The sequence below is a fragment of the Sphingobacterium sp. CZ-2 genome (assembly GCF_004526235.1).
Classification (GTDB): domain Bacteria; phylum Bacteroidota; class Bacteroidia; order Sphingobacteriales; family Sphingobacteriaceae; genus Sphingobacterium; species Sphingobacterium tenebrionis.
Window position 1 is genome coordinate 2883577 of sequence record NZ_CP038159.1, and the last position, 57671, is coordinate 2941247.

Consider the following 57671-nt stretch of genomic DNA (forward strand, 5'->3'; position numbering starts at 1 on the left):
CCCTGTATCCATATTGAAATACCTGGCCGTTCTAGCCTTTTTCTGAGAAATATCAATGGATCCTAACCAAGCATCGTCCATCTTGTTAAAAGCCACTAGATTGGTTCCTGCATCCACCACTGCAATATTCATTTTCACGCCTAATTCTTCCGATTTCTTAATGGCTGCATCAATTATTTGACGAGCTTGATGTAATGTGATGTTACTCATAGATATAATTTTTTAAGTTTATAAGTTAAAGTTATTACATAATTTTACCTCACACTAAAAGGATAGTCTCAAAGAATAAGACAATAGTTTCAGAAATATTTGAATATCTTCGTATTATAAATCCACGGAATCTATCCATAATACCCTATGAATTACACGGTTGAACTTCTTTCTTTACAAACTCCGGAACACCTTCGTTCTGGACAGGAGCATCAAAACCGGTTTGACTGTGGTGATTTTGAGATCAATATTTTTGAGACTTTCCAATCTTCCCTTAAAGTGAAGATAGTATATCCCGGACTGACCATTTCAAGTATGATCAGGGGAAAGAAAACGATCTATACCAATGCAGGTGAGCGTTTTGAATTCCAGCCGGGCACCTCGCTAGTCCTTCCTGAAGGAGAGACGATTTACGCTGATTTTCCGGAGGCAGATGCCAAAAATCCGGTGCAATGTGCGACCATCCTGATCCCGCAAGCTACGTTGGAGAAACAATTGAAATACCTGAATAAAAACTATAAGGAAAATGGCCCTTGGGAGGTGGATTTCAGGCATTTTCATTTCAATAACAATGTAGGTCTTGTCAGATCTTTTAATGAATTATTACAGGCCATCAATCAAGAAAAGAATAATTACCCGCTTTTTGATCTCATACTTAAATCCCTTTTCGTCAGGTTGATCACTGCTCAACAGGAGCATATACAGGTACACGAATTAGGGAAATACCAGCAACAGTTTCTAGATGTCAAAAATTATATCAAGGAACACTTGCATCTTGCAATCAGTACCGAACAACTGATGGATATTGCTAATTGCAGTAAAAGTACCTTGTTTCGGATTTTTGATGCTTATACAGGTAAAACACCTGGGCAATATATTATGCAGGAAAGATTGGCAAAGGCCTGCAATATGCTGCTGCAAGGAGAATTGTCTATTGCAGAAGTTGGATATAGGTCGGGATTTAATTCATCAAGTTATTTTGTTAAACAATTTAGGGCGATGTATCAGTGCACGCCAGGGGAATACGTTAAAAAATTCTGTTAACTGGAAAAATATAATTTTGATAATTTAATTCCAGAAGACTATATTCGTATAACCTAACTAATTGTTAATGAAAAATCTTCCATTATTATTATGGATGATATTTGTTTTTCAGGTTACTGCCTATTCGCAGGATACCTTGAAAGTTCCAGGAGCCAATGACATTCGTATTGTTCAATATCTAGGAGAATATGTAGATTGTAGTGGAAGGGAAAGGGCGATACAGGTTGTTGAGAAATGGAAGCAAGGCAAATTTCAGCCTATGCCAGCAGGTTCAGTTGTAAATCGTGGAATCACGGATTGTACCCACTGGTTTTCCATTAGCATTTCCAACCAGTCTAAATACCGGGAGAACTATTTATGGAGTTTCTACAATGATGGTATTAAATTCAGCCTATTTGAGATGGCTGATTCCTCCAATTTCCTCATATCGAGAAGGGACCAATCCCATTTTATGAAATTGACGGACCGAGAAGTGCCCTTAAGGTCGGTAAGTTTTGAAATACCACTGGAAGCAGGCGAGACCAAAAGTTTTTTGCTAAAAACAGAAGTATTTGGACGGAAAACGCTGTATTTTCCCACCGATATCAGTACCAAAAGTGATATTTTAACCTATGAGTTAGGTTTATCTTTTTTATTGGGAAGGTATTATGGCTTTTTCTTCTTTGCCATGCTTTTTAACTTATTCCTCTTCATCATTCTGAAGAAACGCTTCTATGGCATGATGTTAGGCTACATCAGTTGCCTCGTGGCTTTTAATACAGTGGAGTACCTACATGATGTCTACCTCATCCCTTCTTTTATTTATGAAGGCTGGGCTAGGATCCCAAAATTAAGCTTCCTTGCTTTGACCTTATATTTCAACGTACATGTGTTTATTGCTTTTGTTCAACAGGATAAGTTTTTGCCCAATTATAGCCATCGTTTGAAACTGCTAAATCGGGTAGCGCTCATAGCGGTCTTTTTTTATTTATTGTTGAATTTGCTGCTGCCTCAACATTCCCAAATACTGGAATATTTCCAATACTTTTTTGTTGCGGTGCTGTTGATGCAAACTTTTGGACTGTTGATGAATATCTGGATCGCTATCCGGCAAAGAACTCCTTTTATCATGCATTACCTATTGGGGAATACATTGCTTATTATATCCGTACTGCTCTACTTGTTCAGCTCCCTTAATTATATTCATATTCCTCAATTTATACGGCCTGGGAACATCATATTCGCATTTGCGGTAGAGGTTATCTATTTGATGATCGTATTTACAGTGAAGTATAAACAGGATTTTGAGTTTTTCAAGCGAAGTATTGAACAGAGTGAAGAGAAGAGAAGGCAGTTGGCCCATGAACTGATCATTACCCAGGAAAAGGAAAGATTAAGGATCGCCCAAGATGTACACGATGGTATTGGGGGAACAATCCAAGGACTTCGTCTGCTTCTTTCGAAAGAAAACCTACAGCAATCAGGTAAAGTTCAAGAAATGCTAAAGGGGATAAATTTTGACTTTAAAAGATTGATACATCAGATTGCCCCTAGGAATCTGGAACTGAATGGCCTTTTTGAAACCATCCGATCAGATGTACAAGCTTTTGCCCATCAATTTGAAATCCATCTATCCTGTATAGGGAATGAATATCACATTCCCTGGGACATGAAGGTTCATGTGTTCAGAATCTATCAAGAATTGCTGACCAATGCGGTTAAGCATGCTAAAAATGCCAGCTTGTTTGAAGTTGATCTGGCCGTGGATGAATCGGAAGTCCGTTTGATGGTTCATGATAATGGTCGCTCCGAAGAAATTGATATGGATTTGATCGGAAAGGGGATGGGGATGGGGATGTCGAATCTCCGATCCAGAGTTGATTATTATGATGGAAGTTTTGATTTTATTATTAACAAAGAGGGCTGTTCGGTAAATATCGTTTTGCCACTTAAAAAGAAAGGGATTCAGCATGATTAAATTGGTCAATATTGATAACCACCGGTTATTCTCTGATGGTCTTCACGCGCTTTTAGCGTCGGAGACTGATATGGTCCTTTTACAGCGCTATTCAGATGGAAATCATATCCGAGGGATGTTAAATCAACATGAACCTGATATCATTTTATTGGATATGTATTTGAATGAGCGGTCTGGGATCAGTATTGCCAAGGAAATCAAACAGATCCGACCTCAGGCTAAAATCATTATTTTATCCCTGGAAGTCAACCAAGCTTTTTTCGCGGAATTGAAAGCGATCGGCGTAGAGGGCTATATTTCCAAGGAATTGGATGCGGAGGATTTAATCAGTGTTATTCGTCAGGTATTTGAAGGGAAAAGCATCTATGGCGATGAAAAAACATTGCATAGTACCTCCGAATCCATCATGAAAAATGATTTTGGACTAACCGATCGGGAACTCGAAATTTATAAATTGATAAAAGAAGGAAAATCCAGTCAGGAGATTGCAGAGATCTTACACCGTAGTGTCATGACAATTCGCACCCATCGAAAGAATATCCGTCAGAAATTAAAATCAAGGATCCGCAATCATGATGGCTTGTTCGATTGATCAAGGCAGGTTCTAAAAGGACTAAACAAAACCCAATAGTTAAATTTATGTTATTTTTTCTGATTAACATTTATGTTACAGAAAAGTGGCTGATTATTTTTTTACATTTAACGAAAATTTTAAAAAAAGGTTTTTGATGTCTACCAATTATGACAATAAATGCTTTACTATATGAGGCATTTATTAAAATTATTTTTAGTTTCCTGCATTTCTTTCCTTGCTTTTCAAGCGAATGCCCAGGAATTCGGGGAGTTGAATGGTACAGTGATCGATAGTGCCCGAAATGCGGTTGAAGGTGCCAAGGTTTTTCTGATATCCGGAAAAGATACACTTAAGACTTCCAGTAATAAGAAAGGGGAATTCAGCTTTAAAAAGGTGAAGATTGGAACAGCGGAATTGCAGGTTTCCAACATATCTTCCGAAATGGAAGTGCGCAGCGTCGAAATCTCTGATAAGCCAACCACTGTACGTATCGTGCTCAAAATTAAGACCATTCAATTGGAGGAATTGGTGATCAATAAAAAGCCCAATCCGATTACCATCAAAAAGGATACAGTAGAATACAATGCGGCGGCATTTGATGTCTTGGAAGGGGATAATCTTGCCGACCTCATCAAACAACTTCCTGGGCTGGTGGTGGATGAGAACAACAAGGTGGAATCCAATGGGAAGCCGGTCATGAAACTACGGGTAAATGGGGAAGATTTTTTTACCAATAACCTGGATGATTTTATCAAGAAATTGCCGGCTGAAATAGTTTCCAAGATCCAGATCATTGAGGATTATGGTGATGAAGCTAATTTCACGGGGGTGAAGACCGGAGAACCTGGTAAACTGATCAATATTGAAACGAAGCCGGGCATGAACAAGGGCAAGTTTGGAAATGCCAATGCCGAGACCGCAAGTAACGATAAGGCAGAGATCGGTGGAGATTTTAGTTTTTGGAAAGAAAAGCAACAGAATGGCGCTCGATTTAACGTGATGACGGAAAATAATGGTGCCGGCATCAATCAATCCTTTAATCTGTCTGTCAATCATCGGAATAAATTCAAGGAAAAAGGGAATTATAATTTTGGATATAATGGGCGTGGAAATCTTTCTGCATTTACCAATGAATCCTTTGTCGAAACCGTAAGTACCATTGGGACCTATTACAACAATTCTAATAGTGAAGGAGATAATGGGGGATCGAACCATAATCTTACTGCAGGATTAAATAATAGAACGGATAAATGGTTTATCAATTCAGACATCAATCTGGGTTTTGGTAAGATGACCAATTCCAATATTTCGGCAAACAATCAAACCGGAGCGATGAAACAGGGCTTTCGGAATGAAAACGAAAATACTTCCAGAACCCCGAATGTAGGGGTTAGCCTGATGTTGAACCGCAAATTGAAAGAAGGTAAAAAATATATCTCGGGTAATTTCCATTACAATCGTAGCAGTTCAGAATCCCTGCAATCCATTTTGAGCAATACCCTATATTACGATCAAACTTCTGGCGATCTTTTAAAGGACTCCTTATTGCATCGGAATATTACGAACGATAATAAATCGGAGTCGTTAAATTTCAGTACCGGATATAATTTTTCCATCGGAAAGAGTAAGAAGGATTCTTTATTGCGTAGATCGATCAGCTTGAACTATCGGTTTAACTTCTCCAAATCGACTAACAATTTGGCCACTTCGGTATTGGATACAGCCAGTAGGGATTTCTATTATGTAGATTCCTTAAGCTCCTACATGCGGAACCAGGTCATCGCGCAGACCATTGGGGTTAATTATAATTATTCAAAGCAAAAGACCAATTTCTCTGCAGGAATCAATTTCAATCCCTTGTTGCAGAAGAATTATTATGCGCAGTTGGATCAAGAAATTGAGAACAATTCCCTCAACTTTTCACCTGTACTGAATTTTAGCACTCAGGTAAAACCTGGAAAAACAATAGCTGTGAGCTATAATGGTAGAAACTCGGCACCCTCCCAATTCCAATTACAGCCAATTCCAAATACCCGGAACTTGCAGAATATCATCATCGGTAATCCTGATCTGAAACCATTTTTTTCGCATAATTTCAGTTCGAATTATAATTTCGTCAAACAGGAAACGGGAAAAAGCTTGATGGTATCTGCCAATTTCAGTACCATTCAGGATCAAGTGGTGGAGAATATCATCATCCTACCGGATACCCTGGGTAGTTTTAAAAGGGAAACACGCTATATCAATGCCAATGGAAACTATAATCTGGGAGGTAATTATACTTTTACTTTGCCAATGAAGGATAAGAAGTGGCGCTTGACATATGATGGTAGTATCGGCGTTTCCAATAGGATCCAATATATTGACAATGAAGGGTATTCCAATGAAGGATTGAATTATTCGCAGGCCCTTTCCATGAACATGAATATGAAAACGGTAATCCTGACCACCCGATTAAATTATAATCAGGTGAACAACAATAATATTGTTGGACTTTCGAACATGATGGGTTTTGGAGGGGGAATGGATCCGGTGTTCAATATTGGGCAGATGACGGCAAAGAACTTCTTCACGACCAAATCATTTGGTGCTTCCTGGAACGGTCGATTGAACCTTCCAAAGGTAAAGATCAATAGTAATGTAAATTACTCCTTTAGCCGAAATGAGAATCCATCTTTACAAGAGTCCATCCGTAAGCTCCATAACCTGAATATGGCAGTTAACGGTAGAGTAGAATTCCTGAAAACTTATCAGGCAGAATTCAATACGAGTAAACGGATCAATACGGGCTATGCATTGGCGAATCAGAACCCTTTGTTGATCGGATTGGGCATCACCAAGATGTTCCTGAAGAACAAAAACCTGTTTTTATCAGCTCGGGTGAGTGATCTACTGAACCAAGGAAATATGTTGAATAGACAGGTGATGGGTAACTCCATTATCGATTCCAGAACGAATGTGATCACGCGGGTATTTTCCTTGAACCTTCGGTACGATCTTTCCAGATTTGGCGGACGAGGTGTACATATTCGGGTAGACCCTGATTTGTAATAGCTTGTTATTATTTCGGTATATTTGAATCCAACATTCGCATTAATATGATTCCTGAAGACCTGATCAAACAGATAGCATTTATAAAAGAGATCGATAAACTGAAATATATCGAAAGACAGACGCGACTATTGAACAGCAATAGGAGGGAGAATGATGCGGAACATAGTTGGCATTTGGCGATGATGGCTATCGTATTGCAACAGCATGCCAATGAAGAAGTGGATGTCCTTAAAGTGGTTAAAATGGTTCTGATCCACGATATCGTGGAGATCGACGCTGGCGATACCTTTATCTACGACAGCCTAAAAAGTCATGATAATACGGAGGAGGAGCGTCTAGCGGCAAAACGGATATTTGGAATATTACCGAAGGAACAAGCAGAAGAATTTACAGCAATTTGGGAAGAATTTGAGCTTGGAGAAAGTATGGAGGCAAAATTTGCACGTACGATGGATAGATTGGAGCCCCTGCTCCAAAATTACTCCAATAATGGCGGTACCTGGAATATGCCTGGGGTTACCTACGAGAAGGTCTATGCAAAGAAAAGCGTCATGAAATATGGTTCCAGCAGCATTTGGGATTATGCTGAAGGACTGATTCAAGATGCGGTTGAAAAAGGGATCTTAAAGAAATCCTAAACAGGATTTCTTTAGCTCATTAATTTCTTATTTTTTTCACCAAAACGACAGCTAAGGTTAAAACAGCTATCAATAAGATTAAACCTACAAGGATTATTAATATTTCGTTTGTGCCGATGTAAGATAGATTCATAATTTTTGTTTTTAATATGGTATATCGAAGGTAATTAATCTTGGATATAATTCAAATAGTGAATTACTAATATTTTTTGGACAAAAAAAGAGGAAGACTAATCTTCCTCTATGATTTCTGCTACTCGGCCAATCTGGCCATCGGTTAATCTTACTTTAATTCCTCGGCTATGGTATGCGGCTGAGGTTAATATATCTTTCACAATACCTTCTGTTAAATTTCCAGATCGTTGATCCTTCTTAAGGATGATGTTAACGACTATGCCTGGCTTGATATTGCTTCTGCTATTTGGATCGCTCATGATAATTTCTTTTTACAAAAATAACCAATTTTCGAGATTATAAACGGTAGGTAAAAGCGTTGATGTTCATACCAGCTCCAACTGAAGCAAATAAAATCACATCACCCTTGTTTAATTCATGTTTTTCCATCAATCCTTTGATGATCAGATCGTATAAAGTAGGGATAGTCGCCACGCTGCTGTTCCCAAATTTATTGATCGTCATCGGCATGATATGTTCTGGTGGAGTCATGTCATACAGGCCATAGAAGCGTTCAACAATGGCTTCATCCATTTTTTCATTGGCTTGATGGATCAGGATTTTCTTGATGTCGGTAATGGCAATGTTTCCTTTCTCTAAACATTGCTGCATGGCCAAAGGTACTTTGGTAAGAGCAAATTCATAGATCTTGCGACCTTTCATTTTAATATAACGCGTATCCTGTTCCGCCTCTTTATTGTACGAAGGACCAAAGAATAGATAGCCCGCTTCGTTCAAGGCATAGGTTGCACTTGCATAGGATAACATCCCCTCATCAGCTGTAGTTCCTTCAACGACTACGGCACCAGCTCCATCTGCATAGATCATGGAATCACGATCGGAAGGGTCTATTAAACGGGATAAGGTTTCCGTACCGATTACCAAACATCGTTTTGCCATTCCGGAACGGATAAAGGCATTTGCTTGTAACATTCCTTCGATCCAACCTGGACAGCCGAATAATAAATCATAGGCCACACAATTAGGATTTTCAATACCTAATTTCTGCTTAACCCGACTGGCCAGGCTAGGTACTGTATCGGATTGGATAGTACCAGAAGGCACATCTCCATAATTATGGGCAACAATGATATAATCCAGGGTTTCCTTGTCCACTCCAGCGTCTTCGATCGCTTTTTCGGATGCAAAGAAGGCAAGATCTGAACTGACCAATTCTTTGGAGGCATATCTACGCTCTTCAATCCCGGTAATATCCTTGAATTTACGAATGATAGATTCTGGGTTTTTGATTGGCGAGCCTGCTTCATCTAAAAAGATGTGGTTCTCGAAATCTGCATTTTTTATCTTGGTATCAGGTATAAAGCTACCGGATCCGACTATTTTGATGTTCATGTTCAGCAAAGGTAAATTTAATGTTAAAGCCTTTATTTATTCTAAATATATTACAATTTAGTCAATTGAAAGCATAAAAAACAAAATATTATTCTTTTTGTCGTGAACCGTTTGTTAAAATGGTCTACCAGTAGCTTTGTTTTTACTATTTTTTGAATTGAAATTAGCTTTTGAATAATGCTTTTTTCAGTGCTTGAGCAGCTTGCTCAACCGAACATTTGACGGCTTCTATATGATTTAATGGATTTAATAAACCATAATCATGGATAAAACCGTTGTATGTTTGGATGGTTGTTGGAACGCCTGCTTCATCCAGTTTCCTTCCGTAATCCAAGCCTTCATCAAATAGGATATCATTTTCAGCCAATTGAATCAATGCTGGTGGCAAGCCTTTCAATTTTTCCAAATCTGCTTGGAAAGGTGAAGCGTAGTATTCTTTTCTTTTAGCTACATCAGGCAGATAATTATCCCACATCCATTTCATCATGCCAACAGTTAAGAATCGACCTTCTGCATATTTCTTCCAGGATTCCCGTTCGAAATTCGCATCAGTAACCGGCCACAACAACAATTGGAATTTTATTTCGGGACCTGATTTATCTTTTGCCATCAAACAGGTCACTGCCGACATATTTCCACCCACACTATTCCCAGCCACGGCAAGGTTCTTGCCATCGAAACCAATTTCATCACCATGCGCTGCAACCCATTTGGTTGCTGCATAAATTTCATTGATGGCAGTAGGGTATTTCGCTTCCGGAGATCGGGTATAATCAACGAATACGGCTGCTGCACCACTTTGAACTACAAGATCCCTAACCAATCTTTTATGTGTTGGGTAATCTCCCAGTATCCAACCACCGCCATGAATAAAGATGAACACCGGTAATTTTTTATCCGTTGTACCTTCAGGTTTTACTATAACTGTTTTAACAGTTAGTCCGTCCTGTTCGATCGTTTTTTCTTCTTCTGTGATTCCGGAATAATCCACCTTTACGGATTTCTGGGCATCTTCCAATACTTTTCTGGCATCTTCTGGGGCCAATGTTTCCAGTGGTTTATCACCGCTATTGTTCAATCCATCTAGAAATTCGCGTATTTCTTTGAAAATGTTGGGGTCTTTTTCTGCTTTGATCGTATCAGCCATAATGATTGTTTTAAAGATTATTTTTCAATAGTTTCTTTATTAGTAACAATCTGTAGGGGTGATGGTTTTTTTCATTGGAGGATTGCAAGTACGAAGTTTTTCCAAAAGTCTGTTCTGGGAATAATCATCAGCAACAGGATCTCAGCTATCCAACATCCTAAAAATAGGAGGTAGGGGCTTTTTAAAATAAGTTTTTGATAATTTATTTTTTCAAAAATAAGTATTGAAAAACTTACTAGAATAGGGAGTAGGACAGCTGCGAGTAATCCAGATCCTGGATGGATCTGATTAAGTAATCTGGACATTCCAGGGTTTAGGATTACCAGGGAACAAGCAATAATAAAGGCAACATGCCATCGCTGATTTCTTGAATTCATCATAGCAATGGTAAAATAGACCCCTAAAGATAGGGCATCAATAAACCCGATAAAGGAGGTCATCAAGGCTTTTTGTATGGAATATTCAAATTCACGTTCTGTTTGTTGCAAAACCAATAATAGGATACTAATAATCAAAAGCGGGATGAGGACGTAGGCAGTTTTACCTAATGATCGATGCAATCTCCATTTTCCTTTTGCTATCAGGATTGGCTGGATGATGAGTAGCACAAACCAACCTACAAATCCAATGAAATGGAGGTGGATCAGTAAGGGGAAATGTGAGAAATTGGGGAGGTGGCTAATATAAGAAGTATAAAAACCAGCTAGGGAAATTAATATAATCAGCATGAAGAGGCTGAAAATGAGCTTTATATTCCTGTCCATAAGATGTTGATTGGTTAATAATTGGACAATATGATAGTTATAAAAATAAACGAAATTTGCTTTTTACAATCAAAAAAAATCTACCTAAAAAGGTAGATTTTCTATTTTGTTTATTATTGAATAATGGAGACTAGTTCATGACATAATTTTTTTCTGCCTCCAATTCTAAATCTGTAACAACCTTTACATACATTCTGAATTCACCCAGATTAACATAATTTGTAGTTCCATTAACTTGAATAAACATGACCCGATAAAATTTAGATTGAAGTTGGGTTGGGAGATCAAAAGTTTTTTCTAAAGTTGGAGAATTGGTGTTTGTCACATCCAAAACTTCGGACGTCCATTCCCTTTTCCAAGTTGTACCATCTTCACTTGTTTCAACTCCTATAATTTCTGGCCTGCCCGCCGGAGAGTTTCTGCCTTGCCGCCAGAAATATCCTATTCTATCAACTTTTGTCGGTTCATTATAATTCACTTTGATCCAATGGGGTAAAGGGGCAACCCCAGAAGACCAAGCGGTATGCCAATAGGTGGCGATGTTATTGTCTACAAGATTTGATTTCGGTCCTTCAGTAGTCTCCTGTGTAAAGGTTTCCGTCATATTATCCCGAATATCTATTTTATTGAATTGGGTGACAATGGGTCTTTTTATAGGCCGAACAGAAGTGCTCTTCAAAGATTCCGTGCCATAAGTCTTGCTTTGCTTATGATGATGTACGGTTTGGAGTTCAAAAGTATATTCATTTTTATTAAGTAAACCACTGATCTGTACAGAATCGGTATATTTCGAAACATTAACTACTTTAGTTATGCCACCTGATTGGTACTTTATTTCAACATAAGTGAAATTGCTGTCTTTTGGCAATGTCCATTTTAGTAATGCTCCACCTACTATTGGTTTTGTACTCAATGTTGAAATATTGGAAGGGATAGGAGCAATGTCCTTCTCCTTGCTGCAACTGATCGCAAGAGTTGCAAAGAGTAAGTATATAATTAGTTTTTTCATAATTAATTATCAAAATTTAATAGCCGATATTTTGTACGATATTGGGATTCTTATTGATATCTGCTGTAGGAATTGGCATTAAATAGAAATCTGGAGAGCGAAATGCCCGAGGAAACTGAACTGTCACGATATTAAAAAATACATTATCAGTAGTTCCATTGATATTTAGGCCCTTAGCTTGGGTTCCTAATGCAGCTTCCGCTTCCACCCATCTCCTTAAATCCCAAAATCGGTGGTTTTCCAGGTAAAACTCAATCGTGCGTTCTTGTCGAACTATACTTCTCAATTGTTCTTGAGTCGTTGCACCTCCGATTGGAGCCCATGATACATCGATCTTAGGAATGCCTGCACGAACCCTAACCTTATCGATATACGTTTTTGCCAATGGAATATTCCCTGCGTCATATTCAATCAACGCTTCAGCATAGCCCAAGTATAATTCTGCTAAACGAATTAATGGCCAAGGATAAGATTCTGTAATCGTAGGCTGCATCTCTCGATCTTGGGATGCTCCAAATTGAGGGCTGACCCCTTTTTTATTTAAAAATCCGGTTGGCGAATAATTGTTACTTCTTCCTTTTATTCCATGAGCATCATTCTTTCTGAACTGCGTTAATGTTCTATTGGATCCATCAGGTCGTAGTACCTCGTAATACCCATTATGGTAAGCAATCCAAGCTTCATATCGAGGTTCCCTGTTCAAATTCAGATTCAAGGTACTACCTCCGGATGCTGCATTGCCTATCCCATATCTGCCTGCATAATCATAGGCCGGGTCCTTATCAATTGGAAGCCCATTTTTGCTATAAAACTTTTCCAACATCGATATGGTTGGTGAAATACCATTATAAGCTCCGGGGTTTAAATAAGGAGTGCTTTTGTTCTGAAAATCGTAAGTTCCTTCCCTGCGCGTATCTGTCCATATTAATTCACTGGAATATTTGTCAATAAAAGTATACCGCAAATCTTTTTGAGTCTGGTTTGTAGGAAGCCCCGTAACCTGTGAGTTTTCATATAATACATGCCCATTGGATTCAGCTAATTCTATAGCTTCCTTATAAGCGTCGATGGCGGCTTTCCATTTTTCTTTATCGTAACTGGTTGGAATAAGTAATTTCCCATCATTGTTTTTGAAATCTGCATAAAAGCTTGGCCTATGTCCTCCACCTCCATTGAATAAAGGTGAGGCCGCATATAATAACATCCGAGCTTTTATGGATTTTGCGGCAATTTTTGTGGCGAGGCCATATTGTGAGCCTATGCGTTTTGGGGGTAATATTTCCGCCGCCTCATCCAATTTGGTTACAATAAAATTAACCGACTCTTCATAAGTTGCTCGAGCCTTATATCCAGAAGCGGGTTGTTCTAAATCTTCCACACCTTCTACAAGGATGATAGGGCCATACATTCTGGCCAATAAAAAATGATAATAACCAATCAGGAACTTTGCCTGTGCTAGGTAATCTTCTTTTTTAGCGTCCGAAAGCCCTGGGATTTTATCTAAATTGACGATAAGTAAGTTTGTTTGTCGTATGCCCTTATACAGATTTGCCCAATAAGTGATTACCGGGTTAGAGGCTGAAAATGTTCCCTTTGGGAATTGGGCAAAAGACTCATGTTCAAAAGAAGAAATTACCTCATCTGTTGTCATAAGATCAATGGAATACGTGCCGTTTCGAACGGTCGGTAAAAAGCTGTAGCAGGTATAAAGGAATCGTTCTGCTGCAAACTCATCCTTAAAGGCATCTTTTTCTGTTGGTCTTTCATCTGGTACTACATCCAAGAATTGGTTACATCCCATCATAAAAATGGATATGAACAGGAGCAATGGTATGGTTCTAAAATATTTTTTCATAATGTTTTTTCCTAATTAAATGTCATTTGAATACCCATATTGATTACCCTTTGAGTGGGGTACTTAAGGCCGGCGCCTCCACCTTCTTCAGGATCCCATAATTTGAATTTGCTAAATATCAGCAGGTTCTGCCCGCTCGCATAAAATCTTAAGAATTTATAGGTGTAACCCATTTCCATGTTTTTCAACTTTAGGAATCCCGCATCTCTCAACCAATAATTTGATGCTGCTGTATTGTTAGGGTTATCCAATTTACTTAAACGAGGGTAGGCAGCATAGATATTTGGGTTTGAAGGGCTCCAGTGGTCGTCTGCAATGAATTGTAGCACATTCCTTTGGTCCGATGTGCCAAAAGGGTGAAATCCATTCATCATGAGTGAGCTTCTGGCTGCACCTTGGAAAAACATAGAAATATCAAAACGTTTATATTGAAAGGATGGTCCAAATCCATATACGATTTCTGGAGTGGTAGGATAACCCATCCTGATCCTGTCATCGGAATTTACTATTCTATCGCCATTGAAGTCCCGGTATTTAATATCACCCGCTGTAATAAATCCTCCGATCTGCTGTAAAGGGCTTGCAAGGACTTCAGCATGGTCTATAAATAGCCTTTCCGCATCATATCCTAATAAAGTATTGATTGGATGTCCTTCCTGTTTCAGGTTTTTTGCCCTCATAAATTCAGGTTCATCATAGGAAGTGACTATATTCGAGGCATAGGTCATGGTTCCCTTTATCGTCAGGTTGGTGTGATCATTGAAACTTTTGAAATAATCCAAAGAGATATCGATACCTTTCGCTTTTACACTTCCTAGGTTTCCATAAATGGTGGTTCCAGATGTTCCTAAATAATCAGGGATGGTTTGCCTGGAGAGAAAAATGTTGGAACGGTTTTCTTTATAACCTTCAATAACGAGGTTTATAGACCTAAATAAGCCTAATTCTAAAGCGAGATTATATTGTTCAGATATTTCCCAAGTGATGTTCTGGTTTTCGAACCTATTATAAATTGGTCCGTTGAGGGTATAATCCTGTGAAATACCCGTGGTAAAGGAAGGGGCGCCTGTCAGGTTTATATCCGATAGATAAATAAACCGTGCAGGCGTGCCATCAGGTTGTAAGATCTGGTCATTTCCAGCCCTTCCCCAAGAGCCACGTAATTTTAGGTTGTGTACCACAGGGGTTAGGGGTTGGAAAAATGGTTCATTACTTACAATATATCCAAGTCCGAGGGAGGGGAAGAATCCAAATTTTTTCCCTTTGATAAAGTTCTCCGACCCATTGTATCCCATGGTAAACTGGGCGAGGTATTTACTGTCGTATGCATAGGAAAAGCGTCCAGAATAAGATTGTGTCCGTCTAGGTAAGGACGTAATCAAGTCCGAAGGCGAATTTACGTTATAATCCGTTTGGTAATAAACCATAACCCCGTTCACATCATGTTTGTCATAAAAAGTCCGGTTATAATTTAAACCAGCTTCCATATACATTGACCGATCTCCTGCTGTGGTGTTGGTTGTTTCTAAAGTCTCATTTAGAACGGTTCCTACACGACCTAATTCATACTTATATTTACCTTCCGGGTCAAGTTTATAATTTAAGATTTCGAAATTGTTGACACCCCTTGAGCGGTTGGTCTGCGTAATGGATAGGTTTTTAAAGGAGGCTAAGGCTCTAAAATTCAGTCCTTTCGTGATGATGTCTAATTTTTGATCCACATCCAAGATAGCCATTAATGTGCTTTCAAAACGTGAGCGGTATCCACTCATCATCTTCGCGTAAGGATTTAGGAACCCATTATTGATTCGACCTCCCGTTTTTCCGCCAAATAGATAACCTTCGGGAAATTTCTCATCATTCGGAAATAACAAGGGGAAATCAACAGGATTTGCATTTATGGCATTGGTAAAAATGTCAGAAATATTATCGTTCGGGCCTTTTAAGTCCCGTAATTGTGTATTCAATTTTAACGATGCTTTTGTAGAGGAGGTAATCTGAGAAAAGATGTTGTTCTGAAAGGTATACCTATTCACTTTCAGATTTGAATTGTAGGTGTTCAATTCAGAATTCCTCAACATACCATTATCGTTATTGAATGTTCCACTCATAAAATAATCCACACGTGGACCGCCCCCTTGCACATTTACATTGACTGTTCTACTTTGCGCATGTTGTTTAAACATTTCGTTGTACCAATTCACATTAGGGAAGATCAAGGGATCTAAATTATTTCGAGTTCCTTCTATTTTAGAAGAGGTGTATAGAACCTCACCTGTCCCTCTTCCGGACACAGCTTCATTAAATAATTCCATGAATCTTGTACCATCCACAAATTGGGGTACAAACGTAGGGGTCGTGATACCGTTATCAAATCGCATGTTGATCTTGGCCTTGTCGAGGTTTCTTCCTCTTTTGGTGGTTACAATCATCACCCCATTAGCCCCTCTAGTACCATATATGGCAGTGGCATTTGCATCTTTAAGAATAGAAAAGCTTTCTATGGCTTCGGGTGCAATTGCGTTAAGATCATTGGTGGAGGCTGGGACGCCATCGATGATGATCAGTGGCGAATTTACACCTGAGAAGGTGGAAATTCCTCGAATGTAAAAATTAGAACCATCCGCTCCAGGCTCTCCAGTTCGTTGAAAGGCAACCACGCCTGCTAATCTTCCCGCCAAAGCATTGGAAAGATTAGCCGTTGGAACCCGGAGGTCTTCGGGTTTTACAGTGGTGATAGATCCTACCAGGGTACTTTTCTTCTGTACACCTAATCCGGTAACTACCACCTCTTCAATACCTTCCTCATCCTCCAATAAGGTGATGACGATATCCTGCTTCTCCTCAGATACAGTGTACTCTTGCTGTAGATAGCCTACATAGGAAAAATCCAACACTGAATTTTTAGGTACATCGATGATAAAGCGACCGTTTGCATCCGTAGATGTCTTCTTTCTCGGATTATCTTTCAATGAAATGGAAACCCCTACCATCGGTTCCCCAGCATCATTTTTAACAATTCCTGTAACAGTAATCTCCTGTTGTTTTTGTTCTATTTCTCTCAGGTAGGAATGGGGTGAATATTCCTCTCGAGCTAAGCCAAAGCTGGGCAGTATGGCTATCACTGAGCCTATTAAACATGTTCTCACCCATGTAGAGAAAGAAATAAATTTACTTTGATTAGTATAATTCATACATCTTTTAATTGGTATTGGTGAATATTTGGTTAATTATTAGATTTTTGGTTGTAATCCATTACAATAATATAAAAGATAGTTAAAAATATATTTTAGAAATTTAACGAAATCGATTGCGTGAAAATTATAAATTTAAAAATATAATATAGTTTTAATAAAATTATTTAATAGAATAATAATATTCAATTATTGTTCTTAACACTATAATATTTATAATTGATTTTATATTTTTAGAATATTAGGGCGTTTTTGCGCGGCTAGTGTGATAATTATTAAAATTTTTATCTTAACTTTAATAGACAAAAAACATTTTCATATGTTAGCATTTATCGATTATTCCGCAAACCCATTGTTAACAGTAATTTATATAATCCTATTTATCCACGTTTATTTTGTAGTGCGTTACTGTGTGGGTAATATTATTATTTATCATGATCGCACTCCCGCGGAACGCTTCCTTGATTTTCTGAAGGTGGTTTTTATTCCTATCGTCGGATATATTTGGGTCTTGCGATCTCAAGCAAATGACTAACCAATATGATTGACCAAGAGATCAAGAACCTCGCAAAAGAACATGGCTTAAACTTAACCGATCAGATCCATTTCAGTGAGATGGGTATTGATTTTAGGGTCGGAATGGCGAAGGATATCCAAGGAAAAGAATGGATATTAAGAATCCCTCGACGCCCTGAGATGCTAAAACAAATCCAGGAAGAAAAGAATATCCTAAGTTTTGTCCAACCCTTTTTAAAGGTAGAAATCCCTGATTGGGTCATCAGTACAGAAAGATTGGTTGCCTATCCTGCTTTAAAGGGAAACCCCGTTTTAACCTACGATGCCTCTTATGCAGTGAAATGGAATATGGACCAACATAATCCGCATTTTGTTTCTTCTTTAGCCCATACGCTCTACGATCTGCACCAGATCCCTGCAGAGAAAGCTAAAAAGAATCACATAAAAATGATGGATGCCGGAGATCTCCGACCTGAAATTGATAGCCGCTTAACCCTGGTCAAATCAGAGCTTGGTATTTCGGAAGAACTGGAATCAAGATATAAAGCCTGGCTGCAACAGGATGCATTGTGGCCTGATTTTACAAGTTTCATCCATGGCGATTTATATGCAGGGCATATTTTAACTAATCAAGCTGGAGAAATTACAGGTATTATCGATTGGACGACCGCTCAGTTTGGTGATCCATCCATTGACTTCAGTGGCCACCTAAATGTCTTTGGTGAAGAAAGCCTTAAGGAGTTGATTCAAGCTTACGAAAGGTTGGGAGGGAAGACCTGGGACAAACTATTTGAGCAAACAGTTGAAAGAGCAGCCGCATCCGCGCTTGCCTATGGATATTTTGCTATCCTGACACAGGATGATACCCACATCAAAGGAGCTAAATCCTTATTGGGTGTTTGATAAATTTTTAAGGACCAAAACTTTCACAAAATAAAAAATGGCATCTAGAATTTTCTAGATGCCATTTCAATTCCATTCCAAAAAAGATTAAGGAACGCGAGTAACTTGTGGAACAATGACTTCGATCAAATAAGTTCCAGGTGCATACGTTCTAAAAGAAAAACGTGCATTACAAGAATAGGTATTGTATGGAAGGCCAAGGCTATCATCATACTTAACATATTGTGCTGGTATGCGGTAATAGTAGTTAAAACCATTACCCAAAGAGTTCAATGGGAAAGGTACTACACCGAAAGCAAATTCCATACGATCGTCAAATAATTGAGTCGAGATCGCATAATCCTGCATGGTCTGCAAGAAACCTGGTGTATTACCACTATTTGGTCGTCTTGCAATCTCACCTTTGTTAGGATTGAAAGCATTTCCATTCTTATCCACAATCTTCACGATTACTTTGTCTCCAGTTTCTGAAGTACGGGTAACGCGGATGTGCTCTACTCCACTGGTAATTACTTTAGTCGTTCCTTCTGCACCCACTTTCATCGCTACGGTAGAACGTATGGCTGGTATTTCGAAAAATGGAGCAGAAACAAGGTCAAACGATCCGATGTCTTTATAAAATTTGGTTCCAGTTGGATTGCTGATTTCCAAATCAAATTTATACTTCCCTAAAGGAAGGTTGACAGTCGTATAATTTGCTTCGATCTGACCAGATACCGGGTTGATCACAATTGGATGGATCATGGTATCAATACGTTTTGCATTGATCTGCTCTAAGGTAGTGTCTTTTTTCGGATCATATAACGCTTTCCACACCTTATGGGCATAAGTCTTCTCGAACAAAGGGGTCACATTTTCACCTGTCTCGCGGTTGTATACATTGACCAATTTAATGTTCAATGGTTTTGTAGATCCCTCTGGATTAATTGCAGTGGAAACGTAGGCTCTTCCCTGTTGAATGGTAGAAGGCTGAACCTCATATCTAATAATATTACTCAAGTTTCCATCAGGAATCTTTTTACAAGCTCCAGTTGCTAAAGTACCTAACAAGAGAGCAGCAATTATATATTTATTCTTCATGGCTATCTATAATAAAATAAGGTATGCGAATTGTTTAATACATGTAATGTACCGGTAGTTGTCTGTGCATTGGATGTTTGAACCAACGTACGAACGCCTACAGGGTATGCGATTTCCTTTACATCAAATCCTGGACTTAAGGTCTGGTATAAGTAGGTGTAATAGACCACTCTAGGAATGATAGATGAATTTGGATTATAGCCTAAATTCGGATCTCTCGTCTCCTCATAGGAAACTACCACTTCTTTATTCTTCTGATTCTTATAGATCTTACCTTCCATGGTTAAATTTACATTAGGAAGGCTTTCTTTTACAAAATACACATCCAATGAATCTGCAAATCTCGGCAATTCATATTTCATGATCGAATCCACTGTCCATTTTTTGAAAGGGTCGATCTTTTGGATAGCCAAAGTTCTGGAATTCACATAATTTTTAATGGCAAAATCAGTAGGAGCAAAGAAGGTAACACCTTGCTGGTTGATCTTATCTTTTATTCCTGCTTTATCGACCAACATTAATAAGGTATCGAAAAGCCCATACTTGTTGCTTTTTAAATAATCATAGGTCGACATTCTGATATTTGGATCATGTACATCGCCACCTATACGGTAATCATCTTTCTTACATCCTTGGGATAGGATAAAAGTTCCAATGATTAAAACAAAATATAATATGTTATTGGTTTTCATAGTGCTATTGTTTAATCCACCAAGGATTTTGAGTTAATAATTCATTCTGAGGTAATAAAGCTCGCATGTTCAATGGCCAGAAATACCCTTGATTGGCAAGACGGTCTGCAGAATAAATGGCTGAGAATTCAGCGATTTTATTGAACATTTCCATACGGATCAAATCGAATTGGGTAGATCCTTCCCCGATAAGTTCGCGTCTTCTCTCTTTAAAGATTTCAATCATAAGATCTGATCCAGCAGAAGTCAACTCACTGATGCCCGCGCGCTTACGGATAATGTTTAAATCAGCTAAAGCTACTTGAGGTTTTCCGTTCTTTAATGCAGCCTCTGCATGCAAAAGACGTAGATCCGCTAAGCGTAATAATACCAAGTTATTACTGATGGCGTAGTAAGAACCTCCAGGTACTTTTGGTGGATATTCAACAAAATTATCGTATTTACGAAGGAAATAAGTTTGATCATTTGCACCTCTTGTAGCGATGGAATCAAATCGTGCACCACGTTCTGATGTGGTAAATACATCTTCCAACACATCCTGATCAAAAGTCCATGCTGAGGCAACCGACTTTCCTGGAACTGCAGGGTCTGCTAAAAACGCATTGAAGAATCCTTGCGAATGCTCTTCACCACTGGTATTGTATAACATGCTCAATTCCCAGATAGACTCCTTAGAGTTTCCTGCCCAGATCTTGCGATAATCAGCGGTTGACTCTAGGGAATATCCTGCTGAAAGTACATCATTGGCATATTTTTCTGCATTTACATAATCATGTTTCCAAGCATATACGTGCGCCAATAGGGCTTGTGCTGCACCTTTGGAAGCTTTTGCTTTACTACCTGTAGTAGGCAAATTATCAATCCCAAATAACAGGTCATCTATACAGAATGCCATGGTTTCCTCCAATGGACTTCTAGCAATAGGAGGGATGTTCTGAGGATCTTTGTAAGATTCCTTGATCAAAAGGATATCTCCCCAAACACGTTGCATATAGAAATTGGTATAGGCACGGATGAAACGTGCTTCTGCAATCAATTGATTTTTCTCTGTTTCTCCATTTGGGAAATCGTCAGCAGGAAGGGCAGGTGTTTTTTCAATGATCAAATTACATTGATTAACAATTGCATAGAATCTTGTCCAATTCCAAAGGCTTCCTTCTAAATAAGGAGCATATCCAAATTTAAAATTTCCACCTTTAGAAAGGTCCTTATAATTCCAGTAATCTCCCCCGGTAACAAAGTTACCTCCAGCAAGATCGCCAAAAATAAAAAAGGAACGATCTAGTCTTAAGGCATCCCTAAGCATGGAATAGGCTCCGGCATTGGCCTTCGGAATATTGTTGGCATCCGTCCAGAAAACCTCATCATAGGTGCTGTTCTCTGGTTCCAGATCGATATATTTCTTACAAGCGCTGAAATTCACGATGATGAATGCGCAGCAGATGTATGTTATTAATGATTTAATTTTCATGATGTTTCGGTGTTAAAAGTTAACTTCAAGACCAAGGGTATATTTCCTTGGCAATGGATAGGCACCACCAGAATATTCACCTTGAGGTGTGATTAATTCAGCATCTGGAACGTTTGCAGATTGAATGGTCAATACATTGTCCATCATACCGTAGAATCTAACGCGGTTCATGCCGATACCTAATTTTTTAGTCAGGTTAGCTGGCAACAAATAACCAACCGTAATGGTTTTGATTTTGAAGTAATCGCCTTGTTCGTTCCACATGGTACTGAAAGGTAAGAATTGGTAGAAATAATTACCCGGTTGGATGGATGGGAAATTCGCTTGGAAATTAGGATCTTTTGCTTTCTCCGGTGTCCAATAATCTAATCCTTCCAAATCAGGAAGACGTAGATTGGTGAAATTGTAAACATTTCCTGCAATGTTATTGAACTGATTTGCCTTTAAGGTATTGATGATATCACGTCCGAAGGTAAATGTACCTAAAATACCTAAAGTGAAGTTTTTATAGGTGAATTCGTTGTATAGACCTCCCGTGAATTTAGGGTTTGGATCACCTGTTGGAACCAAGTCACCATCAGCAGCTCCTTTATCTTCATCACTCCATACATCCCAGTCACCATTCACATCTAACCAGTTTGGATAACCCGGTAATACCGGATTGTAGGTTTTGAAGTAAGACAATTTACTACCCGTGATAGGGTTTACAGGAATATCTTCCAAACGGTTATAAACTCCTTGGTAAATCATCTGTGCCCATTGGTAGATTGGACTTCCTACACGGAATAATAACTGTTGATTGTACCCGTAAGTCTCCGCATAGAAACTCTTATCATTATATGGAAGAGATCCGATTCTATTTTTATTATAGGTAAGGTTTAAATTTGTATTCCATTGGAAATCCTTACCAGAAGGCATATTTCTAGTTGAGATAGATAGATCAAATCCTTCGTTATAGATCGTCATAGGGACGTTATAGGATAGTCTAGTGTATCCCGTATAAAAAGGATAAGGGAAGGAAAGGATAGGATCCTTTGTAATCTTACGGTATGCATCGAATACGATGTTCAACCTGTTGTCCAACATGTTCAAATCAAAACCAATATTAGATTGTTCTGATTTGTTCCAAGTTAGGTTTGGTAGAGTTAATGGTTTATCAAAAGATGGGGTTGCAATATTTTCGCCATCATAAGTGGTTGTTGATAGATCCCAAACGTTGAATGGTGCATAGAAATCGGCAGGTAAAACCCCAGATCTACCCCAGCTACCTCTAAACTTCAAGAAGTTTACAAACTCCAGGTTTTTCATGAATGCTTCATCAGATGCAACCCAACCTAATGATAGGGAAGGGAAGTAACCCCATTTGGTATCTTTACCAAAACGGGAAGATGCATCAGCTCTCCATGAAGCATTAAAAAGATATTTTGCTTTGTAATCGTAAGCGAATTGTCCCATATAGGAAACCAATCCTGAATTTCTTCTGTTGCTTGAACCGTAAAGATCTTTTTGTGCAACACCTTGTACCACGTGGATATCATCTGTAGGCAGATTATATCCGGTTAAGTTAAGGTTTTTGAAATCGTCATACTGAAAAGACTGAATACCGGTAAAGGTAATATTGTGATCCTCAGCCAGTGTTTTGGTATAGTTGATGACATTCGCTAAGTTATAGGTAAATGCATCATTCTTGTTGGAAGCTGCGAAGTTCGTTCCACCATTCAGCTCTCTTGGCTGAAATTGATCACGACGATCTAAGTTTGCCTGAACTGATGCTTCGAAGGAATATTGCAAACCTGGGATGATATCAACATAGGTTTTGGAGAACATGTTCAAAACATCTGTTTTGTTATCGTCCAATAACTTGTCATATTGTCCTAGGTAAAAATCATAATCTGCATCGGATAGTCCAACAAATGAAGAAGGCATACCAGCTTGGTTTACCGGAACGATCTCATTAATACCACGACCCAAACCTCTTTTTCTGCTCATTCTAGTGGTAGAGAACATCAGGTCACTACGAAGGAATGATGCTAGGTTAAAGCCAAAATTACCTCTTAATGAATAACGTTTGAAACCCGTATTTCTAACAATACCATCCTCATTATAATAACCTAAAGATAGACGGTAATTTACGATATCAGTACCTCCAGATATACTTCCATCCACGTTGTCGATGTTACCGGAAGTATAAAAAAGATCTTGCCAATCGGTTGCATTGTTATAGCTTGTGTTCAAACTATCGGTCAAAGCTTGTGTAAATCCGCCTCCGTAATTACTTGGTGTGGAGTATTGGCTTAGGATATTCATCTTTTCCCAACGCTCTGTAGAACCTAATAAGGTTTTTTGCAATTCAGGTCTTTCTGTGATTCCTTTGTAATACGATAAACGGATTTGAGGTTTTCCTGATCTACCTGATTTGGTTTTGATAATGATGACCCCGTTTGCACCTCTAGAACCCCAAACCGCTGTTGCAGAAGCATCCTTTTGAACAACAATGCTCTCAATGTCATTGATGTTGATACCTGCGATGTAGTTAGTTCCTGTAGCAGAAGATGTAGCCAAGTCATTTACGGACAAAGGCATACCATCAATAATGTACAATGGGGAACTCATGGTGTTCGCCAAATCCACTTCTGAATTCAGGTCAGGGGAGATGGTCGTGTTACCACGTACGGTGAAGGTGTTTCTGGCACCTGGTTCACCGGTGAAGTTCTGGATGTTCACACCGGAAACACGTCCCTGTAATAAACTTTCAAAACTTGGTGCCGCTAGGTTCTCGATCTGTTCACCAGAGATTACCTGAACCGCACTGGTGGTCTTTTTCATGGACTGTCTTTGGTAACCAACGATGATTACTTCTTCCAAGTTCCCTTCATCCGCTTGGATGACCACATTTACTGGCCCCGTACCTTGGTAGGCTCTTTCCAGTCTCGTATATCCAATACCTGTAAAGACCAAGGTTCCAGTAGAACTTTTGACGTTAAGGGTAAAGGATCCGTCCGCTGAAGTAGAGGTCGCGGCGCTTCCGGCCTTTTCTCTGACAGTGATACTCTCAACTGGTTGTCCATCTTTGTTTTTGACGGTACCTGTTAAGGTGATGTCCTGTGCATAGAGAAAGGAAGCAAAAAATAGCATAAATGCTAGAGTTAATAGATTCCTGTTCATAATTAGCTGTTATTTTATCTGCAATTTTGCAATAAAAGCAGCGAATTAACAAACCCTTAACACTTACTAAATACCCCGATAATACAATATTTGGGACTATTCTTAAATCGCAAACGTTTGCGCAGGTTAGACGCAAACGTTTGTGTAATTTTTTAAAAAAGTGTCGTCACTTTTTTTACTTTGTTACAAAAGAACTCGTTTAAAAACTATATATTTTAAGAATTTACTTAGAATTGTAACAAAAGTTTACCTTTTGTGTGTCCTTCCAATATTTTCGTAAAGGCATCTTTTGCTTTATCAAATGGGAACACACTATCGATTTCCCATTGGAATTTTCCAGAAGCCAACCCATCCACTACAAATTGTAGGTTCTTAGGGTTTCTTTTTACCCAGATTGGAACCACTCTTTTCGAGGAAACAGGTTTCCCGGCAATAGTAGCGATTACCCCATCTGGTTGTACCGTAGCAAGGGAAGCTTGTGTTGCCTCTTCCGTACCGATCATATCCACTGCTGCATCGATAGCTTCCGGATATGCTGCCTTAATCCTTTCGATCAAGCCATCACCATATTCCACTGCAATCGCACCTAAACTCTCCAGGTATTCCAAATTTCTTTTGGAAGCTGTTCCGATAACCGTTATTCCACGTGCCTTTGCCAATTGAACCGTAATAGAACCCACACCTCCTGAAGCACCATGGATCAACAAGGATTTGATATCTCCAATTTCATCCAATATGGTCATGGCCGTTTGGGAAACTCCCGCAACAGATCCTGCCACTTCCCAAGAGATGTTATCAGGCTTACGGATGAGGTTTCCAATAGGTACATCAATCACATTAGCATGTGTGAATCCCTCGCCAGAACCTAGCACAGCATCTCCGATCTGAAATCCTTGACTGTTTTCACTTATTGCCAAAATCTCTCCGGAAAATTCGGTTCCGAATGTTTGCGGCAAACCCGCATGTTTGAATTCACCGGTCATCCGGCGGGCATCGATCGGATTGATACCAGCAGCTTTGGTTTTGATGCGGGCATAGCCATTTCTCAATTCTCCAAGATCAAAATCCTGAAAAGTTAATACATCAGCAGGACCATATGCATTGGCCATTAAAAGGGTTGAAATTGTATTGTTGTTTTCCATGTCAATTTTATTTTTATAAGACAAAGATAAACAGAGAAATGGGTTGGTTTACTATGACTTACTTAAAGGTAACCGGTGAATTCCAGGTAACTCCATTTCTTGCCATAGGAAAAGTTTTCTTTAACAATTGCTGCCTAAATTTGGTTATACCAGTAAAGGTAGAACTTGTAAACACAGCAAATGCAAATCAACACAGCATATATCAACTTTGCCATCAAGGATGTTGAAAGAACAAAGAAATTTTGGCAGGCATTAGGGTTTAGTTTCAATGAAGAAATGACGGATGAAAGGGCAGTCACAGTCGTACTCAAAGAAGGCCAGCTTTATGCCATGTTCATTATCGAAGATTTTTTTAAAACACTGACCGAGAAACCTCTTCCCATGCCCGGAACCAGTCAGGTCGTAGTTGCCCTGGGATGTAATTCCCGCGAAGAGATTGATGAGGTTATTCGGTTAGCCTTGGAAAATGGCGCTTCCCAGCATGAAGAACCGCAGGATTATGGTTGGATGTACCAGAATTCCTTTTGGGATATCAACGGATTTGGTTGGAACCTGACCTATGTGGATTTCTCCAAAATGCCAGAAAACAGCGAAGTGGATTAATTCGCTGACCAATGGTCGTTAATTAAATGCGAACAACGTAAAATTTTAAACTATGAAGACTCCAAAATCACAAAAATTAGAAGTCATTATTCCCGCATACCGAATGCATTCACAAAGTTTTTTCAATGTTCTCGACGGTATTTCTGAAGAAGCTGCTTTGAAGCGTATTGATAATAATACCAATCATGTCGTATGGATGGCTGGAAATTATGTGAATACACGCTATGGTATGGGACAAGTTCTGGGTTTGGATATGAAGGATCCTTTTGATAATCTTTTTTTCCAAGCAAAGGCCTTAGATCACACAATCACTTACCCAACTTTGGAGGAATTGATCGTTAATTTTAAAGAGGTATCGCCATTGGTTTATCAGCGCTTATTGGAAGTAACCGATCAGGAACTGGAACAGGATTTCCCTATAGAAATGGGTATCCCTTTTGTTAAAGAAGATGTGCTGAACTTTGTGGGCATGTGTATTGGCCGTGCAGATTACCTTTGTGGGCAGATGGGTCTCATGCGAAAGCTTTTGGGCTTGCCAGGAATGAAGTATGACCTGATCCCGAATTTGGATTATTAAACTATAAATCCAGCTATTATTCCTCCGGGATGAAATTTTTTGGTGTTGTAAAGCTTTTTGGTTTCACCATATTCTTCAAAGAATAAAGCTTCCAAACCTAAAAGGATCATCCCTTCATCATCTTTTGGTAGATTAATAACGTGTTTATTGAAAATATCTTGGGAACTTAATGCTAATGATAGATCTATATCCACTTTAACCTGACCCAAAGATTGGATTAGTTTTAATCCCTTGGAAATGTGTAGGCATTGAAATAGAAGTTCCAGGAAAGTGCTATGGCGGGGAGTTTTTATTTGCTCTTTGGCCATGCTTTCTGGCATTTGAATTTCTATTTGTTGGTCCTTATTCAAATTTATTGATGGCTTAAAGCCTATATTATCCTCCAAATGGGATGATGGATTGTATGGAAAACCAACTAGTCTACTCATATCCCCATTTGAGAAATTCGATAACTCATTTGGGGTCTGATCAGAGCTCAAGCTAAATCTTGTTAATTTTTTTATTAAACGAGTATGACAGGCAGCATCTTGAAATTCCTGTTTTGAAATTAGTCTTTTTCGTATAATAGCGGAAAGCTTACTCTTTAAACCTAAAATCTTAGCGGCTTTGATGGTCCCAGGTGCTGGTTTTCTACCCTTGGGTTTTGATTGAACAATTTGTAAACCATTCCATTCTCGGAAAACCAAATTGCCAACTAGACCGGAGATATTTCCATTTTTATTTATTGTTCCCATGCCATTTAAAATTTATTTTTCTTGCTATCATTTACAGGATGAAATTAATGGGAATAATATCCAATTAAAAGGCTTTTATCATTAATTGTTTATGAGTTTTGTATTAAATAAGCATAAACAAAACCTATTTGGTTCAAGGTGGAAGTTGGATGGATGGGGCATGTAGGTAGGGTGTAAGTGACTTTTAGCACTTACATATCACTTACACCTCACTTGCAATGCGCTTGCATTAAGAAGACAATATATGTCTTGTCCTTTTATAGCTATACAGATTATTGGAAATAAAATAGATTCGTCACTCCTTAATGGCAATAAACCTTAGTCTCACATAATCAGCGTACCAGTTTTCATCCCTAAAATTGGTAGGTCTTATTTTTTCCTGAACCTCGTCTAATATATTTTCAGTGGTTTCGGGATCTAAATTTTCTAAATAGGAAGTAGCAAACATCTTCAGCCAGTTTTTCACACCATCTTTATCGGCTAATAAAGTTTCTCGCTCAAATAGAACAGCATACACAACCTGGAACCCATTTTTTTCCAGTAAAGTTGCATATTCTGAAATAGAAGGGAAATACCATATCTCTTTATCAGCAATTTCTTGGTTTCCTGTTTCAGCTAATATATGTTTTAAGGCGAGTCTGATTTTCTCCACATTTCCTTTTCCGCCAAATTCGGCGACAAATCGTCCTCCTTTTTTCAGACTTTTATAAACACTCTTTATTACAGCTTCTTTTTCCAGCATCCAATGTAAAGCGGCATTAGAAAATACAGCATCGAGGGTTTCTTTGTAATCAAAGTTTCGGGCATCCTCCACAGTGAACTTGATGGAGGGATATTTTTCTTTCGCTTTCCTGATCATTTCTTCGGAAAAATCTGTTCCCATTACAGTGGCCCCTTCAAGTTGGATTCGGTTGGTGAGATCACCGGTTCCACAACCTAAATCGAGGATAAGTTCGTTTTTGAGCGGAGCTAGGAGTTTTATAACGTCTTCGCCATATTGGGAAACAAATCCATGTTTCTGATCGTATAAATTTGGGTTCCATTTCATTAATCCTAAATATATAAAATTAATATGAATTTATTTTGAAGGAAAAATCATGCCTCCATACTATCGGGAAAATAAATCTGAAAATTGATTAAACTTAAATCTTTATTGAAAGTCATTAATTATGTTAAGATTTTATTTTAAGTTTTAAATTAATTAATCAAATCCAGTTTTATGAAATTAGCCCTTCGTGTTTGCTTCTTTTTTGCATTCGTATTTTCGTTTACAGCACAAGTCAACGCTGAACCTTTTCTTCCAAACAGTTCAAAAATTTCTTTATCCGATTCCACCATTTCCGAAAATTCAGAATTATTCTATCGAGTAGGGGAAAATCATCTTTTAGAGGTGGTTTATAAAGCCATATTCGGTGAGGATATTGCAAATACCATCCTATGGTTGAATGTTTTCAGTGAAAACTCCTTAATGAATTTCAGTGATAGTGATTTTCTGTTGTTAGAAAGCAATAAATCCGGAGGTTTTGAAATCTATGATGATTACAGCAATTATATTTCAGTAGCGCCTGATCTCGATAATAATTATTCATTGGAAACCAATAGCAATAATTGGGTGAAATCCCGCAGTAATCGATTCAATAAATGGTATTTCAGCACCGGTAAGGGGAGAGAGTATACCATGACCATGAAATTTAGTTTTGCAGGAAAAAGAACGGTCAAAGACGAGAAGGGTTATGAAATTACGGTAAATGGAAAATTAAATGGAAGTTATGAATTAAGTGATAATGAAGGTAGAAAAATGGAGATTAAATTTGATCGTTCCGGTGTATTCAGAATGATTGAAGGGGGTAAGGAGATAAAAACATTGGTCGTTCAAAGTCAACAAAGTTTTCGGTTGAATGATGCAGGCGGAGAGAGTGTTTCTATCCGAGCACGAGGACGTTTTAACGATTTAATTTTGACTTTTCCCGATGGTCAGGAGGTTTTTGTGAAGAATAGGTATAGGAAGCCATTACCAGTGGTAAAAGAGGAAGAGAAGAAATAAGAATTTATTAAATCTGATTTTCAATTAATTATCAAAATAGAGCCAATTCTCTTGCTAGATTGGCTCTTGCTTGTTCCTCGTATTTTTTCTGAAACCAAGCAGTTTTAAACACCTGTTCTTCCGCTAATAAATGCTTTAAAAATTTACTACGTCCGGAATTATAAATTGTGTCAGAAAACATGGCATATTCTTTCCGTATATTTTTAATATACTGTAGGTATATTTCCCATGGTTTCCCTAAAATGCTAAGATCCGCATCAATTAGGTAATTAAAATCAGATTCTTGGTGTAATTCGTGTTTTTTGGTTGATAAAATCAAATCTGCAATTTGATCAATTTGTTTATTATTTAGGTTTGTATTTACCAATCGCTCTCGTGCAAAATTGGCACTATCTTCCTCATTACAGCTAGAGTGGGGGAGATAAATTACATCATGATAGTATATTGCAAACCACAATAAATCAATATTTATCAGCATTTCCTTTACAGATTCCAATTCCATCAGCATTGCTGTAATGTGATCTAGATTATGGTAGTATCTTCCTTTGGCCTGATACTGTTCCTTTAGTTCAATCCAATTCTCCTTTCCCAGGTTAGTATCCGTTCCGTATTTTGAAAACAATCCGATAAAATGTAATTCTAAATTATTGATCATATTGGAGAGAGTAAATGTCCTTTTATAGTACGATCTTGAAAACTATTATTAACGTTTGTAGTGAATGTAATCGGTTAGAAGAGGGGTTAAACCATTTACCTTTAAATCGCTGGCTATTTGTGCTCTGTGATAAGTTGTATGGTTAATGATGTGAAATAATATATCTCGCACACTGCGCTCAAACTGTTGACCTTGAATATTTGCGTAAAGAATTATTTGGTCTAACTCATAAACTTCCAGAATATCTTCGCTCGACCTGAAATTTGCTAACTCGATTTCAAGCAGGTGTTCCCTTGGTTGATTTTGCCAAACTGCATATAAGTTTTTTTTTCCAGCTATTCTACAATTCCAGATGTGATGTGCATTTAATATATGGCTCATTAAAGACATCGTTCTATCAGAGATATGTGAAGGGTTTTGATTTATAATATCAATTAATTGTCGGTTGTAATATGTGCTATATTCTAGGAGTTCTTTAAAGAAATCTTTCATTTTTGATGCATTTACCAGATAAGTAAAAGGTCTAGATTATCCGAAAAACCTAGGATGAAAATTTAATTTTTAGATTTTCCCATTTTTTTAATTGCAATTTTTCTCAATTTAGGGTCCTCTTCATTATTAGCGATATTCGCTAACTCCATTTGGTCTGTTATTTTTTCAATTGCAATTTTTCTCAATTTACGATTTTCTTCATTGCTAGCGATATTCCCTAACTCCATTTGGTCTGTTATTTTTTCAATTGCAATTTTTCTCAATTTAGGATCTTCTTCATTGCTAGCGATATTACCTAATTCCATTTGGTCGGTTATTTTTTTAATTGCAATTTTTCTCAATTTAGGATCCTCTTCATTACTGGCGATATTCCCTAGCTCTATTCGATCGGTTATTTTTTCAATTGCAATTTTTCTCAATTTAGGATCCTCTTCATTACTGGCGATAATACCTAACTCTATTTGATCGATTATTTTTTCAATTGCAATTTTCCTCAATTTAGGATCCTCTTCATTACTGGCAATAATGCCTAACTCTATTTGATCGGTTATTTTTTCAATTGCAATTTTCCTCAATTTAGGATCCTTTTCATTACTGGCGATAATCCCTAATTCTATTTGGTCTGTTATAATTGAATTTTGTGCTTTTGTCGTTAAAAACAAGAACAGAAAAGAAGTTGAAAATATTAAATAAAGGATTTTTTTCATGTCTAAAGGATTATAATTGATAAAAATATACATGAGCATTATAATACTCAATAATTGGTTTAATGAAACTAATATACATATATTTTCGCTCAAAAATAGAAAGACCCCGCCATTTTATATTGACGGGGTTCTTGATTAAAAGACATTTATAATTACCGTTCTAAAATCGTTTAGAAAAGAATATGCTTCTGCTGTAGGACCATTCAATTCGTTTAACACCTTAGCATATAGCAATTCCACATCCGCATAACGATAAACGATATCGATTGTTTAAGTCTTCTATTGTAAAATTATTTTCGATTATTATCCAGGATGGGTAGCAAAATCAATATGACTTACGTTAGTATTTTTAACTAACCATTATTTGTTATGAAAATATTCACCTATTCTTTCATTGTATTGTTGATTTTCCAACTCTTTTCCTGTTCTAAAAGTGATGAATTAAAGTCATCCTCCTATTGGGGTAAGCGCGCGCAAGAAAAAAAAAGAGAGATCAATTTGTTGAGCGAATCTGTTCCATGTCAGGATATTTCTACTTTTAAAGTAGTTTATAAACACAATTATTTTTTATTCCATCCCTCTATACAGGCACAGTTTGATCGTTTATTGGCGGAGTATGATAACTATTTTAATAAAATGTTGGAAGCTGCCGTAAGGGAAGGGATTATATTTGACTTTTTATACCCGATTCCTCCAATCAAAGTAGTTTGTCGAGATGGTAAAGCTACTATGCTTTTTGTCCAAGATCTGACTATCCAAGAGGTGAATGAGGAGTTGCCTAAATTTAAAAAGAATATCATGGATTTCTATAAGGATGTAAACTGCACAGACCCATCTGAATGGGGTTCTATGATTTTGATTGTGAATTGTAATTATGAAGGGTTTGCAATTCATAAAACAATAAGGAATAAAGAATTTCACGAATTACTTCTAAATTATTATGAACTAAACAAAAGAAAGAACCAACTTGAGAATATTAAATGCGATGGAATGTCGAATAATAAGCAAGCTACTATATCTTGTAAAGAAGGCAAGCCAGTGGTGAATATTAGCAATTAAATAGGAACGACTATAAACAAAAAAAGCAACCCTTTTGGAGTTGCTTTTTTTGTGATCCCGCTGGGACTCGAACCCAGGACCCATACATTAAAAGTGTATTGCTCTACCAGCTGAGCTACGGAATCGGAATTCTTTATTTCAAGAACTACTTCGTTGTTTGAAGTGATGCAAAGGTAGAAAAAAGGTTGATATGTGCCAAATCTTTTATGCTAATTTTTATGTTCAACCAAATAACTTACTGTTTTTCAGTTTGATTATTTTTTCGCTTTAATCATACGTGGAACCCCATTCAGGTCATTTATTACCCATACTTCCGAAAATCCTTTTTTAAAAGTCATCTCCTGCGTTTCCTTCGCTAAATACTGGTTGATCTCAAAATATAAAACCCCATCCGCTTTGAGATGCTTCCGGGCAAATGAGGATATATGATCATAAAATAAGAGAGGCGCTTCATCTTCCACAAACAAGGCCGAATGTGGTTCAAACTGTAATACATTGGCATGCATTTCCTTTTTTTCCTCCTGAGTAATATAAGGTGGATTACTTACAATGATATCAAACTGCTCCTCCTGGAAAACAATCTCCCATTCCAGGATGTCCAGGCATCTGAAATTGATGTCGACCCCATTCTTCACCGCATTTTCCTTCGCAACGGCTATTGCTTCAGGAGAAAGATCGACGGCCATGGTCTGCGCATGAAAAAGGTTTTTCTGCAAAGCGATCGCAATACAACCCGATCCCGTACCGATATCTATAATTTGAAGATTGACAGACTCTCGAGCCGGAATCTTCTTAATACCTGATTGTAAATCTTTAGCAATGAATTGGAAATCCTTAACTATCAGATCCACTAATTCCTCTGTCTCCGGTCTTGGAATCAAGGTATCTTCTGTAACCAAGAAGTCCATCCCATAAAAGGGAGCTTTTCCCAAAATATGTTGAACAGGTTTTGCTGATTTCAACTGGGAAAGAACCTGCTGTAAAGAATGAAACTGTTGTGCATCTAGCACCATATCCTTCTCCAGCAAAAACTTAGCTTTCGAAATTCCCAATCGATCCAATAAAACAATTTGGAAGATGGATTTGATTTCATCTTGCTCATATAGACTGCTCAGCTCTTGCAGGAACTGTTGTTGGATGCTTCCTAAGGTTTCCATGCTGCAAACCTACAAAAAATGCTTCATTGTAAATTTTATTGGATTTAATTGATAGTTTTGCTGTGTTAGCAAAATTGAAAAGGGGAAACATGAACAGGGATGAATTATTCATGCAGCGATGTCTTGATCTGGCGGTATTGGGAGCCGGTAAAACCAGTCCCAACCCGATGGTCGGTGCTGTGATTGTACATGATGGGAAAATCATTGGCGAGGGATATACTTCACCCTATGGAGGTCCACATGCGGAAGTCAATGCGATCCAAGACGCAATACAAAAATTCCCGGAAACTGCAGAGAAGCTATTTCAAGAAAGTACCATCTATGTTTCTTTAGAACCCTGTGCGCATTTTGGTAAAACACCTCCATGTGCCGATCTCATCGTCTCCAAAAAGTTCAAAAAAGCTGTTATTGCCTGTCAAGATCCATTTGCAAAAGTAAATGGTTTGGGGATCCAAAAGCTGAAAGAGGCAGGAATCGAAGTAGTGATAGGTATTTTGGAAGAAGAAGCGAAATGGGTGAACCGACGCTTTTTTACCCGTCTAAAAGATTTTAGACCCTATATCATCCTAAAATGGGCAGAGACCAGGGATGGTTATTTTGCACCAGTGTATGGTTCCCAAAAGTGGATCAGCAATGCGGCCAGTAAACAATTGGTGCATCAATGGCGAACCCAAGAAGATGCGATATTAGTTGGCAAAGGTACTGCTCTTGCCGACAATCCCTCACTTACTGCCAGGGAATGGTCCGGTAGAAATCCAAAACGCGTTTTGATCGATAAGCGTTTGGAAATCAGCAGAGCGACTAATCTATATTCCACGGAAGCCGATACCATCGTTTTCAATGCCAAACAAACCGATTGGCAAGGAAACATCAAATTGATTGCACTCGAAAATTTCGACCTATATCTTCCCCAGCAGGTCTTATATCAATTATATCTGATGGATATACAATCCTTGATTGTAGAGGGGGGCAAGAAAACCTTAGAACAATTTATCCAGGCTGGCTTATGGGATGAAGCGCGCATTTTTAAATCCTCCGAAAACTGGGGAACAGGGATGGAAGCGCCGAAGATCAACGGGAGTATAAAAGAAAAATTAAAGGTAGGATCCGATATCTTGGAAATCCTTATAAAACCTTAATAATCAACTAATAATTTCTTATTACCTAATTTTTAGTTTTAGGGATGCGAATCCCCGAAGAGCTATTGCATTTTATCTGGCGTTTCCGGCTATTCAAGCCATTAATGATGAAAACCACTTGTGGAAAGCAGGTTCAGGTTATAAAACCAGGTCAATTTAACGAAGATGCAGGTCCTGATTTCCTTTTTGCCGAATTAAAGATCGACGGTCAACAATGGTTTGGACATATTGAACTCCATGTGGATGCGAAAGATTGGATGGTGCATCGTCATCATCAGGACGAAGCCTATAATGCTGTTATTCTGCATGTCATCTGGGAAGGGGAGATGGCCTGTTATCTTTCGGATGGAACTTGGATCCCCAACCTCAACCTTCAGCAGTTAGTGGATGAAGAAGTCTTGGAAAAGGCCTTGGATCTGCTTCATAATGGGCATTGGTTGTCTTGTGCCTATCGAATGAAAAAGATCCCCATGCATATCAAGCTCCAAACTGTTCAGCGGGCTGCGGTTGAACGTTTGGAAGGGAGGTATCAACAGATCATGCTTCAAAATAAACGTTTTAAAGGCGATTGGGAAAGGATAACCTTGAGCATGCTGGCTGGATCGTTTGGATTTAAGGTAAATAAACAAGCTTTTCTGGATTGGGCGGAACTGATCAACCTGAAATTGCTCGCCAAGTTCGCCGATAAGCCAAAAAGTATCCAAGCCATGTTCTTTGGTCAGGCGGGTTTTTTAACAGCCTATAAAGGGAAGGAAAGCTATCCGACACAATTGCAGAAAGAATATGAGTATATAAAACAGGGTTTCGGTTTAGCGGAAATGTCAGTTTATCAGTGGAAATTCCTCCGGATGAGACCGGCAAATTTCCCTACTATCAGATTAGCGCAGTTGGCGGGCCTCTACCACATTCGAACCAACTGGTTTTCAAAAATAGTTTCCAGCCATTATGTGGAAGACATCAAACAGGAACTCAGAAACACAACGATAAACAAATATTGGCGAACACATTATCACTTTGAAAAAACTGCGGAGGACCATAGCAACGAATTTTCAGAAACTTTTATGGATCTTTTGGTCATCAATTGTTTTGCACCCTTGTTATTTGCATATGGAAAACATATTCGAAAGGCAGCTCATATGGATCTGGCTATGGAATGTTTGGAAAGTATAGGGGCGGAGGAAAATGTTGTGACGCGGAAATACAGAAAGTCCGGTCTGCCTTCCTTCAGTGCGATGGAAAGTCAAGGTCTACTTCATCTCCAAACCCATTACTGCGATCTAAAAAAGTGCCTTAATTGCCCAATAGGGGCATATATTCTCCAGCAGCCTATCGACGTTTAAGCTTTTATTCTCCAGCAACCTATCGATATTTAAGCTTTCAGGATTTCCGCAATTTCATGGAATCCCTTTTCGGCAGCTAGATCCGATGCGGTCTTACCTTGGTCGTTCTGGATCTGGATATGTGCTCCATTTTCCAAAAGGATGATGATCAGGTCGATGTTTCCTTGCTGGGCAGCGATGTGTAATGGGGATATCCTGGAATTCTGTACCACATTGACTTCCGCACCTGCTTCGATCAGCATTTTTGCTATGTTGTCGTGCTGATTCAATAAGGCAGCGTGGATAGGGTAGCTCTGAAATCCGTTCTGGGAGTAGGCATTCGGATTGGCATGGTTTCTAAGCAGGATCCTCACAATATCCTCTTTTCCAAAATGGGCAGCTATACCCAATGGATAGAAGCCATGCGAAGATAGTTCATTGATCACTTCCGGCTTTTGATCCAACATCAGTTGTACCTGTTCTGTGAGTCCAGCAGCGCAAGCTTCATGGATCGTGATGCTAGTAATATATTTCAAAATGGTCTGAACGATCTGTGTTTTCTGATAATAACAGGCAAGCATCAATGGCGAGATTTCATGCGAAGTTTGTTCTTTGACCAATTCCGGATTTCTACTCAACAATAAATCCAGATCCTGATGGTTTCCCGTTTCAATATATTCTTCCAAGACAGATAGACTCATACACTCTTACATTTAATGTTACGAATTAAGCAAAAAAAACTTAAATTTATAATTCCTTCATAGGAATTCTTAAACAGCACGTTAAAATTGACGGGTTAAATTTTATGTCTTTATTACTAATTAATTTTAATGTTAACGAACATCATTTAATATTTGTAGCTATTCAGCTACAAAACCATAAATAAAACTATATTTTTTATTAAATTTTTAGACTTATAATTACTTTTGTAATGCCCTCCCCAAGGGCATGTTTTTCATAGGTAGATGTAGGGTCGAATATATTCTATTCGACCCTTTTTTATTGCCAACCATCCCTCAACCACCCCTCATCCAACTCTCCATCCAATCCCCACTTTGCCCATCACCCAATCCCCAGCAAAAAATTCCCTGTCTAAATACTAAATACTTTATACTAAATACTAGTACTTCTTACTAAATACTAAATACTAAATACTAATTTTACATCATGTCTAAAATAATAGTTGCTATTACAGGTGCCTCAGGTTCTATTTATGCCAAAGTATTGTTGGATAAACTTACCCTTCTGAAAGATCAGGTGAAAGAGGTCGGCGTGGTAATGTCGGATAATGCCAAGGATGTCTGGAAATTTGAACTGGGAGATGAGAGTTACAATGATTATTCCTTCAAATTCTACCAGAAGAATGATTTCATGGCGCCATTTGCATCAGGATCCGCTAAATTTGAGACGATGATCGTAGCTCCATGCTCCATGGGAACCTTGGCAAGAATCGCACAGGGAACTTCGTCAGATCTGACCACCAGAGCCGCGGATGTTATCCTGAAAGAACGTAGAAAATTGATCTTGATCACTCGCGAAACACCCCTTAGTTTGATCCACATCAACAATATGCAGGCTGTAACCCAGGCAGGAGGGATCGTTTGTCCAGCATCGCCATCTTTTTACAGCAGACCCGCAACTTTTGAGGATTTGGCAGCTACTGTGATAGACCGTGTCCTTGATATGGCCGGTTTTGACCTGCAGACCTACCGCTGGGGTAAATAGAAAAACCATAATTTTATCCTCGTAATCCAAAGGATTTTGTATTTTTGTTTTTTAATGAAACAGCTGTATCTATCTTTATTAGCATTCGTTATATCCAACAAAAATTACGATCACTATATTTTTGATTTTCAATATATTTCATGGGAACAATATTAATTACTTCTGCAACATTGGTTTCGGCAGGCCATCCGCTACACCTAACATCCGTTGATGTATTGGTTAAAAATGGAAAAATTGAGAAAATTGGCAAGTCTGTAAAGGCGGAAGGGAAGGTTCAGGAGATCAATGGGAAGGGAAGTTTTCTTTCTGTCGGTTTTTTCGATCTGAATGTAAACTTTGGCGAACCGGGTTATGAAACCAAGGAAGATATCCAAACAGGTACTGCTGCGGCAGCATCTGGTGGTTTTACCGGTGTAGCTGTACACCCGAATACCAATCCACCGATCCATTCCCGTTCAGAAGTGTCCCTGATCGTCAATACGGCAAAGGGTAACCTCGTTGATGTTTTTCCCGTTGGAGCAGTGAGCAAAAAAAGGGAAGGAAATGAATTGGCCGAACTGTTCGATATGAAGATCAATGGTGCCGTAGCCTTCAGCGATGGTAACCGCAGTGTACAGCAGGCAGGATTGATGGGAAGAGCGTTATTATATGCCAAAGGTTTCCAAGGATTGATCATGACCTTTCCGCAGGATGAATCCATTGCTGCTGGAAATAAAATGAACGAAGGGGAGGTGAGTACCTACCTGGGCATGAAAGGTATCCCTAACCTAGCAGAGTCCATCATGGTTTCCCGTGATCTATTCTTGGCCGAATACAATGAATCACCGATCCATTTCAGTACGATTTCTACCGAAGAATCGGTAGATCTGATCCAAAAAGCAAAAGCAAAAGGAATCCAGGTGACCTGTGATGTGGCTGCGCATAACTTGGTTTTTACCGATGAAGATGTCAAATCTTTTGATAGCCATTATAAGGTGAGTCCGCCATTACGCACCAAGCGTGATGTAAAAGCCTTGATCAAAGGCCTGAAAGATGGCGTGATCGATGCGGTGGTTTCGCAACATACTCCACACGAAATTGAATTCAAAGAAGTAGAATTCCAGATTGCGAAAGATGGCATCATCGCATCGCAAACTGTTCTACCATTACTGATCAAAGCCGGCTTCAACCCAGAAACGATTGTAGAAAAATTGGCAGAAAATCCGCGTAAGGTATTGAATCTGCCAGTTCCACAGCTCGTAGAGGGTGAGGATGCTAACTTGGTATTATTCAGTATGGATAAAAAATGGACTTTAGATAATAACAGCAATAAGTCCAAATCGACTAATTCACCATTATTTGGTAAGGAATTGACAGGCCAGGTCTTGGCAACGATCAATAACAACCAGGTAATCATAAACTAAACAATATGGAAGCGAAAGTAAAAAAAGCATTTGAGGCAAGTTTTAATGCCTATGCGAACTCTGAAAATATCGATGCGTCTGTGGTAAAGACAGCGTTGGAAAATGTATTCAATGCCGAAAAACCTTTTATGGATAAGGTGGCAGATATGGATGCTGTTTTTGATGAACATCAGCAATTTGAAGAATTGCGTGAATACACGTTTGATCTTCTCATGATCAATTTCTTCGCAGAAGATGTATTGAAACTGGAAGAAGATTACCTGGAATCGGAAGAATGGGAAGCCATCGAAGATGAGACCATTGAAAGAGGTTCGGAGATGCTGAACATCCTTTTATACCTGAAAGAATGCGCAGATGATGAGATCGAACCTTCATTGGATGATTTCCTGAAAGAATTCCTATTGGTGGAAGAAGATGAATTCCAGGACGAATACGAGATTTATGAAAATGTGATTGCCAATCAGTTGTTGGTTGATAGCTCTTATGAGCAGATCGCTAAGGTTGCCGATAGCCAGTCGAAAGATGAGGAGATTTATGAGCTGTTTTATCCTTTGGTTTCTTTCTTTTACGAGCAAAATCCAAATGAAGGACAATTGGGAGATTTTTCTAAGTATGCGGCAAATAAATCATTATCTTTAGCCTTATATCAATTAATGATCAACTTTAACAAATAAATTATGGAATTGACAACTAACGAAAATCCGCTATTGAAGAAGAAAGCAATTACCTATGGGATTATCCTTGGGGTGGTCTCGGTGGTATTGGCTATAGCTTCTATGTATATAACCATTAATGGAACCACGCTAATGAGTTCGGCTATCCAGGCAGGAGCAGTTAACTATATCCCTTTCTTGATTTTGGTAACGGTTTTTTCAAAATCCCTTCGTACGGCAAATGGTGGTTACTGGAGCTTTTCCGTAGCCCTTAAAAATATCTTCATCATGTTGGCAGTTACCGCACTGATCGGTACCTTGGCAACCATGATCATGAACTGGACCATGCCTCAGTTGCAGGAACAGGTATTGGATAAAACCCGCAATATGACCATCGAGTATTACGAGTCCATCAATGCTTCCGATGAAGCGATCGATACCATCGTAGCGGAATTGGATAAACAACGCGATGCCTTAGGTTCTTTGTCCATCGGACAGAATATCTTAGGTCTGTTCATCTATTTCTTGGTTTATTTTGTGTTGGCCCTGATCTTTGCCGCTATCTTCAAAAAAGAAAAACCAATGTTCAAAGAACAGGTAGCAACAGATTCTGCACATCCTTGGCAAAATAATCCCGAAGCTTAATAATCCTATTACCTCAATATTTTTTGATTAAAGGTATCATCTAAAAATGATACCTTTGTCATTATTACTTATGGATATATCAGTAGTCATACCTTTATACAACGAGGAAGAATCTCTTCCGGAGCTTTGCGCTTGGATCAAGCGTGTTATGGATGAGCATCAGTTCACATACGAGATCATCATGGTTGATGATGGGAGTAAGGATAAATCCTGGCAGGTCATTCAATCGCTGAAAGCGGAGAATGAGCATGTTACAGGCGTTCGGTTCCGTCGTAATTATGGGAAATCGGCCGCATTGAACGTAGGTTTTGCCGCAGCACAGGGCGATGTAGTCATCACCATGGATGCCGATCTTCAGGATAGCCCTGATGAGATCCCGGAATTGTACGATCGTATCAAGAACCAAGGTGCCGATCTGGTTTCTGGATGGAAGAAAAAACGTTATGATCCATTGACCAAGACCATCCCGACCAAGCTGTTCAACTCCGTTACCCGCAGCATGTCGGGTATCGATAATCTGCACGACTTCAATTGTGGGCTGAAAGCCTATAAAAAAGATGTGGTAAAGAGCATCGAGGTTTATGGAGAGATGCACCGTTATATCCCCGTATTGGCGAAATGGGCAGGATTCAGTAATATCCAGGAGCAGGTAGTTCAGCATTTTCCACGTAAGTATGGGACGACCAAATTCGGTCCGGGCAGGTTTGTAAAAGGATTCCTGGATCTGATGTCGATCTTTTTTGTGGGTAAATTTGCGAAAAGACCAATGCACTTTTTTGGCCCACTGGGCGTGATCAGTTTCCTGATCGGGATTTTTATCACCATCTACCTCATCATCGAGAAATTGATGAGCATTGCCAATGGTACAGCCTACCGGAATGTGACGGATCAACCGTTGTTCTACCTTTCTTTGGTAGCCATTTTGATCGGTTCGCAATTGTTCCTTACAGGTTTCATTGCCGAGCTGGTGTCCCGTAATGGTACAGACCGAAATAAATATCATATCGACCAGGTAATCTAAGATGTTCTTTTCAATCATTATTCCTTTATACAACCGGCCGGTAGAGATCAAGGAATTGTTGCAATCCCTTCTGGATCAACAATACCAAGATTTCGAGGTGATCATTGTGGAGGATGGATCCAGGAACAAGGCCGATCATATCATCGATCAATTCAAGGATCGATTGGATGTAAATTATTTCTTTAAGGAAAATGAAGGTCAAGGTTTCGCTAGGAACTATGGTTTTGAGCGGGCGAAAGGCGATTATTTCATCGTCTTTGATTCCGATATCATTGTACCTTCCGATTACCTGCTAAAAGTTAAGGCAGGGATCGAAAAGGATGGATTGGATGCCTTCGGAGGACCGGATGCTGCGCATCCATCGTTCACTGCTATCCAGAAAGCCATCAGCTATTCCATGACCAGCCCCTTTACCACTGGTGGAATCCGTGGTAATAAAAAGCATGTGGGCCAGTTCCATCCGCGAAGTTTCAACCTTGGTATTTCCAGAAGAATATGGGAACAGACAGGTGGTTTTAAACTCTCCCGCAGGTCGGAGGATATTGAATTCAGTATCCGGATGATCAATTCCGGGTTTAAGGTCGGATTGATCCCTGATGCCTTTGTGTACCATAAAAGAAGGACCAGCTTCGCTCAATTTTATAAACAGACCCATAGTTTTGGAAAGGGGAGGATCGATATCTATAAGATGTACCCCGCCGAACTGAAACCCGTGCATGCCCTACCATCCGTTTTTGTTTTGGGACTCGTGGTGTTGTTCATGATAAATGTCATCAATTTATTAACGATGAATGGGATCTATATCCTGAGTTTGTTAGGAACTCTTGGTAATTGTTTGTTATTATTGTATACAATAATGCTGTTCTTGCATGCCTTGATAACCTGCAGGAGCTTGAAAGTTGCCGTTCTTGCGGTGGTTGCAGCCTTTACGCAATTGATCGCTTATGGCTCCGGCTTTATCAGTCAGTATAGTAAACAGCTCTTGTATCCCGAAAAGAAGAATTCATGATAGCGCTTACACAAAGTAGTTTAGATAAATTAGAAATTTTGTTCAAAGAGCAGGGGTATCGATTGCGATTTGAGAAAGGTTCTTTCCGAACCGGTGCCTGTATGCTGCAAAATTCAAAGGTCATTGTGGTGAATAAATTCTCCAGTGTGGATATGAAAGTGCAATCCCTACTTCAGCTATTGCAGACTATCCCCATTGAGGAGAGCTTGTTAAGTGATAAGTTGAAGCCGTTCTTTCAACAGATTAAAAAAACAAAACTTACGGTTTGAGAATAACATTTTTAGGTACAGGTACATCACAGGGGGTTCCGGTCATCGCATGCTCATGTAAGGTATGCCGATCTACCGACCGACATGATAAACGTTTGAGGTCGTCCATTCTTTTGGAATATAACGACCATACCGTTGTTGTGGATACCGGTCCTGATTTCAGGTACCAAATGTTACGAGGCCAGGTACAGCAGCTGGATGCCGTACTGATGACCCATTCCCATAAGGATCATGTGGCGGGTCTGGATGATGTCAGAGCTTTCAATTACCAGCAACAGCAATCCATTCCGATCTATTCCAATAAGGCGACCCACGATGCCCTTCGCAAGGAATTCTATTATGCGTTCAGCGATTTCAAATATCCAGGAGTTCCGCAATTGGAACTGGAGGAAATCTTCCCTGGCCAATCTTTTGAATTGTACGGAAAAGAAATCCTGCCCATAGAGGTGATGCATTATAAAATGCCGGTTTTGGGTTTCCGGATCGATGATTTTGCCTATGTTACCGATGCGAAGACCATTTCAGAAGAATCCTTTGAGCTGCTGAAAGGTGTGAAAACATTGGTTTTGAATGCGCTCCAAAAAGAACCACATATTTCCCATCTTACTTTAGCAGAGGCAGTAGAAGTTTCTGAACGGATCCAACCAGAAAGGACTTATTTAACCCATATCAGCCATCGATTTGGGACCCATGAAGAAATTTCCGCTTTACTTCCTCCTAACATTTTTGTGGCTTACGATCAGTTAATTATCGAAGAATAATAAAAAATAATTCATCTCATAAAACAATTGTGATTTTTCATTGTTCAACCATATGAAATCACATTTATTGAATTAATTATTTAAACACTTTAAAAACTGATTTGCTATGGGAAATATTTTGTATTTAATTGCAGTAGTTTTAGTCATTATCTGGGCTATCAGCTTCTTCGGAGGTTATGCGACAGGTGGTATTATTCACATCTTATTGGTGATCGCCATCATTGTTATTTTACTTAGGGTTATACGAGGTAACGCCTAGATAGATTATTCTAATAACAGCTGAGCAATAGCTAAATCCTCTTGATAAGTGATCTTCAGGTTCTGATGTTCACCGGGAAAGATGAGGAGGTTATTGCTCATTTTATTTTCATTCCAATTTTCCACCACCGATGCATCATCGGTAAAAGATGCTGATTCCTCTTGTTCATAGGCTTTCAGCAATAAATCTGCTTGAAATACCTGTGGCGTCTGCACCAACCAAACCTGGTTTCTATCCACAGCTTCACTCTTATTTTCATTTCCAAATCGTACAGAACTGCTGCTTTGAACAGCAGGGATAACCGCATGATGTCCATTGGCAACTTCCTGGTATAAAGCATCGATCAACTGCGTAGTAAGAAGGGGTCTTGCTGCGTCATGAACTGCAATTATGGCATTCGCTGGGTCTGGAATAGAATTTCTTAATGCTATCAACCCGTTTTTCACGCTCTGAAACCTACTGGCTCCTCCATGGCATAGGATATGTGGTATATGAAAATCATATTCACTACAGAGTTCCCTCCAATAGGATTCCATTTCGGAAAAAAGGACCAATAGGATTTGAGGCTTACTTTGGGCCTGATGGAACTTTAAGAGGGTATGCATTAAGAGCGGTTTACCGTTTATTGGTATGTACTGCTTTGGGAGGTTTCCACCCATCCGAGATCCAGTTCCAGCCGCTACAATAATGACATAGTTTTGTTCCATGTCATAAAGGTAAAAAAAATAGATTTGGCTCGATGCGAAAGCATAGTGAAAGTAATGTAAAAGTATGTATTTAGTATGTAAAGCTTATAAAAACATGCTTTAAGTATGCTTAAACCTTGAATTTACCAAGAAAACATAGGGTTTACATAGGAAAAACGATAGCAGGAAATGTAAAAGCCATCAAAAAAGAAGCCGTATAAAACATAGTTTCATACGGCTTAATCAATTGTTGAATTATTTATCTTAGATGATTAACATCGCATCGCCATAGCTGTAAAAACGATATTTTTCTTTAACCGCTACTTCATAAGCATTCATAACGTTCTCATAACCTGCAAAGGCAGCAATCATAACTAATAGAGTAGATTGAGGCGTATGGAAGTTGGTGATCATCGAGTTTGCAATACTGAAATCGTAAGGAGGGTAAATAAATTTACTTGTCCAATCGTTTGCAGCTTTCAGGTGTTTGTCGGCAGACACTGAAGATTCAATAGCACGCATAGAAGTAGTACCTACTGCACAGATACGACGTTTAGCATCGATTCCCTTGTTCACCACACGAGCAGCTTCTTCAGAGATAATGAATTGCTCCGAATCCATTTTGTGCTTGGTCAAATCTTCTACCTCCACGGTACGGAATGTTCCCAGACCAACGTGTAAGGTTACTTCTGCAAAATCAACCCCTTTTAGTTCCAGACGTTTCATCAATTCGCGCGAGAAGTGAAGTCCTGCTGTTGGAGCAGCTACTGCACCTTCATTTTTAGCGTAGATGGTTTGGTAACGGAATTTATCCTCTGGTGTTGCTTTACGTTTGATGTATTTTGGAAGAGGGGTTTCGCCAAGGATTTCAATGTTCTTGCGGAATTCCTCATCGGTTCCATCAAAAAGGAAACGGATGGTACGGCCGCGAGAAGTGGTATTGTCTACTACCTCCGCTACTAATAAATCATCATCTCCGAAATATAATTTATTACCTACACGGATTTTACGAGCTGGATCTACCAACACGTCCCATAGGCGTAATTCTTTGTTTAATTCTCTTAAAAGGAATACTTCAATGGTAGCACCAGTTTTCTCTTTGTTTCCATACATACGGGCAGGGAAAACTTTGGTGTTGTTCAATATCATGACATCTTTATCATCAAAGTAATCCAATACATCTTTGAAGATTTTGTGTTCGATTTTTCCAGAATCGCGGTGTAAAACCATCAAACGAGATTCGTCTCTTTGTTCAGATGGTTCAGAAGCTAGCAGAGACTCCGGTAGATTGAAGTTGAATTGAGATAATTTCATTTTATATGAATCAGTATTTATTGCCCTCTAGCCTTACTGGGGCTAGATTTTATAAAGGCTTACAAAAGTACGAAAAATTAAATAATTACACTGTCATATAAGATAATACCTACTTTTCTGTAAGAATTTATTTATTAATATTGGATTCTTTAAAATATATTGTAATTTAAAACGGCATTTGAAATGCCTTGAATTCCACAGAAACTAACTTTTATGGCAGACAGCACACGAAAAGAAGATTTTGCAAACGACCTACTTCCACATACCGAGAGTTTAGAAGAGATGCACCATGTGAACAATCCAGTATTGGATTTACCACGCATTGAAAAACAGTACCTTTCTAAGGTTCAGGGCTATACCCAAGAACGAAATTCCTTTTTCTTTACCGATGGGCGATCAAAGGTAGAGGTCAAAGTATTCTCCGAAGAGATCATCCGGATCCGATTGGCGCCTGAAGGGGTGTTTTTGGAAGATTTTTCCTATGCGGTGAGTTTCAAGGAAGAAGTCTTTGTAAACTGCGAAGTAACAGAAGATGAAGCCTATTTCCGGGTAAAAACCAGTGCAGTGACCTGCTCCATCAAAAAGGACAATTTCTTCATTTCCTTCTCTGAAGAGGATGATACCGTTCTGAACAGCGACCATGCAGCCATGCATTGGGAGGAGAATGTTGACTATGGCGGATATTACGTTTACTGCAGCAAGGAAGCCAAATCCGATGAGGTTTTTTATGGATTGGGCGATAAAGCCTCCAACCTCAATCTAAGAGGAAGAAGGGTGAAGAATTGGAATTCGGATACCTATTCCTATGCTTTCAACCAAGATCCGCTCTATAAGACTATTCCATTCTACATTGGTGTAACCGAAGGAAAGGCTTACGGAATTTTCTTTGATAATACCTTTAAGACCTATTTTGATTTCGCTTCGGAACATCCGAACCAAACAAGTTTCTGGTCGGAAGGTGGCGAACTACAATACTATTATATCCACGGTCCTCAGATGATGGATGTGGTAAAGAGATACCATAGCTTAACGGGCACCCATTATATGCCACCTATGTGGGCTATTGGATACCATCAATGTCGCTGGTCGTACTATCCGGAGAACAAGGTTCGGGAAACGGCCTACGAATTCCGTAAGCGGGAGATCCCTTGCGATGCGATCTACCTGGATATAGACTATATGGATGGGTATCGTTGTTTCACTTGGAACAAGCGTTATTTCCCAGATCCTAAGAAAATGATAGCCGATCTGAATGCCAATGGCTTCAAGACGGTAGTGATGATCGATCCAGGAATCAAAGTGGATGAAAACTACTGGGTATTCAAGCAGGGACAGGAGAACAACTATTTCTGTCGTCGGGGTGATGATTATTTTATGGAAGGTTTTGTTTGGCCAGGCCGTTGTCAATTCCCGGATTACACCAACCCAGAGGTGAGGACCTGGTGGGGAACCTTATACAAAGGACTGGTAGATGATGGCGTTGCAGGATTCTGGAACGACATGAACGAACCGGCTGTTTTTGGAAGAGGAACATTCCCCGATGATGTTAGGCATCAATTTGAAGGTCATCGCGGATCACATCGCAAAGCCCATAATGTCTATGGCATGCAGATGGTTCGTGCAACCTACGATGGGTTGAAGAAATTATATAAGAATAAACGTCCATTTACCATTACCAGAGCGGCTTATGCTGGTACACAACGCTATTCGTCTGTTTGGACCGGAGATAACATCGCTACTTGGGAACACTTGCGGATCGGGACATTACAGTTGCAGCGGTTATCGGTTTCTGGGCTTTCTTTCTGTGGCACGGATATCGGTGGGTTTACGGGCGAGCCTGATGGTGAACTCTATACCCGTTGGATGCAGTTTGGGGTGTTTTCCCCGTTCATGCGTGTGCATTCGGCAGGCGATACCCGCGACAGGGAGCCTTGGAGTTTCGGGCCAGATTGGGAGCAGATCTGTAAGAAGTTCATTGAATTGAGGTATAAACTACTTCCTTATATCTATACCTGCTTTTGGATGCAGCATAGGTATGGGGAACCTATTCTTAGGCCGATATCCCTTCTGGAACAGCATATTGCCAAAAACCTGCAACGTGAGGAAGAATTTACCTTCGGTCATCAATTATTGGTGTCGCCGGTTTTGCATCCTGGTCAATTGAATAAGATCGTTTATCTTCCTGAAGGTAGCTGGTATTATTATTTCGATCATACCCCATATGCCGGTGGGCAGGAGCATACCATCGATACACCGATGGATGAAATGCCATTCTTTGTTCGGGGTGGAAGTATCATCCCTGAATTTCCGGTCATGCAATTTACCGGAGAGCGTAAAATTGAGTCCTTAAAGATGACGTTCTATTTTGCGGAAGGACAGCATGAATCACATCTGTATTCCGATCATGGGGAAACCTTTGCTTATGAGCAAGGGGTGTATGTAGAGAAAAATTTCATTGCAGAGTCTACCCAAAACACGGTTCAGATCGTGCAGGGGGAACAGGGCTTGTATACACCATATTATTCGGACTTTAATCTTTACTTGGTCGGATTACCATTTGATATGAAGCAGGTTACTGTGGATGGTATGAAGGTAAATGTTAGCAAGGACGAAGATGGATTGGACTATATCAAATTAGAACGCGACTTCAAAAAGGTCATCATTCAATAATAACTAAATAAACTAAACAGAATAGCTTAATAGAAGATATTAATCATATAAACCTAATTATGTCAAACGCTGTAGAAGCACATTCCTTGTTGTCGGAATTTGATGTGTTCTTATTCCGGTCAGGAAGACATTATAAACTGTACGAAAAATTTGGATCACGAGAACTCCGTGTAGATGGCCGAGTAGGGGTCTACTTTGCTGTCTGGGCACCGAATGCCCAACAGGTATCCGTGATCGGAAATTTTAACGGATGGAATCCACATTCCCATCCCTTGCAAGTTCGATGGGATAGTTCGGGTATCTGGGAAGGTTTCATCCCTGGTCTTGAAAATGGGGAAGTCTATAAGTACCATATCCATTCCAGTACAGGCGAGCGTTTGGAAAAAGCTGATCCATTTGCCTTACATGCCGAAGTAGCACCAAAAACAGCTTCTATCGTTGCGACCACTTGGTATTCTTGGCAGGATTCGGAATGGATGTACAACCGAAGGGAACATAATGCGCTCGACAGGCCTTATACAGTCTATGAAATGCATTTGGGTTCCTGGATGCGCGACCCCAAAGATCCCAATCGCTTTTTTTCCTATCGGGAAATAGCAGAGCGTTTGGTTCCCTACCTGCAGGAAATGAACTATACCCATGTGGAGTTTATGCCGGTGATGGAGCATCCCTATTATCCTTCTTGGGGATATCAAATCACAGGCTATTTTGCTGCTACCTCAAGGTATGGAGGTCCGCAGGATCTGATGTATCTTATAGAAGAATTGCATAAACACCATATCGGCGTAATCCTGGACTGGGTTCCGTCGCATTTTCCGGGCGATAGCCACGGATTGTATAAGTTTGATGGTACGCATTTATATGAGCATGCGGATCCTAAGAAGGGATTTCATCCCGATTGGCAATCCTATATTTTCAATTATGGCCGAAACGAGATCCGGTCTTTCCTCATCTCTAATGCGTTCTTTTGGCTCGACCGTTACCATGTAGATGGCTTACGCGTAGACGCCGTAGCATCGATGCTTTACCTGGATTACTCCAGAAAGCAGGGGGAATGGGAACCCAATGAGCTGGGAGGGAATGAAAACCTCGAGGCAGTTTCCTTTTTAAAGGAACTCAATGAAGCGATCTCCAAATATTTTCCGCAGGTACAATCCATTGCGGAGGAATCCACTTCCTGGCCAGGCGTAAGCCGGGCGACGTTTAATAACGGTTTGGGATTTGGCATGAAATGGATGATGGGTTGGATGCATGATACCTTATCCTATTTCAAGGAAGATCCGATCAATCGCTCTTATCATCATAATAAACTTACTTTTTCGTCGGTATATGCCTTTACGGAGAACTTTATGTTGCCATTGTCCCACGATGAGGTGGTTCATGGAAAACAATCGTTGATCTATAAGATGCCGGGGGATGAATGGCAGAAGTTTGCTAACCTGAGGGCTTTATACCTCTTTATGTATACTTTTTCTGGAACCAAACTGTTGTTCATGGGCGGTGAATTCGGACAAACATCCGAATGGAATGTGAACCAATCGTTGGATTGGCATTTATTACAGTTCAAACCACACCAGAACCTGAAGAAGTTCGTAGCTAAATTGAACGAGATCTACCAGAGCTATCCAGCATTATATGAAAAACAGTTCAGTCCGGAAGGGTTCTTTTGGATTGATTTAGAAGATAAAGCGAACAGTGTTTTTGTGTACTGTAGACGTGGTCATGATTGGGAAAACGACTTGATTATTGTTTTGAACCTAACTCCTGTGGTAAGGAGGAATTTTAGGATAGGGGTTCCCCATCCAGGCGAATGGGAATTGCTGCTGAATTCGGATGACATGAGTTACAATGGCAGTGCGGTAGGGGTTAAGAAGCAGGTCAGTACCGATCCAACTTTTTGGATGAACCAAAATCAGTCTTTCTCCTTGGATTTACCGCCATTGTCAGGACTGATCTTTAAACGAAAAATCAAGAAATGAAAGTAATCCATCTGAGTGTAGAATGTTTTCCGGTCGCCAAGGTAGGCGGGCTTGCCGATGTTGTCGGCGCATTGCCTAAATATTTAAATCATTTAGGGGTTGACGCTTCGGTGGTGATGCCTTATTTCAACCGGAAGTTTGTGCAGGAGCACAGCTTTGAAACGGTAGCAACTGGGCAATTCTATCAAGGTTCTATCCTGTTGGATTATGAGGTGCTCAAAGAAAGCACTGATGCACTGGGTTTTCCATTATATTTGATAAGGATTCCTGGCTTATTGGATAGGGAGGAAGTGTATTGCTATGCGGATGAAGCGGAGCAGTGGATTGCCTTTCAACATGCTTTCCTGCATTATCTAAAGCATAATGGTATAAAACCTGACATCATTCATTGCCATGACCATCATGTAGGATTAATTCCTTTTTTAACGAGGAACGCTACGGATTATAAAGAATTTTCAGACATTAAAACGGTATTTACCGTTCATAATGGACAATATCAAGGCTGGATGAACTGGAACAAAGGGATTATATTGCCTGCATTTGATACCTGGAAATGGGGGCTGTTAGATTGGGATGGTGTTATCAACCCTTTGGCTACAGCGATTAAATGCTGTGATTCCTATACTACCGTTTCAGAGGGTTACCTCAGCGAATTGTTTGTAGAAGCAAATGGCCTACAACGCCTGTTCTATGATGAAAGAGGGAAAGCCTGGGGTATTGTGAATGGAATTGATACGGCTTACTGGGATCCTGCAGCGGATAAACAGATTACGGATAATTATTCGCCAATCAATGTTCAGGAAGGTAAATATGAAAATAAAAGCAAATTCTGTAAGGAATATGGTTTAGATCCTAATTTACCACTATTGAGTTATATAGGACGTTTTGCCACGGAAAAGGGCGCGGATATTCTACCGGAAATTGTAAGAAATCTTTTGGATAAGAAAGCTGGAAAACGGAATATCTTTATACTTGGCTCCGGCGATCCTGCCATACAACAAGAGATTGCAGAACTTGAAAAGGAGTTTCCGGAAGGCTTTGCTGTCTTTTTCGGTTATAATGAACAATTGGCCCATCAGGTGTATGCGGCTTCGGATATACTGATCATGCCTTCCAGGGTTGAGCCTTGTGGTTTGAACCAGCTCTATGCCCTTAAATACGGGACCATACCGGTAGTTAGGAACATCGGTGGACTAAAAGACACGGTTATTGATGTTTCTGAGGGTGGCTATGGATTCAAATTTGAGGATGTCAATGCAGCAGAGGCATCCCAAGCGGTAGAACGCGCCTTGGATTATCTTCAAGAGCCTAAGAAATTAAATGAAACAAGAGATTTAGCCATGGAACTGGACTTTTCCTGGGATAAATCAACTTCAAAATATGTAAAGTTATATAACCAATTACTTAAATAATATGGCGCACAAGGTAGTATCTATTGTTCTGGGAGGCGGTCGTGGCACCCGCCTGTTCCCATTGACCGATCAACGGTCTAAGCCTGCAGTTCCGATTGCAGGTAAATACAGATTAGTGGATATTCCTATCTCTAACTGTTTGAATTCCGGTTACAACAAGATTTTTGTTTTGACGCAATTCAACTCGGCTTCGTTAAACAAACACATCAAAAACTCCTACAACTTCAGTATTTTCAGTAAGGGTTTTGTGGATATTTTGGCAGCAGAACAGACTAGTGAGGGAGATTCGTGGTTTGAAGGAACTGCTGATGCAGTGAGAAGGACGCAGAAAAATCTGGTCAATGTAGACTATGATTATGTGTTGATCCTTTCTGGAGATCAATTGTACCAGATGGATTATTCCGCTATGGTTGATTTCCATGTGAAAAATAAAGGCGAAATCACGATTGCAACCATTCCGGTGACGGGGAAGGAAGCAACGGGATTTGGTATCCTGAAATCCAATGAGGATAATGAGGTGGTTTCCTTCATTGAAAAGCCAAGTAAGGATTTATTACCAGAATGGACTTCGGAAGTGCCAGATGAGTTGGAAAAGCAGGGTAGGAACTACTTGGCCTCCATGGGGATCTATGTGTTCTCCAAAGGTGTTATGACCAGAATGTTGGCTGAGAACAAAGGGATGGATTTTGGAAAGGAGATCATACCTGATGCGATTGAAAATTCGAAGGTGCTGAGTTATCAGTTTGATGGTTATTGGACGGATATCGGTACCATTGCCTCCTTTTTCGAGGCAAATATCGGGTTGACAGAGGATATTCCTTCATTCAATCTTTTTGGAGAAACGGTGTATACCCGCGCGCGTATGCTTCCACCGTCCAAAGTTTCCGGAACGACCCTGAATCATGCGATCATTGCAGATGGCTGCATTATCTTGGCTGAGAAAATCCAACAATCGGTTATCGGTATCCGTTCGAGAATAGGTTCGGGTACAGTGGTGAAATTCACCTATATGATGGGTTCGGATTATTATGAGGAACTGAATGAGATTGTGGAGCTTGCTTCCAGTCAGGAACCGCCTCCAATTGGTGTTGGGGAGCGTTGTTATATAGAAAACACGATTTTGGATAAGAATTGCCGTATTGGTAATGATGTTCGGATAAAAGGGGGAAAACACCTTCCGGATGGTGATTTTGAAGAATATACGATCAGGGATGGGATAGTTGTGGTGAAGAAAAATGCCGTGATCCAACATGGTCGTACCATCGGTTTTTAAACCTTCCTAATTGGTTTAATAAAACAAAGCGCCTATTACTATTGTAATGGGCGCTTTGTTTTGTTAGGCGATAGTTTTATTGCCTTATAGCTCTTGATCACCTAATCCATCTGGATTATCCAAATCGAATTCTGGTTTTGCTGTTGTTTTCTTTTCCGATTCGTTGTTTTCTTTAGCCTTTTTAAGGCGTGTCTTGCCGTATTCAGCTACTTCTACAATTCGAGGGATACTACTTTTCGGCGCCATATGACGTAATTTTTTGATTTTACGGCGGCGTTTGTATTTTTTGATCAGTTCACTGTTCACATAGAGGTTCCAGTTCATCAATAAAACTGAAAACAAAACAACGGCCAATCCAATGATCTGCATTTTGGTCACCTCATGGTTCGTGAAAAAATGAACCAGGATCAAGGCGACGATAGGATTTACGTAAGCATAGGTACTCACTTCGGTTGCAGGTCTTACCTGAAGAAGGAAAATATAGCAGCTAAAAGCCAAAATAGAGCCCATTAAGGCCAGGTAAACCATCGCTCCCCAATATTCTATAGCGACAGCAGAAAAGTCAAATCTGGCGTATTCTCCGTTCAACAGGGCAACGGTTGTAAATGCCGTTCCGGCTACTACCATTTGCCAAGCGGTCTTGACCATAACATTCAAATCCTCAGCTTCTGCTTTAGGGCCATTTTCTACAGCTGCTTTCTGGTCCCTTTTTTCCTTGCTGTACTTGGACAATAAGGACCCTACCGTCCAACCGATCGTTCCCAAAGTGAGGACAATCATGGCGGTCAATTTGTTATCATTATCGGCAGAATGAGCATTGGGTGAAAATATCTGCTCCGCAAAAAGCATGAATACGCCCAGAAATCCCAGGATCAATCCCAATAGAGTAGGAACAGAGGTGAAATTCTCCTTCCATTTCGGTTTGTCGAGTATGATGAACCAAATGGCAGTTGCTGCCGATAGGATGGATACAATACCGCTGGAGATGTATTGCTCAGACCAGATAATGGCTGCCATATCGACGAACAATAATAGAAACCCAACCATTGCTGCATCCTTTACAGCACTTTTGATAAATATCTTATATCCTTTGAAGTAGCAATAGCCCATCAATAGGGTTCCTGCAATGATAAATCTTATCGATCCCAAAACAAAGGGTGGGAAGGCGTGCAAAGACTTCTCAATAAAGAAAAATGTAGATCCCCAAACGATATATACCACTAAATAGGCAAAGATGATCGTTGCGGTAGACGGGGTAGTAGCTTTTACCATATGTATTTTAATCCTTAAATGGGATCACTAATTTATTGTCCTCTTTAACTGTTTCCAGTACGATGGTCGTACGAGTGGAGATGATGCCATCAATCTTACTCAATGAATTGCGCATAAGGTCTACCAGACCTGCCGAATCGTTCGTACGTACCTTGATCAGATAGCCGTCCTCGCCTGCAATATCATGAACCTCCAATACTTCAGGGATCCCTGCCAGGAGAACACCTACTTTCTGAACACCAATGATATCTTGGGTCTTGATAAAGATAAAGGAAAGCATCTTTTGGTCGATTGCTGCTGGGTTGATGCGGGCATTATATTGAAGGATAACTTCGCGCTGTTCTAATTTCTTAACCCTTTCCAAAATTGCAGATGGTGCCATGCCCAATTCACGGGCAATATCAGCATTGTTGGTCCTTGCATTATCCTGCATTATACGCAGGATTTGAAGGTCAATCTGGTCAAGGGTGATTTCTAATTTTGCCATAATGGCGCAAATATCGATAATTCCGAATTAAATTCAAATTAATTAATGTAAAAATGAATTTTATTCAGTTTTGAGGTTTGTGATCTGACGGATAGTTTTATCGGTTTAAGTATTAGATAGCGAATACTTTACTAATATAATCAATAATCTTTAGGAATTAAAATGGGTTCTAATTGGGTTTATTTGTGTAACAATGCTTAGTTTTGTTGTTCAATCTTTACTTACAGTGTCTATAAAGTCGAATTTAGTTGAATTATCAGCATCCCTACAGGGAAATTTGTTTTTTGATGAAAAGAATGCATCGCACCAAACCATGCGTTTGGCCTATTCTACAGATGCCTCTGTGTACCAGGAATTGCCTTTAGCGGTTTGTATACCAAAAACAAAGGAGGATCTTGTAAAACTGATCCATTTTGGAAAAGCGAATAATGTAACGCTCATTCCAAGGACAGCAGGTACTTCCTTAGCGGGGCAGGTGGTTGGAGCAGGAATCGTAGTAGATGTTTCCCGGTTCTTCAATCAGATCCTGGAGGTCAATGTAGAAGAGAAATGGGCCCGTGTCCAACCAGGGGTGATCCGAGATGATCTGAATGCCTATCTAAAACCGATGGGGTTGATGTTTGGTCCGGAAACTTCGACGGCCAGCCGCGCCATGATCGGCGGTATGATCGGTAATAACTCTTCGGGTCTGCACTCCATTGTTTGGGGGGATACCAGGCAGAATCTTATCGCTGCAAATGTCTTATTAGATGATGCTTCGGAAGTTTTATTTGAAGCATTGAATGAGCAGGAATATTTTAAGAAATTAACATCAACATCTCGAGAAGGTGATATTTACCGAGGGATCAACGAATTGATAAGCAAGCAAGATAACGTGGCAGCGATTCAATCGGGATACCCTAAAAAAGATATCACGCGTAGAAATACCGGATATGCTTTGGACCTGTTGACAGATAACAGTGAGCCTTTCAATTTCTGTAAACTATTAGCAGGGTCAGAAGGTACGATTGGAATCATTACGGAAGCTAAGATCAACCTTATGCCGCTTCCTCCGAAGGAAATTGGCTTGGTCTGTATACACTTTCATGATATGGTGGAATGTATGCATGGGAATGTGGTGGCGCTCCGAAATCATCCGGAGGCTTCCGAATTGGTGGATAAATATATTCTTGATTTCACGGTAGGACATCCGACCTATCAATATAACCGTTTCTTCATTGAAGGCGATCCTCAAGCTTTATTGATTGTTGAGTTCAGAGCAGATACGGTCGCTGAAATACAGGCAAAAGCAGAAAAATTAATACTTGAATTAAAAGCTGCAGGTTTGGGCTATGCCTATCCGCTGTTATTAGGAGCTGAACAGACGAATTTGGTTTGGGATGTTCGGAAAGCGGGATTGGGATTGATCAGGAATCTTCCCGGAGATTCACAACCTGTTAATCTGATTGAAGATTGTGCGGTATCGCCTGAAGATCTTCCCGCCTATGTGGAAGATGTACAGCAATTGCTGGTAGAAGAAAAGGTTCATGCTTCTTATTATGCACATGCGGGAGCAGGGGAATTGCATATAGAACCATTCATCAATCTGAAGACGGAAGAAGGTAAAAAACAGTTTCGTCGGATATTGGAAAGAACCACTGATCTGGTATTGAAGTACAATGGTTCCTTAAGTGGCGAGCATGGTGATGGTCGTTTAAGAGGGGAATATATTGGTAAAGTGTTAGGTGATAAAGTGTATCAGTTGTTATTGGAAGTCAAGCATATATTTGATCCAAAATCGGTGTTTAATGCCAAGAAGATTGTAGACACGCCGCCAATGGATACGCATCTGCGGTATGACCAAGTAACAGACGCTTCCCAAATAAAAACCTACTTTGATTTTACCAAGCAGGAGAGCATTTTGAGGTTGGCGGAGAAATGTTCGGGTTCTGGTGATTGTCGGAAAACGGAGATTACGGGTGGTACTATGTGTCCATCTTTTATGGCAACACGGGATGAGAAGGATACGACACGGGCAAGGGCTAACATGCTGCGCCAGTTTCTGACCAATTCTACAGAACAGAACAGGTTCAACCATGAGGAATTGAAAGAAGTGATGGATCTGTGTTTAAGCTGCAAAGGCTGTAAAACAGAATGCCCATCCAGTGTGGATATTGCTAAGATGAAAGCTGAGTTCCTTCAGCATTATTACGATGCCAATGGCAGTTCTTTCCGTAGCAAACTGATTGCAAATTTCACCCAATCCCAAAAGTTAGGGTCTTTAGTGGCACCTATCTATAACTTTTTCGCAACCAACAAGCTGACCTCCTCCCTGATCAAGCAGGTGGTAGGTTTTGCGCCCGACAGGTCCCTACCAAAAGTTTATGGGACTACCTTAACCCAATGGGCCAATAAAAAGGAGCGGA

The 57671-nt window shown here is 39.5% G+C and carries 50 protein-coding genes and 1 tRNA gene (2 of these 51 only partly in view); 26 read left to right on the forward strand and 25 right to left on the reverse strand.

The genetic code is table 11. The features are described 5' to 3' along the window. Nucleotides 1-210: the 5' portion of a GlcG/HbpS family heme-binding protein gene (locus tag E3D81_RS12665; RefSeq protein ID WP_134777643.1), read on the reverse strand. 192 nt of this gene lie to the left of the window's left edge; only the first 210 of its 402 coding nucleotides appear in the window; the start codon lies at nucleotides 208-210; the stop codon falls past the left edge of the window. Nucleotides 211-357: 147 nt separating this feature from the next. Here E3D81_RS12665 and E3D81_RS12670 point away from each other — a divergent pair, with 147 nt between their 5' ends. From E3D81_RS12670 to E3D81_RS12690, 5 genes are all read left to right on the forward strand, one after another. Next, complete coding sequence (locus E3D81_RS12670) at nucleotides 358-1254, forward strand: helix-turn-helix domain-containing protein (protein ID WP_134777644.1); 897 nt, start codon at nucleotides 358-360, stop codon at nucleotides 1252-1254. 67 nt (nucleotides 1255-1321) lie between these two features. After that, on the forward strand, nucleotides 1322-3211 hold the full coding sequence (locus E3D81_RS12675; RefSeq protein ID WP_134777645.1) for an ATP-binding protein: 1890 nt from the start codon (nucleotides 1322-1324) through the stop codon (nucleotides 3209-3211). Further along, nucleotides 3204-3803 (forward strand): response regulator, encoded by a 600-nt coding sequence (locus E3D81_RS12680; RefSeq protein WP_134777646.1) that lies wholly within the window; start codon nucleotides 3204-3206, stop codon nucleotides 3801-3803. Before E3D81_RS12675 ends, E3D81_RS12680 begins: the two co-directional genes overlap by 8 nt. Before the next feature lie 171 nt (nucleotides 3804-3974). Next, complete coding sequence (locus E3D81_RS12685; protein WP_167554292.1) at nucleotides 3975-6836, forward strand: outer membrane beta-barrel protein; 2862 nt, start codon at nucleotides 3975-3977, stop codon at nucleotides 6834-6836. A gap of 47 nt (nucleotides 6837-6883) precedes the next feature. Beyond that, nucleotides 6884-7477: an HD domain-containing protein gene (locus E3D81_RS12690; protein ID WP_134777648.1), complete on the forward strand. Its 594-nt coding sequence runs from the start codon at nucleotides 6884-6886 to the stop codon at nucleotides 7475-7477. 230 nt (nucleotides 7478-7707) lie between these two features. Here the strand turns inward: E3D81_RS12690 and E3D81_RS12695 are convergent, their stop codons facing one another. From E3D81_RS12695 to E3D81_RS12725, 7 genes are all read right to left on the reverse strand, one after another. After that, a complete protein-coding gene (locus tag E3D81_RS12695) occupies nucleotides 7708-7911 on the reverse strand; it encodes a YwbE family protein (protein ID WP_099367896.1) in 204 nt (67 codons plus the stop codon). Nucleotides 7912-7948: 37 nt separating this feature from the next. After that, nucleotides 7949-9004, reverse strand: coding sequence for a 3-oxoacyl-ACP synthase III family protein (locus tag E3D81_RS12700; RefSeq protein WP_099367895.1), 1056 nt, complete (start codon nucleotides 9002-9004; stop codon nucleotides 7949-7951). A gap of 163 nt (nucleotides 9005-9167) precedes the next feature. After that, on the reverse strand, nucleotides 9168-10151 hold the full coding sequence (locus E3D81_RS12705; RefSeq protein WP_134777649.1) for an alpha/beta hydrolase: 984 nt from the start codon (nucleotides 10149-10151) through the stop codon (nucleotides 9168-9170). A 71-nt stretch (nucleotides 10152-10222) separates the two neighbouring features. Then, nucleotides 10223-10915: a hypothetical protein gene (locus E3D81_RS12710; RefSeq protein ID WP_167554293.1), complete on the reverse strand. Its 693-nt coding sequence runs from the start codon at nucleotides 10913-10915 to the stop codon at nucleotides 10223-10225. A gap of 130 nt (nucleotides 10916-11045) precedes the next feature. After that, nucleotides 11046-11924, reverse strand: a complete 879-nt coding sequence (locus E3D81_RS12715; protein ID WP_134777651.1) for a DUF4959 domain-containing protein — start codon at nucleotides 11922-11924, stop codon at nucleotides 11046-11048. Between the two features lie 16 nt (nucleotides 11925-11940). Continuing rightward, complete coding sequence (locus tag E3D81_RS12720; protein WP_134777652.1) at nucleotides 11941-13779, reverse strand: RagB/SusD family nutrient uptake outer membrane protein; 1839 nt, start codon at nucleotides 13777-13779, stop codon at nucleotides 11941-11943. 11 nt (nucleotides 13780-13790) lie between these two features. Further along, nucleotides 13791-16904 (reverse strand): SusC/RagA family TonB-linked outer membrane protein, encoded by a 3114-nt coding sequence (locus tag E3D81_RS12725; RefSeq protein WP_167554294.1) that lies wholly within the window; start codon nucleotides 16902-16904, stop codon nucleotides 13791-13793. Nucleotides 16905-17513: 609 nt separating this feature from the next. On the opposite strand from E3D81_RS12725, the gene E3D81_RS12730 reads away from it, so the two are divergent. Then, the gene (locus tag E3D81_RS12730; protein ID WP_134777654.1) at nucleotides 17514-18392 is read left to right on the forward strand and encodes a macrolide 2'-phosphotransferase; all 879 of its coding nucleotides are present in this window, start codon (nucleotides 17514-17516) and stop codon (nucleotides 18390-18392) included. An 87-nt stretch (nucleotides 18393-18479) separates the two neighbouring features. On the opposite strand, the gene E3D81_RS12735 is transcribed toward E3D81_RS12730, so the two are convergent. The 5 genes from E3D81_RS12735 to E3D81_RS12755 all read right to left on the reverse strand — a co-directional run bounded on the left by E3D81_RS12735 (nucleotide 18480) and on the right by E3D81_RS12755 (nucleotide 25942). Further along, nucleotides 18480-19472: a DUF5007 domain-containing protein gene (locus E3D81_RS12735; RefSeq protein ID WP_134777655.1), complete on the reverse strand. Its 993-nt coding sequence runs from the start codon at nucleotides 19470-19472 to the stop codon at nucleotides 18480-18482. Nucleotides 19473-19474: 2 nt separating this feature from the next. Next, on the reverse strand, nucleotides 19475-20164 hold the full coding sequence (locus E3D81_RS12740) for a fasciclin domain-containing protein (protein WP_099367890.1): 690 nt from the start codon (nucleotides 20162-20164) through the stop codon (nucleotides 19475-19477). A gap of 4 nt (nucleotides 20165-20168) precedes the next feature. Continuing rightward, nucleotides 20169-21635, reverse strand: coding sequence for a RagB/SusD family nutrient uptake outer membrane protein (locus tag E3D81_RS12745; protein ID WP_134777656.1), 1467 nt, complete (start codon nucleotides 21633-21635; stop codon nucleotides 20169-20171). 12 nt (nucleotides 21636-21647) lie between these two features. Next, nucleotides 21648-24800 (reverse strand): SusC/RagA family TonB-linked outer membrane protein, encoded by a 3153-nt coding sequence (locus E3D81_RS12750; RefSeq protein WP_134777657.1) that lies wholly within the window; start codon nucleotides 24798-24800, stop codon nucleotides 21648-21650. Nucleotides 24801-25027: 227 nt separating this feature from the next. Further along, entirely contained in the window at nucleotides 25028-25942 is a 915-nt protein-coding gene (locus E3D81_RS12755) for an NADP-dependent oxidoreductase (protein ID WP_134777658.1), read from the reverse strand. Nucleotides 25943-26122: 180 nt separating this feature from the next. On the opposite strand from E3D81_RS12755, the gene E3D81_RS12760 reads away from it, so the two are divergent. Then, nucleotides 26123-26545: a VOC family protein gene (locus E3D81_RS12760; RefSeq protein WP_134777659.1), complete on the forward strand. Its 423-nt coding sequence runs from the start codon at nucleotides 26123-26125 to the stop codon at nucleotides 26543-26545. Nucleotides 26546-26597: 52 nt separating this feature from the next. Beyond that, a complete protein-coding gene (locus E3D81_RS12765) occupies nucleotides 26598-27122 on the forward strand; it encodes a DinB family protein (RefSeq protein ID WP_134777660.1) in 525 nt (174 codons plus the stop codon). Here E3D81_RS12765 and E3D81_RS12770 read toward each other — a convergent pair. Together E3D81_RS12770 and E3D81_RS12775 are read right to left on the reverse strand one after the other, a co-directional pair. Next, nucleotides 27119-27856 (reverse strand): hypothetical protein, encoded by a 738-nt coding sequence (locus E3D81_RS12770; protein ID WP_134777661.1) that lies wholly within the window; start codon nucleotides 27854-27856, stop codon nucleotides 27119-27121. The genes E3D81_RS12765 and E3D81_RS12770 overlap by 4 nt on opposite strands. A 295-nt stretch (nucleotides 27857-28151) precedes the next feature. Then, entirely contained in the window at nucleotides 28152-28904 is a 753-nt protein-coding gene (locus E3D81_RS12775) for a class I SAM-dependent methyltransferase (protein WP_134777662.1), read from the reverse strand. Nucleotides 28905-29075: 171 nt separating this feature from the next. Here E3D81_RS12775 and E3D81_RS12780 point away from each other — a divergent pair, with 171 nt between their 5' ends. Continuing rightward, the gene (locus E3D81_RS12780; protein WP_134777663.1) at nucleotides 29076-29900 is read left to right on the forward strand and encodes a hypothetical protein; all 825 of its coding nucleotides are present in this window, start codon (nucleotides 29076-29078) and stop codon (nucleotides 29898-29900) included. A gap of 31 nt (nucleotides 29901-29931) precedes the next feature. Here E3D81_RS12780 and E3D81_RS12785 read toward each other — a convergent pair whose 3' ends face one another. The 3 genes from E3D81_RS12785 to E3D81_RS12795 all read right to left on the reverse strand — a co-directional run bounded on the left by E3D81_RS12785 (nucleotide 29932) and on the right by E3D81_RS12795 (nucleotide 31754). Next, nucleotides 29932-30555, reverse strand: a complete 624-nt coding sequence (locus E3D81_RS12785; RefSeq protein WP_134777664.1) for a hypothetical protein — start codon at nucleotides 30553-30555, stop codon at nucleotides 29932-29934. Between the two features lie 48 nt (nucleotides 30556-30603). Continuing rightward, nucleotides 30604-31047, reverse strand: a complete 444-nt coding sequence (locus E3D81_RS12790) for a DinB family protein (protein ID WP_134777665.1) — start codon at nucleotides 31045-31047, stop codon at nucleotides 30604-30606. A gap of 62 nt (nucleotides 31048-31109) precedes the next feature. After that, the gene (locus E3D81_RS12795) at nucleotides 31110-31754 is read right to left on the reverse strand and encodes a hypothetical protein (RefSeq protein ID WP_134777666.1); all 645 of its coding nucleotides are present in this window, start codon (nucleotides 31752-31754) and stop codon (nucleotides 31110-31112) included. A 369-nt stretch (nucleotides 31755-32123) separates the two neighbouring features. Here E3D81_RS12795 and E3D81_RS12805 point away from each other — a divergent pair, with 369 nt between their 5' ends. Next, the gene (locus E3D81_RS12805; RefSeq protein WP_134777667.1) at nucleotides 32124-32813 is read left to right on the forward strand and encodes a hypothetical protein; all 690 of its coding nucleotides are present in this window, start codon (nucleotides 32124-32126) and stop codon (nucleotides 32811-32813) included. A 52-nt stretch (nucleotides 32814-32865) separates the two neighbouring features. On the opposite strand, the gene E3D81_RS12810 is transcribed toward E3D81_RS12805, so the two are convergent. Together E3D81_RS12810 and prmC are read right to left on the reverse strand one after the other, a co-directional pair. Next, nucleotides 32866-32938: transfer RNA gene (locus E3D81_RS12810), tRNA-Lys, on the reverse strand. Nucleotides 32939-33067: 129 nt separating this feature from the next. Then, entirely contained in the window at nucleotides 33068-33970 is a 903-nt protein-coding gene (gene prmC, locus E3D81_RS12815) for a peptide chain release factor N(5)-glutamine methyltransferase (RefSeq protein ID WP_134777668.1), read from the reverse strand. 89 nt (nucleotides 33971-34059) lie between these two features. Here prmC and ribD point away from each other — a divergent pair, with 89 nt between their 5' ends. Continuing rightward, nucleotides 34060-35109 carry a bifunctional diaminohydroxyphosphoribosylaminopyrimidine deaminase/5-amino-6-(5-phosphoribosylamino)uracil reductase RibD gene (gene ribD, locus E3D81_RS12820; protein WP_134777669.1) on the forward strand — a complete coding sequence of 350 codons (1050 nt, stop codon included), beginning with the start codon at nucleotides 34060-34062 and terminating at the stop codon, nucleotides 35107-35109. Nucleotides 35110-35153: 44 nt separating this feature from the next. Continuing rightward, the gene (locus E3D81_RS12825; protein WP_134777670.1) at nucleotides 35154-36449 is read left to right on the forward strand and encodes a DUF2851 family protein; all 1296 of its coding nucleotides are present in this window, start codon (nucleotides 35154-35156) and stop codon (nucleotides 36447-36449) included. 29 nt (nucleotides 36450-36478) lie between these two features. Here E3D81_RS12825 and E3D81_RS12830 read toward each other — a convergent pair whose 3' ends face one another. After that, the gene (locus tag E3D81_RS12830; protein WP_134777671.1) at nucleotides 36479-37129 is read right to left on the reverse strand and encodes an ankyrin repeat domain-containing protein; all 651 of its coding nucleotides are present in this window, start codon (nucleotides 37127-37129) and stop codon (nucleotides 36479-36481) included. A gap of 466 nt (nucleotides 37130-37595) precedes the next feature. Between E3D81_RS12830 and E3D81_RS12835 the strand changes: the two genes are divergently transcribed. The 9 genes from E3D81_RS12835 (at nucleotide 37596) to E3D81_RS12875 (ending at nucleotide 44173) form a co-directional block, all read left to right on the forward strand. After that, nucleotides 37596-38153 (forward strand): UbiX family flavin prenyltransferase, encoded by a 558-nt coding sequence (locus tag E3D81_RS12835; protein ID WP_167554295.1) that lies wholly within the window; start codon nucleotides 37596-37598, stop codon nucleotides 38151-38153. A 140-nt stretch (nucleotides 38154-38293) separates the two neighbouring features. Continuing rightward, on the forward strand, nucleotides 38294-39556 hold the full coding sequence (locus E3D81_RS12840; RefSeq protein ID WP_134777673.1) for a dihydroorotase: 1263 nt from the start codon (nucleotides 38294-38296) through the stop codon (nucleotides 39554-39556). Nucleotides 39557-39561: 5 nt separating this feature from the next. Then, nucleotides 39562-40230: a hypothetical protein gene (locus tag E3D81_RS12845; RefSeq protein WP_134777674.1), complete on the forward strand. Its 669-nt coding sequence runs from the start codon at nucleotides 39562-39564 to the stop codon at nucleotides 40228-40230. A 3-nt stretch (nucleotides 40231-40233) separates the two neighbouring features. Then, entirely contained in the window at nucleotides 40234-40854 is a 621-nt protein-coding gene (locus E3D81_RS12850) for a DUF4199 domain-containing protein (RefSeq protein WP_134777675.1), read from the forward strand. A gap of 70 nt (nucleotides 40855-40924) precedes the next feature. Beyond that, entirely contained in the window at nucleotides 40925-41875 is a 951-nt protein-coding gene (locus E3D81_RS12855) for a glycosyltransferase family 2 protein (RefSeq protein WP_134777676.1), read from the forward strand. Between the two features lies 1 nt (nucleotide 41876). Next, nucleotides 41877-42884, forward strand: coding sequence for a glycosyltransferase (locus E3D81_RS12860; protein WP_134777677.1), 1008 nt, complete (start codon nucleotides 41877-41879; stop codon nucleotides 42882-42884). Further along, nucleotides 42881-43153: a hypothetical protein gene (locus tag E3D81_RS12865; protein ID WP_099368032.1), complete on the forward strand. Its 273-nt coding sequence runs from the start codon at nucleotides 42881-42883 to the stop codon at nucleotides 43151-43153. The genes E3D81_RS12860 and E3D81_RS12865 overlap by 4 nt, the downstream gene beginning before the upstream one ends. Further along, a complete protein-coding gene (locus E3D81_RS12870; protein ID WP_134777678.1) occupies nucleotides 43150-43914 on the forward strand; it encodes an MBL fold metallo-hydrolase in 765 nt (254 codons plus the stop codon). The genes E3D81_RS12865 and E3D81_RS12870 overlap by 4 nt, the downstream gene beginning before the upstream one ends. Nucleotides 43915-44020: 106 nt before the next feature. Next, nucleotides 44021-44173 carry a lmo0937 family membrane protein gene (locus E3D81_RS12875; protein WP_134777679.1) on the forward strand — a complete coding sequence of 51 codons (153 nt, stop codon included), beginning with the start codon at nucleotides 44021-44023 and terminating at the stop codon, nucleotides 44171-44173. A 5-nt stretch (nucleotides 44174-44178) separates the two neighbouring features. Here E3D81_RS12875 and E3D81_RS12880 read toward each other — a convergent pair whose 3' ends face one another. Next, the gene (locus tag E3D81_RS12880) at nucleotides 44179-44880 is read right to left on the reverse strand and encodes a 2-C-methyl-D-erythritol 4-phosphate cytidylyltransferase (protein ID WP_134777680.1); all 702 of its coding nucleotides are present in this window, start codon (nucleotides 44878-44880) and stop codon (nucleotides 44179-44181) included. 243 nt (nucleotides 44881-45123) lie between these two features. Beyond that, on the reverse strand, nucleotides 45124-46173 hold the full coding sequence (gene queA / locus E3D81_RS12885; RefSeq protein WP_099368029.1) for a tRNA preQ1(34) S-adenosylmethionine ribosyltransferase-isomerase QueA: 1050 nt from the start codon (nucleotides 46171-46173) through the stop codon (nucleotides 45124-45126). Nucleotides 46174-46386: 213 nt separating this feature from the next. Here queA and E3D81_RS12890 point away from each other — a divergent pair, with 213 nt between their 5' ends. Genes E3D81_RS12890 through E3D81_RS12905 form a run of 4 tightly spaced genes read left to right on the forward strand, consistent with a single transcriptional unit; the run spans nucleotide 46387 to nucleotide 53507 of the window. After that, a complete protein-coding gene (locus tag E3D81_RS12890) occupies nucleotides 46387-48843 on the forward strand; it encodes a glycoside hydrolase family 31 protein (RefSeq protein WP_134777681.1) in 2457 nt (818 codons plus the stop codon). A gap of 59 nt (nucleotides 48844-48902) precedes the next feature. Then, nucleotides 48903-50822 carry a 1,4-alpha-glucan branching protein GlgB gene (glgB, locus tag E3D81_RS12895; RefSeq protein ID WP_134777682.1) on the forward strand — a complete coding sequence of 640 codons (1920 nt, stop codon included), beginning with the start codon at nucleotides 48903-48905 and terminating at the stop codon, nucleotides 50820-50822. Continuing rightward, nucleotides 50819-52234, forward strand: coding sequence for a glycogen synthase (locus E3D81_RS12900; RefSeq protein ID WP_134777683.1), 1416 nt, complete (start codon nucleotides 50819-50821; stop codon nucleotides 52232-52234). The genes glgB and E3D81_RS12900 overlap by 4 nt, the downstream gene beginning before the upstream one ends. A 1-nt stretch (nucleotide 52235) precedes the next feature. Further along, nucleotides 52236-53507, forward strand: a complete 1272-nt coding sequence (locus E3D81_RS12905) for a glucose-1-phosphate adenylyltransferase (protein ID WP_099368025.1) — start codon at nucleotides 52236-52238, stop codon at nucleotides 53505-53507. 84 nt (nucleotides 53508-53591) lie between these two features. Here E3D81_RS12905 and E3D81_RS12910 read toward each other — a convergent pair whose 3' ends face one another. Both E3D81_RS12910 and E3D81_RS12915 read right to left on the reverse strand, forming a co-directional pair. Beyond that, on the reverse strand, nucleotides 53592-54779 hold the full coding sequence (locus tag E3D81_RS12910) for an EamA family transporter (protein WP_134777684.1): 1188 nt from the start codon (nucleotides 54777-54779) through the stop codon (nucleotides 53592-53594). A 7-nt stretch (nucleotides 54780-54786) separates the two neighbouring features. After that, entirely contained in the window at nucleotides 54787-55266 is a 480-nt protein-coding gene (locus tag E3D81_RS12915; RefSeq protein WP_134777685.1) for an Lrp/AsnC family transcriptional regulator, read from the reverse strand. A gap of 226 nt (nucleotides 55267-55492) precedes the next feature. Here E3D81_RS12915 and E3D81_RS12920 point away from each other — a divergent pair, with 226 nt between their 5' ends. Then, a protein-coding gene (locus E3D81_RS12920) for an FAD-binding and (Fe-S)-binding domain-containing protein (protein ID WP_245153218.1) crosses the window boundary here: on the forward strand, nucleotides 55493-57671 show its 5' portion. The gene runs 749 nt beyond the window's last position; only the first 2179 of its 2928 coding nucleotides appear in the window; its start codon is at nucleotides 55493-55495; the stop codon falls past the right edge of the window.

Bases quoted from the DNA above. Each gene is read 5' to 3' on its own strand.
- E3D81_RS12785 (WP_134777664.1), bottom strand. From the start codon at position 30,555: ATGATCAATAATTTAGAATTACATTTTATCGGATTGTTTTCAAAATAC.
- E3D81_RS12695 (WP_099367896.1), bottom strand. From the start codon at position 7,911: ATGAGCGATCCAAATAGCAGAAGCAATATCAAGCCAGGCATAGTCGTT.
- E3D81_RS12720 (WP_134777652.1), bottom strand. From the start codon at position 13,779: ATGAAAAAATATTTTAGAACCATACCATTGCTCCTGTTCATATCCATT.
- E3D81_RS12700 (WP_099367895.1), bottom strand. From the start codon at position 9,004: ATGAACATCAAAATAGTCGGATCCGGTAGCTTTATACCTGATACCAAG.
- E3D81_RS12760 (WP_134777659.1), top strand. From the start codon at position 26,123: ATGCAAATCAACACAGCATATATCAACTTTGCCATCAAGGATGTTGAA.
- E3D81_RS12915 (WP_134777685.1), bottom strand. From the start codon at position 55,266: ATGGCAAAATTAGAAATCACCCTTGACCAGATTGACCTTCAAATCCTG.
- E3D81_RS12790 (WP_134777665.1), bottom strand. From the start codon at position 31,047: ATGAAAGATTTCTTTAAAGAACTCCTAGAATATAGCACATATTACAAC.
- E3D81_RS12670 (WP_134777644.1), top strand. From the start codon at position 358: ATGAATTACACGGTTGAACTTCTTTCTTTACAAACTCCGGAACACCTT.
- E3D81_RS12735 (WP_134777655.1), bottom strand. From the start codon at position 19,472: ATGAAGAATAAATATATAATTGCTGCTCTCTTGTTAGGTACTTTAGCA.
- E3D81_RS12875 (WP_134777679.1), top strand. From the start codon at position 44,021: ATGGGAAATATTTTGTATTTAATTGCAGTAGTTTTAGTCATTATCTGG.
- E3D81_RS12750 (WP_134777657.1), bottom strand. From the start codon at position 24,800: ATGAACAGGAATCTATTAACTCTAGCATTTATGCTATTTTTTGCTTCC.
- E3D81_RS12910 (WP_134777684.1), bottom strand. From the start codon at position 54,779: ATGGTAAAAGCTACTACCCCGTCTACCGCAACGATCATCTTTGCCTAT.
- E3D81_RS12795 (WP_134777666.1), bottom strand. From the start codon at position 31,754: ATGAAAAAAATCCTTTATTTAATATTTTCAACTTCTTTTCTGTTCTTG.
- E3D81_RS12715 (WP_134777651.1), bottom strand. From the start codon at position 11,924: ATGAAAAAACTAATTATATACTTACTCTTTGCAACTCTTGCGATCAGT.
- E3D81_RS12860 (WP_134777677.1), top strand. From the start codon at position 41,877: ATGTTCTTTTCAATCATTATTCCTTTATACAACCGGCCGGTAGAGATC.
- E3D81_RS12830 (WP_134777671.1), bottom strand. From the start codon at position 37,129: ATGAGTCTATCTGTCTTGGAAGAATATATTGAAACGGGAAACCATCAG.
- E3D81_RS12905 (WP_099368025.1), top strand. From the start codon at position 52,236: ATGGCGCACAAGGTAGTATCTATTGTTCTGGGAGGCGGTCGTGGCACC.
- E3D81_RS12770 (WP_134777661.1), bottom strand. From the start codon at position 27,856: ATGGGAACAATAAATAAAAATGGAAATATCTCCGGTCTAGTTGGCAAT.
- E3D81_RS12835 (WP_167554295.1), top strand. From the start codon at position 37,596: ATGTCTAAAATAATAGTTGCTATTACAGGTGCCTCAGGTTCTATTTAT.
- E3D81_RS12850 (WP_134777675.1), top strand. From the start codon at position 40,234: ATGGAATTGACAACTAACGAAAATCCGCTATTGAAGAAGAAAGCAATT.
- E3D81_RS12765 (WP_134777660.1), top strand. From the start codon at position 26,598: ATGAAGACTCCAAAATCACAAAAATTAGAAGTCATTATTCCCGCATAC.
- E3D81_RS12855 (WP_134777676.1), top strand. From the start codon at position 40,925: ATGGATATATCAGTAGTCATACCTTTATACAACGAGGAAGAATCTCTT.
- E3D81_RS12825 (WP_134777670.1), top strand. From the start codon at position 35,154: ATGCGAATCCCCGAAGAGCTATTGCATTTTATCTGGCGTTTCCGGCTA.
- prmC (WP_134777668.1), bottom strand. From the start codon at position 33,970: ATGGAAACCTTAGGAAGCATCCAACAACAGTTCCTGCAAGAGCTGAGC.
- ribD (WP_134777669.1), top strand. From the start codon at position 34,060: ATGAACAGGGATGAATTATTCATGCAGCGATGTCTTGATCTGGCGGTA.
- E3D81_RS12730 (WP_134777654.1), top strand. From the start codon at position 17,514: ATGATTGACCAAGAGATCAAGAACCTCGCAAAAGAACATGGCTTAAAC.
- E3D81_RS12845 (WP_134777674.1), top strand. From the start codon at position 39,562: ATGGAAGCGAAAGTAAAAAAAGCATTTGAGGCAAGTTTTAATGCCTAT.
- E3D81_RS12805 (WP_134777667.1), top strand. From the start codon at position 32,124: ATGAAAATATTCACCTATTCTTTCATTGTATTGTTGATTTTCCAACTC.
- E3D81_RS12680 (WP_134777646.1), top strand. From the start codon at position 3,204: ATGATTAAATTGGTCAATATTGATAACCACCGGTTATTCTCTGATGGT.
- E3D81_RS12745 (WP_134777656.1), bottom strand. From the start codon at position 21,635: ATGAAAATTAAATCATTAATAACATACATCTGCTGCGCATTCATCATC.
- E3D81_RS12710 (WP_167554293.1), bottom strand. From the start codon at position 10,915: ATGGACAGGAATATAAAGCTCATTTTCAGCCTCTTCATGCTGATTATA.
- E3D81_RS12880 (WP_134777680.1), bottom strand. From the start codon at position 44,880: ATGGAACAAAACTATGTCATTATTGTAGCGGCTGGAACTGGATCTCGG.
- E3D81_RS12865 (WP_099368032.1), top strand. From the start codon at position 42,881: ATGATAGCGCTTACACAAAGTAGTTTAGATAAATTAGAAATTTTGTTC.
- glgB (WP_134777682.1), top strand. From the start codon at position 48,903: ATGTCAAACGCTGTAGAAGCACATTCCTTGTTGTCGGAATTTGATGTG.
- E3D81_RS12755 (WP_134777658.1), bottom strand. From the start codon at position 25,942: ATGGAAAACAACAATACAATTTCAACCCTTTTAATGGCCAATGCATAT.
- E3D81_RS12890 (WP_134777681.1), top strand. From the start codon at position 46,387: ATGGCAGACAGCACACGAAAAGAAGATTTTGCAAACGACCTACTTCCA.
- E3D81_RS12775 (WP_134777662.1), bottom strand. From the start codon at position 28,904: ATGAAATGGAACCCAAATTTATACGATCAGAAACATGGATTTGTTTCC.
- E3D81_RS12840 (WP_134777673.1), top strand. From the start codon at position 38,294: ATGGGAACAATATTAATTACTTCTGCAACATTGGTTTCGGCAGGCCAT.
- E3D81_RS12900 (WP_134777683.1), top strand. From the start codon at position 50,819: ATGAAAGTAATCCATCTGAGTGTAGAATGTTTTCCGGTCGCCAAGGTA.
- E3D81_RS12675 (WP_134777645.1), top strand. From the start codon at position 1,322: ATGAAAAATCTTCCATTATTATTATGGATGATATTTGTTTTTCAGGTT.
- E3D81_RS12740 (WP_099367890.1), bottom strand. From the start codon at position 20,164: ATGAAAACCAATAACATATTATATTTTGTTTTAATCATTGGAACTTTT.
- queA (WP_099368029.1), bottom strand. From the start codon at position 46,173: ATGAAATTATCTCAATTCAACTTCAATCTACCGGAGTCTCTGCTAGCT.
- E3D81_RS12705 (WP_134777649.1), bottom strand. From the start codon at position 10,151: ATGGCTGATACGATCAAAGCAGAAAAAGACCCCAACATTTTCAAAGAA.
- E3D81_RS12690 (WP_134777648.1), top strand. From the start codon at position 6,884: ATGATTCCTGAAGACCTGATCAAACAGATAGCATTTATAAAAGAGATC.
- E3D81_RS12780 (WP_134777663.1), top strand. From the start codon at position 29,076: ATGAAATTAGCCCTTCGTGTTTGCTTCTTTTTTGCATTCGTATTTTCG.
- E3D81_RS12685 (WP_167554292.1), top strand. From the start codon at position 3,975: ATGAGGCATTTATTAAAATTATTTTTAGTTTCCTGCATTTCTTTCCTT.